Source organism: Pseudomonas citri, assembly GCF_025336485.1.
GTDB lineage: Bacteria > Pseudomonadota > Gammaproteobacteria > Pseudomonadales > Pseudomonadaceae > Aquipseudomonas > Aquipseudomonas citri.
The window spans coordinates 111,375-169,045 of record NZ_JAODAB010000012.1 but is presented as its reverse complement, the minus strand read 5'-3'; the positions used below and the strand labels follow the sequence as shown (position 1 = coordinate 169,045).

Below are 57,671 nucleotides of genomic sequence, written 5' to 3'. Positions count from 1 at the left end.
ATCACGGCTGAATATGGCTTGAATATCGATCATATCGACCGCCTGTCGGGGCGCATGCCGTTGGACATGGCGGAGGACAAGGGCAAGGGCTGCATCGAGTTTTCGGTGCGTGGCGAACCGGCCGATCCCCAGGCATTGCGTGCCGAATTCCTCAGCGTGGCCCAGGAGCTGAACGTCGACATCGCCTTCCAGGAGGATTCGCTGTTCCGTCGCAACCGTCGCCTGGCGGTGTTCGATATGGATTCGACGCTGATCGAAGCCGAAGTTATCGATGAGCTGGCCAAGGCCGCTGGCGTGGGCGACAAAGTGTCGGCCATCACTGAGCGGGCCATGGCCGGCGAACTGGATTTTCGCGCCAGCTTCAAGGAGCGCCTGGCGCTGCTGCAAGGCCTCGATATCAGCGTACTGGATTCCATCGGCGCTTCCCTGCGCTTGACCGAAGGCGCCGAGATCCTGTTCGCCGAACTCAAGCGCCTGGGTTACAAGACCGCCATCCTGTCCGGTGGCTTCACCTATTTCGCCCGGCAGTTGCAGGCCAAGCTCGGCATTGACTATGTGTTCGCCAACGAGTTGGAAGTGGTGGATGGCAAGGTGACCGGCGTGGCGGTTGAGCCCATTGTCGATGCCCAGCGCAAGGCCGATCTGTTGCGCGAATTGGCCGCGAAGGAAGGCCTGAGCCTGGAGCAGACCATCGCCGTGGGCGACGGCGCCAATGATTTGCCGATGTTGGCCATTGCCGGGTTGGGTGTGGCCTTCCGCGCCAAACCGCTGGTCAAGCAGTCGGCCAGGCAGGCCATTTCAACCCTGGGGCTGGATGGGGTGCTGTATCTGCTGGGCTTCAGGGATCGTGACGGGCAGCGTTGAGCTCTGAGTGTATTACTCTCTGTTTGTGGCGAGGGGATAAATCCCCTCGCCACAAACCAGTCCCCTCACCGCAAAGGGACATGCGCTGTTTAAAGCGACTTCCACAACGAATCGAAATCCCCCTCGGCGTCGCTGCCTTTCCCGGCGCCTGAATCCTCCTGGTGATAAGCGAACTGGTTGAAACTGTGGGTGCTGGTGACCCGGCGGTCCAGGCCGGCGCGGCGTTCTTCGCCGTTGGTATTGATCATGACGTGCTGGCCCTCCTGGAAGGGCAGGCGAGGGGCGATCATGGTGGCCGGCAGGTCGATGGCGCTGATTTCCGGCAGTAGCAACCCTCTGAAGTAATGGTTCTGTTCTTTCTCTTCACGCACCAGTTGCAGCCCGCAGGGCTGGGCGTGGGGCGCGATCAGCTCGATGCCCATTTGCATGCTGCCATTGCGTACCTGGCGGATCCAGCGCACCACGGCGATGCTCCAGGCTTGCTCGCTGGCGTCGCGGATACCGACCATTTCCCCGGCCTGGAGTTGTTCCGGAACCTCTTTCGGCCAGCCCAGGCAGTAGCCGCCGGGGCTATGGTTGATGATCGGCAGGTCGTAGGTCGGAAAGTGATGCTGGTTGTTCGAGCCGCTGCCGTCGTCATCGCTCGGGTTGGCCGGGTATTCGATTTCTTCGTAGGGCAACAGGTCGCTGTCGCCCGTGGGAGCCGCGTCGAAGGCCTGCTTCCAGGTGTCGTTCGATTTCCCCGGCGAAACGTCGAACCGCGCCTTGCGTGTCGCGGAGGTCTTGAGGATCTCGCTGAAAGAACGCTCGCCGCCGAGGTAATAGTGCAATGCGCTCATGCCCACGCAGATTGTCAGCTTGCCATTGCCCTCGGTGCGCTGGAAGCTGCGCTCGGCTGCTTCGCCCCAGGCCGCTTGCAGGTGGTGCAAAGTGTCGGTGCTCATGCCGTTTGGAACCGACAGTGTCGAGTCGTTCGGTTGCTCCAGATAGCTGGCGATGGCTTGCACCAGCGGTTGCGGATCGAACCCTTGCAAGGTCGGCTGCTGCTCGGCCCGGAATTTGGAACGATAGCGTGGTCCGATATCCAGTTCCGGAGCCACGGCGAACAGGTTCGCCGCCGCCCTGGGTGGGTCCAGCTTGACACGTGGGCTCCAGGCTTCGAGCACTTCGGCCAGTCGTGCAATCTGGCTCTGGCGCAGTTGATTGCTACGGGATGCCCCCAGCAACAGGGCGACGACATAGGTCTGTTCGACATTCAACTGCTGGACCTGGCTGGCCAGGTCATCGCTCACGTTCAGGTGCTGCAAGCGCAATTGGCAGGCGATCCGGTAGAGCTGGTGCAGATCGAGCCACAAGCCTTCAGGTATCGGGCTGTACAGTTGGCTGGCGCGCAACAGTTGCCCGTTGAGAGCCTGCATCGCCCGTTGCAGCGTGGTGCTCAGCAGACGGGCGCGGTCTTTGCTGAATTTCGGCGCGATGCGGGCCACGATCTGCTTGTAGCCCATCGCGAGGTAGCTCTGCAGGGCTTGGCACAGGTTGACGATCTTGCGTGAGCGGTCATCCAGTACGATGGCCTGTTGCAGGAAATGTCGTTCCAGGTGCTTGCAGACGTAATGCACCTCGGGCCTGAGCAGTTCGAGCAGTTGCAGGCGGTTTTCGCTGGGCGTGAGCAGTTGGTTGAGTTCGCCCAGTGCCTGGTACAGCAGGCGGGCAGTCTCGCCAATGTTGGCCTTGGGCAGGTTGGCGATCCATCGCTTGAGGTCGCGTGGCGTGGCGTCGCAGAACGACAGGCGGGGCTGTGTCGGGTTCAGGACGCGCAACAACTGGAGAGGGCTGGTCTCATTCATGCCGTGGACGGGCTCCGGCGGGAAATGAAAATGATGTTTCCAAACTCTAGCAGTTGATACGGCGATGCGTTGTCCTGAATGTTTATGTGTTGTGGGAGCAGGCTTTGCTCCCACAGGTCTGCTTTTACCGTGACTCAGGCTTTTGGCAATGCCAGCCCCTGGCCCATCTGCACGGGCGAGCCAGCCACCAGGCCTTCGGCCCATTTCATCTGGTCCGGTCCGAACAGCACGATCGCCGTCGAGCCCAGCTTGAAGCGTCCCAGTTCAGCGCCTTTTTCCAAATGGATCGGTGCGCGGGCGGCTTCGTCGTAGCGGAAGGTTTTCAGTTGGCGCTTGGGTGGCGTCACCAGCCCGGCCCAGACGGTTTCGATGGACGCAACGATCATCGCGCCCACCAGTACCACGGCCATCGGCCCGCGCTCGGTGTCGAAAATGCACGCCACGCGCTCGTTGCGAGCGAACAGTTCCGGGACGTTTTCGGCGGTGGTCTGGTTGACCGAGAAAATCCGCCCGGGAATGTAGACCATCTCCCGCAGAGTGCCGGCCAGCGGCATGTGCACGCGGTGGTAGTCCTTGGGGGAGAGGTAGACGGTGGCGAATTCGCCGCCCATGAATGGCGCTGCGTTGGCGGCATCACCGCCCAGCAATTCCAACACGCTGAAGCTGTGGCCCTTGGCCTGGAAAACGCGACCGTGCTCGATCGGGCCGAGCTGGCTGATGGCACCGTCGGCGGGGCTGAGGATCGCGCCCGGTGTCTGGTCCAGTGGGCGAGCGCCGTCTTTCAAGGCGCGGGTGAAAAACGCGTTGAAGTGCTCGTAGCCCGTCACGTCTTCCACCAGGGCCTGGGACATGTCTACCTGGTAGCGCTTGGCGAACCAGGCGGTGAAGGCATTCTTGAACCAGCGCACGCGGCATTCGGCAATGCAGCCGGCCAGCCGCGACAGCAAGTGATGGGGCAGCAGGTACTGGGAAATGATGAACAAACGGTTTTTCATGAACTGTCCTTAAGAACCTTCAAAGCTCGATAGGGGTGTCGGGGTGATTGCCCCATTCGCCCCAGGAACCGGCATAGCCTTTGACCCGCGGATAACCGAGTGCCTTGGCCACCAGGTAGGTGAAGCCAGAGCGGTGGTGAGTCTGGCAGTGGGTGATGATTTCCTTGTCGGGCGTAATGCCCAGTTTTTCGAGGATCTGCGGCATGTCCTTGCGGATGCGCAGGCTGCGCGCCGGGTCCATGCCGGCGGTCCACTCGAAATTGACCGCGCCGGGGATGTGTCCGCCCCGTGCCGCCACGACTTTCTCGCCGGAGTATTCCAGTGGGCCGCGCGCATCCCAGATCGCCAAGTCGGCGGCGCCGAGGCGACTTTGCAGGTATTCGCGGGTGGCAGTGGGCGCTTCTAGCAGCATGACGCTCACCGGGCCAGCAGCGGGCGCGGGCACCTCGGTGGCCACCGGCAGACCTTCGTCCAGCCACGACAGCAGGCCGCCGTCGAGGTAGTGATAGTTCGAGTGACCGATCACGTCCAACAGCCAGATGAAGCGTCCGGCCCAGCCACCGCCTTCGTCGTCGTAGACCACGTAGACCGCATCCGGGTTGTGGCCGAGTTCGCCGAACAGTGTTTCCAGATCGGTTTTCGCTGGCAGCAGGCCCGGCGCGGGCGGCAGGCCCAATTGGGTGCGCTTGGGGTCGACGAAGCGAGCGCCGGGAATATGCCCGGTGCTGTAGCGGGCGGCACTGGTCAGGTCCACCAGGATCAGTTCAGGGGTGTCGAGGCGCGGGAGCAGGTCGCTCGGCTCGATCACCAATGGCAAGCCAGAGAAGTCAGGCATGTGAGGTCTCCAGGGGCGCAAAGGGAAAGGATTGTAGCAAGTTCAGCGGCCGCGGTTGGTAAAGGTGTGCAGGGCGCGCTCGATGCATTGCACGGTCTTGCCGAAGGCTTGCACGGTCACGTCCGAGAGCGGGCCACCGCCTTGATCCGCGACCACCAGCATGATCACCCGGCCGTTGCAGGCCAGCGAACGCAACAGCAGGTGTTCGCCGCGAAACAGGCTGCGCAAGCCCGGTGGCAGCAGTGCGGAAAACTGCGCATTGTTCTGTGGGCTCAGGCGAACCTGGGCCTGCTGGGCCAGCAGCCGTTGCAAGACCTTGCTTTGGCCGATGGGGAAACTCATGGCTGCCGCCTCCTGGGGCAGGCCGGCGATCTGATGCACGCGGACGCTGGTCTGGTTGCGGTCGGCCATCAGGATCATGACCCGACGCATGCCGCACGCCGCCAAGGCATCGCGTGCCGAAGTGGTCAGGTGCATGGCGTTGCTGAACGGGCTCGGCTCCACCAGCAATGCCGAGCATTGTTTGCGCCACTGGCTCAGGTCTTCCGGGCTCGGCGGTGGGGGTGGGAGCAACCCGGGATGGATGCGCCGGCTGCCCCAGGGCCAGATCAAGGCCTGCGCCGGATGCCACAGGTCGGGCATGGCGTGATGGCGTGCGCTGTTGGCGGCTTGTTGGTGCAGTTGTTGCTGGACCTCATCCATCGACATCTGCAGATACAAACTGGTGAGGTATTGCCAACGGGTGCTATGCGTGCTGTCCCAGGCATGGTGCGCCGACAGGGCCAGGCCGTTGGCCAGCAACACGGTGTTGGCCGGCTGGTTGAGCCAGTGCCGCAAAGCCGGGTCGTCGTCCAGGCGATTCTGCTGGCGCAGCGGGTGTTCGCTGTCCCGGGCGATACGCAGCACTTTAACCAGTTCGCGCCGCTCATTGAGCAGCAGGCGGTAGCCCTGCGCGACCCAGATCGGCAGGCGCCAGGCTTCTACCAGGGCCAGGCAGATGTTCAGCAGGCGTACGCCAAACAGCTCGCGCTCCACCTTGCTGGCTGACTGGCCTTTATGAATGACCCGCAGCTCCCACTCGCCGAGCAAGCGCGGGTGAGTCAGGGTCAGCGGCCAGAGCGGCGACAGGAACAGCAGGCTACCCCAGTGGATGTCTTGCCACAGCCGCGCCAGGCGGCTGGCGAAGAAACCATTGGCCTGTTGCGTGGCGTGCTGGCTGATCAATTGCAACTGGCGCAGGGCGACGGGTATCTGGGGTTCGGGCAACGACGGCAGGCGGGCGAGCAGTTCTTCGGTGCGCTTGAGGCCGAGGCGGTTGATGGCCACCTCGAGGTTTTCCGCCGGCTCCGCGAGGCTGCCATGGGTGTGATGGTTGGCTTCGCGGATGACGCTCAGCGCCAGGGCGGGGCTGTCCTGCATCAGCTCGGCGATGTCCCGCAGCGACCGTCGACTGTCGGTGATGGCCCGGCAGACCAGGTCGTGACTGGCCTGGGGCACCGGCAAGTGCACGCCTTCAAGCAGCTTCACCCAGCCTTCGAGCGTGATGGGACGTGGCGTTGGAGCGGTCGTTTTGTTAGCCATGGTTGGACGCGATCATCATATGAGGTCTACGCCCGGAGCGGGGCAAACTGGCTTTTCGCCAGAACTGGCTATAGTCTGGCGCAGTTTTGCCGATAAGTAGAAGAAGAGATTTTCAGCTTCCGAATATGACCTTGAACCCGACTTAAGTAAGTACCTTCTATCTATGGCTAAAATTATCGGCATCATTGTCGTGTTCGCGAGCGTGCTTGGCGGATACGTGCTTTCCCATGGCAAGATCGCCGCCTTGATCCAACCCTTCGAGGTGATGATCATCGGCGGTGCGGCCCTCGGTGCATTCCTCCAGGCCAACCCTGGCTATATGACCATGCACGTGCTCAAGAAATCCTTGGGCATGTTCAGTTCGCGCTTCAGCCACACCTTTTACCTCGAAGTGCTCGGGCTGATCTACGAGATCCTCAACAAGAGCCGCCGCGAAGGCATGATGGCGATCGAAGGCGACATCGAAGACGCCGCCGCCAGCCCGATCTTCGCCAAATACCCCGCCGTGCTCAAGGACGAGCGCATGACGGCGTTCATCTGCGATTACCTGCGCATCATGTCGTCCGGCAACATGGCGCCCCATGAACTCGAAGGTCTGTTCGACATGGAGCTGTACAGCCTCAAGGAAGACCTGGAACATCCATCCCACGCCGTTACCGGCATCGCCGACGCCATGCCCGGCTTCGGTATCGTCGCGGCGGTATTGGGTATCGTGGTGACCATGGCGTCCCTGGGTGATGGCGACCAGAAATCCATCGGCCTGCACGTCGGTGCGGCCCTGGTGGGTACCTTCTTCGGTATCCTGGCGGCGTACGGGTTCTTCGGTCCGCTGGCCCACTCCCTGGCCCATGACGCCAAGGAAGAACTCAATACTTACGAAGCTATCAAGGCTTCCCTGGTGGCCTCGGCCTCGGGCATGCCGCCGTCGTTGGCGGTGGAGTTCGGCCGCAAGGTCCTGTACCCGGCGCACCGTCCAAGCTTTGCCGAGCTGGAACAAGCGGTTCGCGGTCGCTAAGTTATGGAAAATAACCAGCCGATCATAGTCAAGCGCGTCAAGCGCATAGCCGGCGGGCACCACGGCGGCGCCTGGAAAATTGCCTTCGCCGACTTCGCGACGGCGATGATGGCGTTCTTCCTGGTGCTGTGGCTGCTGTCCACCGCCACGCCGGAGCAGAAGATCGCCATCGCCGGCTATTTCAAGGACCCGGTGGGTTTCACTGAAAGCGGCACGCCGTACATCATCGACCTGGGCGGCTCACCGACCCTGGCGCCAGACACGACCCTCAATCCTGAAGTCAAATCCCAGCCCCAGCCCGACAAGGTGACGACCGATACCGAGCAGGTCGAAGGCATGGCCGAGCAGATCGAGCGCGAACGCCTGGAGTTGCTGCTGCAGGAGTTGCAGAACAAGGTCGAAGAAAACCCGCAACTGCAGAAGTTCAAGGACCAGATCCTGTTCGAGATCACGCCGAACGGCTTGCGCATCCAGATCATGGACGCCGAGAACCGTCCGATGTTCGACTCCGGCAGTGCACGCCTGAAGCCTTATTTCGAAGACATCCTGCTGGCCATGGCCGACACCATCAAGGCGGTGCCGAACAAGATCAGCATCAGCGGCCACACCGATGCCCAGCCTTATGCCGGCAAAGGCGATTTCGGTAACTGGGAGTTGTCCGCCAACCGTGCCAACGCGGCACGTCGTGCCTTGGTGGCTGGCAGTTATCCGGATGAGCAGGTCGCGCGGGTGGTCGGTTATGCCTCTTCGGCGTTGTTCGACCGCAAGAACCCGCTCAACCCGGTCAACCGGCGGATCGATATCGTGGTATTGACCAAGAAGGCCCAGCAGGCCATCGAAGGTTCGCAGACCAACGACCCGGCGCCGGACCCTGCCGAGGGTCAGGGCGCGCCCGGCGAAGCACCAGCGGCAACGCCGGGTGCGGCGGCGGATCCGAACGCCTTGCCGGCGAACCAGCAGCCGGTGCCTGCCCATGAGCTGCGCGAGCGTTTGAACTTGTTCGACGATGCCGCGCCGAAACCGGGTGGCTCGCCTGCGCCATGACCCAATAAAAAGCCGACTTCACTGTCGGCTTTTTATTGGGTCACTGAAAGTTGCTTGCCGTTGTGGCCGCAAATGAGCGTGCGGCTTAGTAACTGCTTTCTGGCAAGCTGGCGATGATCGAACGGTAGCTGTTCATCCGTTGCTGCTGCACGCGGCCGTCTTCCAGGGCCTTGAGCAGGGCGCAACCCGGTTCGCGGTCGTGTTTGCAGTCGCGGAAGCGGCAGGTGCCGATCAGGTCGTTGAACTCGATGAAGCCGGCTTCCACGTCAGCCCGGCTGACGTGGCCCAGGCCGAACTCGCGGATACCCGGTGAGTCGATCAGGTCGCCACCGCCGGGGAAGTGGAACAGCCGCGCCGTAGTGGTGGTGTGGGTGCCCTGGCCGGACAGCTCGGACAGCGGCCCGACGCGGGTCTCGACATCCGGCAGCAGGCTGTTGACCAGTGACGACTTGCCGACGCCGGACTGGCCGACGAACACGCTGATGTGCCCGTCCAATTGCCGTTGCAATTGTTCCATGCCGTTGCCGTGGTGGGCGGACACTTCCAGCACCGGGTAGCCCAGTTGCCGATAGACCGACAGCAAGGCGTTCAGCGCCGGGGCATTGTGCTCGTCGATCAGGTCGAACTTGTTGAGCAGCAGCAACGGGCGGATGCCGGCGTGCTCGGCTGCCACCAGGTAACGGTCGATCAGGTTGGCATGGGGTTCGGGCATTGGCGCGAACACGATGATGATCATGTCGACGTTGGCCGCCACCGGCTTGAGCTGGCCGCGACTGTCCGGGCGGCACAATTCGGTGCGGCGCGGCAGTTGCGCCACGATCACGCCGATGCCCTGGTTGCCGGCGCGCCAGACCACCTGGTCGCCGGTCACCAGCGCCGGCAGGTTGGCACGCAGGTGGCAGCGGAATATCTGCCCGGCCAGTTCGCCTTCGCAGGCCTCGACTTCCACCTGCACACCGAAGTGAGCGATCACCAGGCCGGTCTGTTCCGGGCCCAGGTCGCCGCCCTCTAGGGCTTGCACCGCACTGGATTCACGCTTGGCGGCACGGGCAGCGCGTTCGCCCTGGATCTTTTCGATGCGCCAGTTCTGGCGACGATTGAGTTGGCGTTTGGCCATGGGTGTTCCGTATGAAGAAATACTGCGAATAGGGTAAAACGGTCGCGAGTTTAGCACGCCCGACGGCCGGCCTTGGGTTTGTACGAAAAGTCGCCAAGCGGCGATCAGGCAAGGCAAAAACAGGCTCGCAAGCGCAGTTGACTGATTGTCTATGAGCATTGCGAGGCTGTTTTCAACGCAGCATGATCGTCGCGCAGGCACTTTTCGGACAAAGCCTAGGCTAAACTGCCTGGCTACGCCGAGGAGCCTCCCCATGCAAAACCCGCAGAACCTGATCTGGATCGACCTGGAAATGACCGGTCTGAACCCTGATACCGACGTCATCATCGAAATGGCCACCATCGTCACCGACAGTGACCTCAACACCCTGGCCGAAGGCCCGGTGATCGCGATCCACCACAGTGACGAGGTCCTGGCCGGCATGGATGAATGGAACACCCGCCAGCACGGCGGCTCGGGCCTGACCCAGCGGGTGCGCGAGAGCAAGATCAGCATGGCCGAGGCCGAAGCCCAGACCATCGCTTTCCTGGAGCAGTGGGTGCCGAAGGGCAAGTCGCCGATCTGCGGCAACAGCATCTGCCAGGACCGGCGCTTTCTTTATACCCACATGAAATCCCTGGAAAGCTATTTCCACTACCGCAACCTGGATGTATCCACCCTCAAGGAGCTGGCGGCCCGCTGGGCCCCGCAGGTGCGCGACAGCTTCCAGAAGGGCGGCAGCCACCTGGCACTGGACGATATTCGCGAGTCCATCGCCGAGTTGCAGCACTACCGCAAGCATTTCATCAAGTTCTGATTGAAGTGCGCGGCGCTCTTGCTGGTGAAGGTGAGAGCAAAGCTTGTGGGAGCAAGGCTTGCCCGCGATGAAGGCGATGCGGTCTTTCAGGGACTGAGGCGCCTGTTTCGCGAGCAAGCTTTGCTCCCACAGATCTCATGGCACAGCTTCCGTGTTGAGTTATGTCTGTGTAGCGCCCCCTTTTGGTGCCTGCCCGAAATGGCTAGACTGCGCGCCTTTTTGTAAGGACCGCCATCATGCTGTTGATGCTTTACCTGATCGCCATCACCGCCGAAGCCATGACCGGCGCCCTGTCTGCCGGGCGTCGGGGCATGGATTGGTTCGGCGTGGTGCTGATCGCTTGCGTGACGGCGCTGGGTGGCGGCTCTGTGCGTGATGTGCTGCTCGGCCATTACCCGCTCACCTGGGTCAAGCATCCGGAATACCTGGTATTGACCACCGCCGCCGCGATGCTGACGGTGTTCCTGGCTCGCTGGATGCGCCACTTGCGCTCGTTGTTCCTGGTGCTCGATGCCGCAGGCCTGGTGGCGTTTACCCTGATTGGCTGCATGACCGCGCTGGAAATGGGCCATGGCATGTTGGTGGCTTCCGTCAGCGGCGTCATCACCGGGGTGTTCGGCGGTATCCTGCGGGACATCTTTTGCAACGATATCCCGCTGATCTTCCGTCGCGAACTCTACGCCAGCGTCTCGTTTGCCGCCGCGTGGTGCTATCTATTCTGTGTCTACCTGCAATTGCCTGGCGAACAGGCGATTCTGATTACCTTGTTCGGCGGGTTCCTGCTGCGGCTCCTGGCGATTCGCTTTCACTGGGAAATGCCCAAGTTCGTCTACAACGACGAGGTCTGACGCTCGGCGTGCTGGCGCAGCGCCCATTGCACATGCTCGCGCACCAGCTCCGATGGATGGTCGCTTCGTGCCTGGAGCGCTTGCAGCACTGGAATCGTTGACGGCGCGTTACCCAGCCCCACCGCCAGGTTGCGCAGCCAGCGCTCATAGCCGGCGCGGCGCAACGGCGAACCTTCGGTGCTGCTGAGGAATGTCGCTTCATCCCACAGGAACAGCTCCGCCAGCTCGGCGTTGTCCAGGTTGTGCCGCGGCTTGAAGTCGCCTTCCCCGGACGGGCGGGCGAAGCGGTTCCACGGGCAGACGATCTGGCAGTCATCGCAACCGAACACCCGGTTGCCGATCAACGGCCGCAGTTCTTCGGGGATGGCATTTTTCAGCTCGATGGTCAGGTAGGAAATGCAGCGTCGAGCGTCGAGCATGTAGGGGCCGACGAAGGCATTTGTCGGACAGATGTCCAGGCAGGCCGTGCATTTTCCGCAATGCCCGGTGGCATGTGGCGGGTCCACTGGCAGCGGCAGGTCGACAAACAGTTCGCTCAGGAAAAAGTAGCTGCCGGCCTTGCGATTCAGGACTAGCGTGTTTTTACCGATCCAGCCCAGTCCGGCCTGTTCGGCGATGGCCTTTTCCAGCACCGGTGCGCTGTCGACGAAGGCGCGGTAACCGAAAGGGCCGATGACCGCCTGGATTTTTTCGGCCAGTTGTTGCACGCGTTTACGGATCAATTTGTGATAGTCGCGGCCCAACGCATAGCGCGAGATGTAGGCCTTCTCCGGCTGGCCGAGCATCTGTGCCATCTGTGTATCGCCCGGCAGGTAGTCCATGCGCAGCGACACCACCCGCAGCGTTCCCGGCACCAGTTCCTCGGGATGCGAGCGTTTGCTGCCATGGGCACTCATGTAGTCCATTTCGCCGTGGTAGCCGGCCTCGAGCCAGCGTTGCAAGTGCTGCTCATGTTCGGCCAGGTCCAGGCCGCTGATGCCGACCTGCTGGAAACCCAGCTCGCGGCCCCACTCCTTGATGGATTGGGCGAGGGCGGCGAGGTCGGTGGCGATAGCAGGCATGAGGCGAGAGAAACCGGAGCTGAGATGCGTATAATTCTGCCAGACATCGGAGCTCGAAGACGCATGCCGCACACTAAAGATGATTTTCCCGACGCGCTGTACAGTGCCGCGCAGGTTCGCGCCCTTGACGCGCAATTGATCGCAGCGGGCACCACGGGCTTCGAATTGATGCAGCGCGCCGCCCGCGCGACCTGGCGAGCGATCGTCAGGCGCTGGCCCGAGGCCGGTGAATTGACGGTCCTGGCCGGTCATGGCAACAACGCCGGGGACGGTTACCTGGTGGCGACCCTGGCCCGGCGCGCCGGGTGGTCGGTGCGGGTGCTGACCGTGGGCGAACCCCGGCATCTGCAAGGCGATGCCGCCAATGCCCACGCCGAGGCGGTGGCGGTCGGTGTGCCGGTGGAGCCCTGGGCCGATGAGTCCGAGCTGCGCGGCGTGCTGCTGGATGCCTTGCTCGGCACGGGCCTGAGTGGCGAGGTGCGCGAGCCTTACGTGCGGGCCATCGACACGATCAACGTCAGTGGCCTGCCGGTCGCCGCCGTGGACATCCCTTCGGGGCTGTGCGCCGACACCGGGCGGGTGTTGGGTACGGCGGTGACGGCCGACCTGACGGTGACGTTCATCGGCTTGAAGCTGGGGTTGTTCACCGGCGATTCGGCCGACCGGGTTGGCGAGTTGGTATTCAATGACCTGCACGCCGATCCGGATGTCGTTGAGTCGGCGCCGTTCAGCGCGCGGTTGCTCTCACCGCATAACCTGCAACGCCTTACGCCGCGCGCGCCCACGTCCCATAAAGGCAAGTTCGGTCATGTTCTATTGATCGGTGGCGACCGGGGCTTTGGCGGCGCGATCCAGATGAGCGCCGAAAGTGCCCTGCGCTGCGGTGCGGGCATGGTCTCCATGGCGACCCGCAGCGAGCACGTCGCCGCCGCGTTGGCGCGTCTGCCGGAAGTGATGGTCCTGGGCACCCATTCGGCGAATCAGTTGATGGACTTGCTGCAACAGGCCAGCGTGCTGGTGGTCGGGCCGGGTCTGGGGCAGGCGGCCTGGGGGCGCAGCCTGTTGTCGGCGGCGGCCAACGCCGCGCTGCCGCAAGTGTGGGATGCCGATGCGCTGAACCTGCTGAGCGGCGGTGCTGTCAGCTTGCCCGAGCACTGTGTGATCACCCCGCACCCGGGAGAGGCGGCGCGGCTGCTGGGGATATCCACTGCCCAGGTGCAGGCCGATCGCCCGGCAGCGGCCCATGCCTTGAGCCAGAAATACGCCGCCACGGTGATCCTCAAGGGGGCCGGCAGCCTGATCGCCAGCCCGGACGGCCGCCTGGCGGTATGCAACCAGGGCCATCCGGCCATGGCCACGGCGGGACTGGGGGATGTGCTGGCCGGCGTGGTGGGTGCCTTGCTGGCCCAGGGCATGGAGGGTTTTGAAGCCGCGTGCCTGGCGGTCTGGCTGCATGCCAGCGCGGGTGCGCAAGTCGGCCGGTCGGGCCGGGGAGTGGTGGCGACCGACCTGATCCCGGCCATTCGTCAGTTGTTGGAGGAGCATTCACCGTGTCTGAAGTAACCCTGTACGTGGCGGATGAAGCCGCCATGACGGATTTGGGGGGGCGCATTGCGCGCGTTACCGAAGGCCACGGCCTGATTTTCCTCGAGGGCGACCTCGGCGCGGGCAAAACCACGCTGTCGCGAGGCATCATTCGTGGCCTCGGACACACCGGCGCGGTAAAGAGTCCGACGTTCACCCTGGTTGAGCCCTACGAGATCGGCGACATCCGCGCCTTCCATTTCGACTTGTACCGCCTGGTGGATCCTGAGGAGCTGGAATTTCTCGGCATCCGCGATTATTTCGAAGATGACGCCTTGTGCCTGATCGAATGGCCTGACAAGGGTGCAGGCTTTTTGCCAAAGCCTGACCTGACCATTACCATTGGCGCGCAGAACGGCGGGCGTTCGCTGAAACTGACGCCACAAGGCTCGCGTGGCGAGTCCTGGTGTGCCGCTTTGGCATTGGAAACTATTTGATGATGGGGTTTGGTATGCGCTTTCGCGCGGTGGTTGCTGTCGTAGGACTGTTGCTTACGGCACTGGCCGTCGATGCTGTGGCCGAGACAAAGGTCAACAGCGTTCGCCTCTGGCGGGCACCGGATAACACTCGGTTGGTCTTCGACCTGACCGGGCCGGTGCAACACAGCGTATTCACCCTGACTGCCCCGGATCGCCTGGTGATCGACATCAACGGCGCGACCTTGGGGGCGCCGCTGAACGTCGCCACGGCCAATACGCCGATCACTGCGATGCGCTCGGCCCAGCGTACGCCGACCGACCTGCGGGTAGTCATCGACCTGAAGAAAGCCGTGACCCCGAAAAGCTTCACCCTGGCCCCGAATGCCCAGTACGGTAACCGGCTGGTGGTGGACCTGTTCGACAACCCCGCCGACGCAGCGCCGGCCCCCGCGCCTGCGCCCAATGTCGCCACGGTGCCGGCGGTACCGGTGACACCGACCGAGCCTGCGATCAAGCTGCCACCGGCCCCGGCCGGCAAGCGCGACATCATCGTGGTGATCGACGCCGGTCACGGTGGTGAGGACCCAGGCGCCTCGGGCTCGCGCGGGCAGCGGGAAAAAGACGTGGTGTTGTCCATCGCCCGCGAATTGCAGCGCCAGGTCAACGGCATGAAAGGTTTCCGCGCCGAGCTGACCCGCACCGGCGACTACTTCATCCCGTTGCGCGGCCGCACCGAAATCGCCCGCAAGAAAGGCGCCGACCTGTTCGTCTCGATCCACGCCGACGCCGCGCCTTCGGCCGCTGCGTTCGGGGCCTCGGTGTTTGCCCTGTCCGACCGTGGCGCGACCTCCGAGACCGCCCGCTGGCTGGCCGACAGCGAAAACCGCTCCGACCTGATCGGCGGCGCCGGCAACGTCAGCCTCGACGACAAGGACCGGATGCTTGCCGGTGTGTTGCTGGATTTGTCGATGACCGCCTCGTTGACCTCCAGCCTGAACGTCGGCCAGAAAGTCCTGAGCAACATCGGTCGCGTCACGCCGCTGCACAAGCAACGCGTCGAGCAGGCCGGGTTCATGGTGCTCAAATCGCCGGACATCCCGTCGATCCTGGTGGAAACCGGCTTCATCTCCAACTCCAACGAAGCCTCCAAGCTGTCGTCGGCAAGCCACCAGCAGGCTCTGGCCCGTTCGATCAGCAGTGGCGTGCGGCAGTTCTTCCAACAGAATCCGCCGCCAGGCACCTACATTGCCTGGCTGCGCGACTCCGGCAAGATCGCCCAAGGGCCGCGGGACCATCGCGTCAGCCCTGGCGAAACCCTGGCCATGATCGCCGTGCGCTACCAGGTGTCGCCTGCCTTGTTGCGCAGTGCCAACAACCTCAAGAGCGACGAGCTCAAGATCGGCCAGACCCTGACCATTCCCGGCAATGAAGTGGCGGCCCAGCAATGAGCGATGATGAAGTGAACGCCGGCAACGCTCGCATCGAGCTGCTCAGCCCCCGGCTGGCGAACCAGATTGCCGCCGGTGAGGTGGTCGAGCGCCCGGCGTCGGTCATCAAGGAGCTGCTGGAAAACAGCCTCGACTCCGGCGCCAGGCGCATCGATGTGGATGTCGAGCAGGGTGGCGTCAAGTTGCTGCGGGTGCGCGATGACGGTCGCGGTATTCCGGCCGACGACCTGCCGCTGGCCCTCGCCCGTCACGCCACCAGCAAGATCCGCGACCTGGAAGACCTCGAACGTGTCATGAGCCTGGGGTTTCGTGGCGAGGCGCTGGCGTCCATCAGTTCGGTATCGCGCCTGACCCTGACTTCGCGTACCCGTGATGCCGAGCAAGCCTGGCAGGTCGAGACCGAGGGCCGGGACATGGCGTCTCGCGTCCAGCCTGCGGCCCATCCGGCGGGCACCTCGGTGGAAGTGCGCGACCTGTTCTTCAACACCCCGGCGCGGCGCAAGTTCCTCAAGGCCGAGAAAACCGAATTCGATCACCTGCAAGAAGTCATCAAGCGCCTGGCCCTGGCGCGTTTCGACGTGGCCTTCCATTTGCGCCACAACGGCAAGTCCATCCTCAGCCTGCATGAGGCCCGCGACGACGCGGCCCGTGCCCGGCGCGTAGGGGCGGTGTGCGGCGCGGGTTTCCTGGAGCAGGCCTTGCCCATCGACGTGGAACGCAACGGTCTGCACCTGTGGGGCTGGGTCGGCCTGCCGACTTTCTCCCGCAGCCAGGCCGACTTGCAGTACTTCTACGTGAACGGCCGGGCGGTACGCGACAAGCTGGTGGCCCATGCGGTGCGCCAGGCTTATCGCGACGTGCTGTTCAATGGCCGGCACCCGACTTTCGTGCTGTTCTTCGAAGTCGACCCGTCGGTGGTGGACGTCAACGTGCACCCGACCAAGCACGAAGTGCGTTTCCGTGACGGGCGCATGGTGCACGATTTTCTCTATGGCACCTTGCACCGCGCCTTGGGCGATGTGCGACCGGAAGACCAACTGGCCGCCCCGGCTGCGGTGGGCGGCATGGTCCGGCCGACGGGGCTCGAAGCCGGCGAGTTCGGCCCCCAGGGCGAAATGCGCCTGGCCGCCCACACTCAACTGGAACAACCCCAGCCCCAGCCGAGCTACAACGCGGCCGGCAGTGGCGCAGGCAGCGGCTACCAGTATCAATACACCCCGCGGCCGCAATCGAACGTGCCGGTGGCCGAGGCCCAGGCGGCCTATCGCGAGTTCTTCAAGCCGTTGCCGGAAACCAGCCCGGCGGCACTGCCCGACGGCCAGGGCGATATCCCGCCGCTGGGGTATGCCCTGGCGCAACTCAAGGGCATCTATATCCTGGCGGAAAATGCCCAGGGCCTGGTCCTGGTGGACATGCACGCGGCCCACGAGCGGATCATGTACGAGCGGCTGAAAATCGCCATGGCCAGCGAAGGCCTGAGCGGCCAGCCGTTGCTGGTGCCCGAGTCCCTGGCGGTCAGCCAGCGCGAAGCCGATTGCGCCGAAGAGCACATGGGCTGGTTCCAGCGCCTGGGCTTCGAACTGCAACGCCTGGGCCCGGAAACCCTGGCGATCCGGCAGATCCCGGCCTTGCTGAAACAGGCCGAGGCCAATCGCCTGGTCAGCGACGTACTGGCCGACTTGATGGAGTACGGCACCAGCGACCGGATCCAGGCGCACCTGAACGAGCTGCTCGGCACCATGGCCTGCCACGGCGCGATCCGCGCCAACCGGCGCCTGGCCCTGCCGGAAATGAACGGTCTGCTGCGGGACATGGAAAACACCGAGCGCAGCGGTCAATGCAACCATGGCCGGCCGACCTGGACCCAATTGGGCCTGGACGACCTGGACAAACTGTTCCTGCGCGGTCGTTGATGAGCCAGTTACCACCCGCGATTTTCCTCATGGGGCCGACCGCCGCCGGCAAGACCGACCTGGCCATCGAGCTGACCAAGGTCCTGCCCTGCGAGTTGATCAGTGTCGATTCGGCATTGGTTTATCGGGGCATGGACATCGGCACCGCCAAGCCCTCGAAAGCGCTGTTGGCCGAATTCCCCCACCGGCTGATCGACATCCTCGACCCGGCCGAAGCCTATTCGGCCGCGGATTTCCGCCGCGATGCACTCCAGGCCATGGCCGAGATCACGGCGCGGGGCAAGACTCCGCTGCTGGTGGGCGGCACGATGTTGTATTACAAGGCGTTGATCGATGGGCTGGCGGACATGCCGGCGGCCGATCCGCAGGTGCGCGCGCAGATCGAAGAAGAGGCCGCGCGCCTTGGCTGGCAAGCCCTGCACGAGCAATTGGCGATCATCGATCCGGAGTCGGCGGCGCGTATTCACCCCAACGACCCGCAGCGCCTCAGTCGGGCCCTGGAGGTCTATCGGGTCAGCGGCCAGAGCATGACCGCCCTGCGCCAGCGACAATCTGCGCAAAGTACTGAAGCAGCCGCTTCGGGACTGCAACAATTGCCCTATACTGTCGCGAATCTGGCCATCGCCCCGGCGAACCGGCAAGTGCTGCATCGGCGAATTGAACAAAGATTCACATTAATGTTGGAACAGGGATTCATCGACGAGGTCGTAGCCCTGCGCGCCAGAAGTGACCTGCATGCCGGGTTGCCGTCTATACGTGCGGTGGGTTATCGACAGGTCTGGGATTACCTGGACGGCAAGCTGACGTCAGCCGAGATGCGGGAGCGTGGGATCATTGCCACGCGCCAATTGGCGAAGCGCCAGTTCACCTGGCTGCGTAGCTGGACTGACCTGCATTGGCTCGATAGCCTCGATTGCGACAATCTGCCACGCGCCTTGAAATACCTCGGGACCATCTCCATATTGAGCTGAGTCCTTGCAATTGCCGTCTATCCTTGGGGGTGTGACGGCCCAAGCCATCTGATTCCGATTTTTATTATTGATCCTTAAAGGAGTGCGGCACATGTCAAAAGGGCATTCGCTACAAGACCCTTACTTGAACACTTTACGTAAAGAGAAAGTTGGGGTGTCCATCTATCTGGTAAACGGGATCAAACTGCAGGGCACGATCGAGTCTTTCGACCAGTTCGTCATCCTTCTGAAAAACACCGTCAGCCAAATGGTCTACAAGCACGCGATCTCGACCGTTGTGCCAGTTCGTCCAATCCGTCTGCCTAGCGCAACCGAATCCGAAGGCGGTGACGCTGAGCCGGGTAACGCCTGATAGGAGCCTCCTTTGTTCTTTGAGCGCCACGGTGGTGGTGAACGGACTATTCTCGTTCACTTGGAAGGACAGGACCCTGAGGCGCGCGAAGATCCGCAGGAGTTTCAGGAACTGGCGCTTTCAGCTGGCGCCGAGACCGTCGCGTTTTTCAGCGTGCCGCGTCATCGGCCCACCGCCAAGTTCCTGATCGGCAGTGGCAAGGTCGAGGAGTTGCGCGACCTGGTCAAGGCCGAGCACGTCGACCTGGTGATTTTCAACCACACCCTCACGCCCAGTCAGGAGCGTAACCTCGAACGCGTGTTCGAGTGTCGCGTGATCGACCGGACAGGGCTGATTCTCGATATCTTCGCCCAGCGCGCGCGTACCCATGAAGGCAAGCTCCAGGTCGAACTGGCCCAGCTTGAGCACATGAGTACCCGGCTGGTTCGCGGCTGGACTCACCTCGAGCGGCAGAAGGGCGGTATCGGCCTGCGCGGCCCGGGGGAAACCCAGCTGGAAACCGACCGGCGCCTGTTGCGGGTTCGCCTGCGACAGATCAAGGGGCGCCTGGAAAAGGTCCGCAGCCAACGCGAGCAGTCGCGGCGCGGTCGCAAGCGCGCGGAGATCCCGACGGTTTCACTGGTGGGCTACACCAACGCCGGCAAATCGACCCTGTTCAACAACATCACCCAATCCGACGTCTACGCGGCCGACCAGTTGTTCGCCACGCTCGATCCGACCCTGCGCCGGCTCGACCTGGACGATCTCGGACCGATCGTGCTGGCCGACACCGTGGGCTTCATCCGTCATCTGCCGCACAAGCTGGTCGAGGCTTTCCGGGCTACGCTCGAAGAGTCGAGCAACTCCGACCTGCTGCTGCACGTGATCGACGCCGCCGAGCCTGACCGGATGCTGCAGATCGAGCAGGTAATGGTGGTGCTGGGCGAGATCGGGGCCGAGGACTTGCCGATCCTCGAGGTATACAACAAACTCGATTTGCTCGAAGGCGTAGAGCCGCAGATCCAGCGTGATGCCGATGGCAAGCCGCAGCGGGTCTGGTTGTCGGCTCGCGACGGCACCGGCCTGGACCTGCTCAAGCAGGCCGTGGCTGAGCTGTTGGGGGACGACCTGTTTGTCGGCACCTTGAAGCTGCCGCAGCGCTTTGCCCGGCTGCGAGCCCAGTTCTTCGAGCTGGGCGCGGTACAGAAGGAAGAGCACGACGAAGAAGGTCTCTGTCTGCTGGCTGTGCGCCTGCCCCGGTCGGAGTTGAACCGGCTGGTCAGTCGCGAAGGGCTGCAACCGATGGAATTCATCGAGCAACACACTTTGCAATAAAAGCCTGAGAACGCTGTGTCAGGCATTCTGTAGCATTGGCCGGCGCGCCGTGGGTGCGCCTTAGCTTTATCAGATGGAGAGCGCTATGGCTTGGAATGAGCCGGGTGGCAACTCGAATAATCAGGATCCCTGGGGTGGCAAGCGTCGTAACAACGGCGACCGCAAGGGGCCACCGGATCTCGACGAGGCCTTCCGCAAGCTGCAGGAAAGCCTGAACGGTTTGTTCGGCGGTGGTAAGAAACGCAGCGACGACGGTGGCGGTCGCCCGGGCAATGGCGGTGGTTTCGGCCTGCTCGGCATCGGTCTCGTCGTGCTTGCGGCCGTCTGGCTGTACAGCGCGGTCTATGTCGTGGACGAGCAGGAGCAGGCCGTGGTGCTGCGCTTCGGCAAGTACTACGAAACCGTCGGCCCGGGCTTGAATATCTATTTCCCGCCGATCGACCAGAAGTACATGGAGAACGTCACGCGCGAGCGTGCGTATACCAAGCAGGGCCAGATGCTGACCGAGGACGAGAACATCGTCGAAGTGCCACTGACCGTGCAATACAAGATCACCAACCTGCAGGACTTCGTGCTGAACGTCGACCAGCCGGAAGTGAGCCTGCAACACGCGACCGAAAGCGCCCTGCGCCACGTGGTGGGTTCTACCGCCATGGACCAGGTGCTGACCGAGGGACGCGAATTGATGGCCAGCGAAATCAAGGAGCGCCTGCAGCGCTTCCTCGACACCTATCGCACCGGTATCACCGTCACCCAGGTCAACGTCCAGAGTGCCGCGGCGCCGCGTGAAGTCCAGGAAGCCTTCGACGACGTGATCCGTGCCCGTGAAGACGAGCAGCGTTCGCGCAACCAGGCCGAGACCTACGCCAATGGCGTGGTGCCGGAAGCCCGTGGCCAGGCCCAGCGGATCATCGAGGATGCCAACGGCTATCGCGGTGAGGTGGTCTCCCGCGCCAAGGGTGAGGCCGATCGCTTCACCAAGCTGGTGGCCGAGTATCGCAAGGCCCCTGAAGTGACCCGTGAGCGCCTGTACCTGGATACCATGCAAGAAGTCTTCAGCAGCACCAGCAAGGTTCTCGTGACCGGTAACAAGAACGGCCAGAGCAACCTGCTGTACCTGCCGCTGGACAAAATGGTCGAGAGCGGCCGCAGCACCAGCAGTGCACCGTCGAGCAACTCGACCTCCGCCAGCAATGAAGCCAATACCCGGGCGGCAGCGGATCTGCAGCAACAGCCAGCACGTACCAGGGAGAGTCGCTGATGAGCAATAAATCACTGATCGCCCTTATCGTCGGTGTCGTCGTGGCGATCGCTGCCTGGAACTGCTTCTACATCGTGGCTCAGACCGAGCGTGCGGTGCTGTTGCAATTCGGACGCGTGGTCCAGCCGGATGTCCAGCCGGGCCTGCATGTGAAGGTGCCCTACGTCAATAAGGTGCGCAAATTCGATGGCCGCCTGATGACCCTGGATGCGCCGACGCAGCGTTTCCTGACGTTGGAAAAGAAAGCTGTGATGGTGGATGCCTACGCCAAATGGCGCGTGAAAGATGCCGAGCGCTTCTACACCGCGACCTCGGGCCTGAAGCAGATCGCCGACGAGCGTCTGTCCCGCCGCTTGGAGTCGGGCCTGCGTGACCAGTTCGGCAAGCGTACGCTGCACGAGGTGGTGTCCGGTGAGCGTGATGCGCTCATGGCTGATATCACCCGTTCGCTGAATGGCATGGCGGAAAAAGAGCTGGGTATCGAAGTGGTCGATGTCCGGGTCAAGGCGATCGACCTGCCCAAGGAAGTGAACCGCAGCGTGTTCGAGCGTATGAGCACCGAGCGTGAGCGTGAGGCCCGCGAGCATCGCGCCAAGGGTAACGAGTTGGCCGAGGGCATTCGTGCCGACGCCGATCGTCAGCGTCGCGTGTTGCTGGCCGAGGCGTATCGTGAGTCGGAAGAGGTTCGCGGTGATGGCGACGCCCAGGCGGCCGCGATCTACGCCAAGGCTTTCGGCCAGGACCAGGAGTTCTACGCGTTCTACCGTAGCCTGCGCGCCTACCGTGAAAGCTTCGCGAACAAATCCGATGTCATGGTCCTGGACCCAAGCAGCGAGTTCTTCCGCTTCCTGGAAAAGGCCAAGCCTTGATACGGCGTTGACCAGGGTTTGTACGAAAAGTCGCCGCGCAGGTACTTTTCGTACAAAGCCCGGGAAGACTCCGCCCGGCGGCTAAAGCATCGGGCAGGGTGATCCTTTGGGAAAACGTGTGTATGATGCGGCAGCCGGGAAATTCCCGGCTTTTTTGCGTCTGCACGTTCGATTGCGGTTTTAGCGGCAGGCGTCGGGTTGAATACCTGACAGGTTTTTCGAGGAAAATGCGGGACGAGGCCGATTCCGAGCCATTCGTCACGTCGCTCTTGCGCGCTTTTTGCGCAAGGCGTGGGCATTTTCTGCTTCACTCAAGGCTTGCCCGAAGGCTGGCCACCCGGACCATAGGGGAATGGCGTAATGGCAACGGTAGACCGCTGGCTGCTGCCAGATGGCATCGAAGAAGTACTGCCACCGGAAGCTGCGCGTATAGAAGTAGCGCGTCGGCAGGTGTTGGATCTGTTCCAGAGCTGGGGTTACGAGTTTGTCGTCACCCCGCATATCGAGTACCTGGAATCCCTGCTGACCGGCGCGGGCCAGGACCTGGACCTGCGTACCTTCAAGGTGATCGACCCGCAGTCAGGCCGGCTGATGGGCTTTCGGGCCGACATCACGCCGCAAGTGGCGCGCATCGATGCCCACACCCTGCGCCGGGAAGGTCCGAGCCGCCTGTGCTACGCCGGCAGCGTGTTGCACGCTCAGCCGCGGGCCCTGTCCTCTTCCCGCAGCCCGATCCAGCTGGGCGCCGAGTTGTATGGCGATGCCAGTCCGAGCAGCGACGTGGAAGTCATCAGCCTGATGTTGGCCATGCTGCAACTGGCGGACGTACCGGATGTCCACATGGACCTGGGGCATGTCGGCATCTATCGCGGCCTTGCGCGCGCGGCCGGGTTGTCCGGGGAAGTGGAGCAACAATTGTTCGATGCCCTGCAACGCAAGGCCATCGACGAAGTCATCAGCCTGACCGAGGGGCTGCCGGCCGATCTGTCCGCCATGTTGCGGTCGCTGGTTGACCTGTGCGGCGGTCGCGAAGTGCTGGAGGCGGCCCGTCAACGCCTGGCTCATGCGCCGGCGCCTGTATTGGCGGCGCTGGACGACTTGCTGGCGATCGCCGAGCGTCTGTCGGTGCGCTTCCCCGAGTTGCCGCTGTATTTCGACCTGGGTGAGTTGCGTGGTTATCACTACCACACCGGTGTGGTGTTCGCCGTATTCGTACCCGGCGTGGGCCAGTCCATCGCCCAGGGTGGTCGTTATGACGACATCGGCGCCGATTTCGGTCGCGCCCGCCCGGCGACGGGTTTCTCCACCGATTTGAAAACCCTGGTGACCCTGGGGCGTGCTGAGATCGAGCTACCGTCTGGCGGTATCTGGGTGCCTGACAGTACGGATGCGGCACTCTGGCAGGCGGTCTGCCAGTTGCGCAGTGAGGGTCAGCGTGTGGTCCAGGCCTTGCCTGGGCAACCTCTGGCCGCCGCCCGTGAGGCGGACTGCGACCGGCAATTGATTCTGCAGAATGGGCTTTGGCAAGTACTGCCGCTGGCTTCTTGAGTTTTCCTGCCGGCGGCTGCCGGCACCAAGTTTGCGCGAATGAGGACAAGTGTTATGGGTAAGAATGTCGTAGTCCTGGGCACCCAGTGGGGTGATGAGGGCAAAGGCAAGATCGTTGATCTGCTGACCGAACATGCTGCCGCCGTAGTGCGCTACCAAGGTGGCCACAACGCGGGTCACACCCTGGTGATCGACGGTGAAAAAACCGTCCTGCACCTGATTCCGTCGGGCGTGCTGCGCGAAGGCGTGCAATGCCTGATCGGCAACGGTGTGGTGGTGGCGCCCGACGCCCTGCTGCGAGAAATCGTCAAGCTGGAAGAGAAGGGTGTACCGGTGCGCGAGCGCTTGCGTATCAGCCCGTCCTGCCCGCTGATCCTGTCCTATCACGTGGCGCTGGACCAGGCCCGTGAAAAAGCCCGTGGCGAGATGAAGATCGGCACCACCGGTCGTGGCATCGGCCCGGCCTATGAAGACAAGGTGGCTCGTCGTGGCCTGCGCATCGGTGACCTGTTCCACCGTGAGCGCTTCGCCGCCAAGCTGGGCGAGTTGCTGGATTACCACAACTTCGTCCTGGTCAATTACTACAAAGAGCCGGCCATCGACTTCCAGAAGACCCTGGATGAGTGCATGGAGTACGCCGAGCTGCTCAAGCCGATGATGCTCGACGTCACCGCCGAGCTGCACGAGCTGCGTCGCGCCGGCAAGGACATCATGTTCGAAGGCGCCCAAGGCTCGTTGCTGGACATCGACCACGGTACCTATCCATACGTCACCAGCTCGAACACCACCGCCGGCGGTATCGCCACCGGTTCGGGTTTTGGTCCGATGTACGTGGACTACATCCTGGGGATCACCAAGGCCTACACCACGCGTGTCGGTTCGGGTCCGTTCCCGACTGAGCTGTTCGACGACGTCGGTGCCTTCCTGGCCAAGCGCGGCCATGAGTTCGGTGCCACCACCGGCCGTGCCCGTCGTTGCGGCTGGTTCGATGCCGTCATCCTGCGTCGCGCCATCGACGTCAACAGCATCTCGGGCCTGTGCCTGACCAAGCTGGACGTGCTGGACGGCCTGGAAACCATCAACATCTGCGTGGGCTACAAGAACCAGGACGGCGCTGTCATCGACGCGCCGACCGACGCCGACAGCTACATCGGCCTGGAGCCGGTGTACGAGCAGATGCCTGGCTGGACTGAATCCACGGTCGGTGCCAAGACCCTGGAAGAGCTGCCAGTGGCGGCGCGCAACTATATCAAGCGCCTGGAAGAGCTGGTCGGCGCGCCGATCGACATTATTTCGACGGGGCCGGACCGCAACGAAACCATCGTCCTGCGTCATCCGTTCGGCTGATAAGTCGTTGATGTAAAACAAAAAGGGCCCCTCATCGGGGCCCTTTTTCGTTCCTGTCTGTCTATCGGCACGACACTTGCTACGCATCCCCGTTAAGGCACCGCTTTCATGAGTGCCATCAATTTAATGGCGTTTGGTAGAGGGATTTCACGTGTCGGCCGTTCTCTCACTGTTACAAAGCCGTTTATTGCGGCCCGTGTTCGTTACTCTGGGTATCGCTCTTTTGGTGCAGGTGTTAGTGGCCGTTGCGCTGACTCGCAGCACGGTCACGGCGCTGGAAGCCGATCTGGGCGCGCGTCTTGGTATGGACAGCCAGAAACTTTCCGGCGAGCTGGAGCAGGCAGGGCGTGAAGTGACGTCGAGCCTGGACAGTCTTTCCGCCAATACTCGCCAACGGCTGAACGCCGGTTTGTCCTCGCGTCTGAAAGACGAACAGGCGCAGTTGCGTGGCGCGTTGGAGAAGGATCTGAAAGATTCTGCCAACGATATGGCGCAGCTCCTGGCCTCGGTTGCACCCCGTGCCATGTGGGACAGCGATGTGCCGACCCTCTCCGAATTCGCTCGGCGAGCCCAGCGCAACCCCAACGTATTGTTCGTCATTTATGACGACGCCGCGGGCGAACACCTGACTCGCTATCTGAACCGGGAGAACCCGATCAACAAGGCCTTGCTGGAAAAGGGCAAGGGTGATCGGGCGCTCGATAAAGTGTTGGATGCGGCAAAGCACGATCCGTCGGTGTATTACCTCGAAGCCTCGATCAACCCTAACGGTGTGGAAATCGGCAAGGTGCTGATGGGCGTCTCCACGGCATCGGTGGAAACCGACCTCAAGGCGCTGGACCAGCGATTCTCGGCGTTGATCGCCAGTAGCGACCAGTTGGTGGGCGACAGTCTCAAGGGGGCCGCCGCCGACAGCGCAGCGGCCATGCGTGGCCGCCTGGCGTCGGCCCAGGGGACGGCGACACAGATGCAGGCCAACACCGCATCGACCGTGCAGGAAGCTGCCGCTACCTTGCGTTGGCGCATCGGCCTTGGCCTGGCGCTGGTGGGTTTTGGTGTGTTGCTGCTGTTAGCGGTGGTGTTGGGGCGGCGAGTCGTCAATCGGCTGAAGCTGTTGATTGCGGCGATGAACGATTTGGCTGCGGGCGAGGGTGACCTGACCAAGCGTGTGCAGATCAACAGCAAGGACGAAATCGGCGACATGGCCTCGGCGGTCAATCGGTTTGTGGATAAGTTGCAACCCATCGTCCGGGAGGCCGGAGATGTGGCTCAGCGCACGGGCGTGGAAATCGGTGCGATGACCTTGCGCAACTCCGGTGCCGATGCGGCTGCCGGGATGCAGCGTGATGAAGTGGCCGAAAGCCTTCGGGCTTTGTCGCAAATGGCTGATGAGGCGCAGTCGGAAAGCCAGGCGATGCAGGCTGCCTTGCAGCAAGTGGTGGAGATTCGCCAGGCGACTGACGAAAACACGCGTACTTCGGCCAAGGTCGGCGGGCTGATCGAAGCGTTGGCTGTGCAGGTGGACACGGGGGCGAAAGTCATCGAGCGGCTGGCGCAGCAGAGCGAGCAGATCGAAGTGGTGTTGACGGTGATCCATGGCATTGCCGAGCAAACCAATCTGTTGGCCTTGAACGCGGCCATCGAAGCGGCGCGAGCGGGGGAAACCGGGCGCGGGTTTGCCGTGGTGGCGGACGAGGTGCGGGCGCTGGCGAGCAAGACCCAGAGTTCCACCGGCGACATTCAGGCTCATATCGTGGCGTTGCAGCAGGGGGCTCGCGAGGCGGTAGCCGCCATCGGCCAGGCCGGGCGGCAGGCCAGCGAAGGTCTGCTGGTGCTGCGTGACAGTGCGCGTCTGCAGCAGGCGGTGCAGGCGTCTGTAGAGCAGGTGCACGCGGCCATTGGCCTGGCGACCCAGGCGGCGGCTCATCAGGCCCAGGGCGCGCAAGCGGTGCGCGGGCGGGTGGAGACCATTCATGCCCAGGCCGAGAAGGCGGCCCAGGCTGTGGTCGAGACCACGGCCAGCGGCAAGGTGCTGGACAGTCTGGCGGCGCAGTTGAAGGCGAGCCTGGGGCAGTTCAGGGCTTGATCTGGTGACTGTAGGAACTGGCGAAGCCTGCGATCTTTTGATCTTTCACTTGGGATTCAAGTGTCTGGAGAGAGATCGCAGTCTCGTTTTGCTAGGGGCAAAAACGCAAAAACCCGCTTTCGCGGGTTTTCGGGAGATTCAAGGTCGTTAACCTCGAAGCTTGAATTGGTGCCCAGAAGAAGACTCGAACTTCCACGACCTTGCGGTCACCAGCACCTGAAGCTGGCGTGTCTACCAATTTCACCATCTGGGCAGCATCTTCAGCGTTGCCGCTGTTGATGTGGCGCACTATACGGAGCGCGTTTTGATCTGTAAACCCCTGTTTTCATTTTAATAATTGGTTGGTAGAAATGCAGAGGGCGAAAATGCAAAAACCCGCTTTCGCGGGTTTTTGTGAAGCCTGCAGACCGTTGATCTGCTGCTTGAAATTGGTGCCCAGAAGAAGACTCGAACTTCCACGACCTTGCGGTCACCAGCACCTGAAGCTGGCGTGTCTACCAATTTCACCATCTGGGCAGTATCGGCAACGTGTGTACGTCGTCGATGGCGCGCACTATACGGAGCACGTTTTTAACTGTAAACCCCTTGGTGCAAAAAAAAAGGTAAATTTCACCAGCGGTGTTTCCCTGGGGGCCAGCGGTGCCAGCCAAGGACGCTGGCGAAGGTATCCGATGCCTGAAATTTCCCGTTTCATTACGCCTATGCCAAACTAACCCGCATATAGACAAGGTGAAAACTCTCTAATGGCCGATTGGCAGTCCCTCGATCCCGAGGCCGCTCGTGAAGCGGAAAAATACGAAAACCCTATTCCCAGCCGCGAACTGATCCTGGCGCATCTCGCCGATCGGGGTTCGCCTGCAAGCCGCGAACAGCTGGTCGAGGAGTTCGGTCTGAGCACCGAAGACCAGATCGAAGCCCTGCGCCGCCGCCTGCGCGCCATGGAACGCGACGCTCAATTGATCTACACGCGGCGCGGCACGTACGCGCCAGTGGACAAGCTCGACCTGATCCTGGGCCGTATCGCCGGCCACCGCGACGGCTTCGGTTTCCTGGTTCCGGACGATGGCAGTGAGGATCTGTTCATGAGTCCGGCGCAAATGCGCCTGGTGTTCGACGGTGACCGCGCCCTGGCTCGTGTCTCTGGACTGGATCGCCGTGGTCGTCGCGAAGGGGTGATCGTCGAAGTGGTCTCCCGTGCCCATGAAAGTATCGTCGGGCGCTACTTCGAAGAGGGCGGTATCGGCTTTGTCGTCGCGGATAACCCGAAGATCCAGCAGGAAGTGCTGGTGACGCCGGGTCGTAACGCCGACGCCAGGATCGGCCAGTTCGTCGAGGTGAAGATCACCCATTGGCCGACCCCACGCTTCCAGCCGCAGGGCGATGTGGTGGAGGTGGTCGGCAACTACATGGCGCCGGGCATGGAGATCGACGTTGCCCTGCGCACCTACGACATTCCTCACGTCTGGCCTGAAGCGGTCCTGAAAGAAGCGGGCAAGCTCAAGCCGGAAGTCGAAGAGAAGGACAAAGAGAAGCGCATCGACCTGCGTCACTTGCCGTTCGTCACCATTGACGGTGAAGATGCCCGTGACTTCGACGATGCGGTCTACTGCGAAGCCAAACCAGGCAAATTGCGCTTGTTTTCCGGCGGCTGGAAGTTGTACGTCGCCATTGCCGACGTCTCCAGCTATGTGAAGCTCGGCTCGGCGCTGGACGCCGAAGCCCAGGTGCGCGGTAACTCGGTGTACTTCCCCGAGCGCGTCGTACCGATGTTGCCTGAGCAACTGTCCAACGGCCTGTGCTCGCTCAACCCGCATGTCGATCGCCTGGCCATGGTTTGCGAGATGACCATCTCCAAGTCTGGCGAAATGACCGACTACTGCTTCTACGAGGCGGTGATCCATTCCCACGCCCGCCTGACCTACAACAAGGTCAGCGCGATGCTGGAAACGCCGAAGCTGGCCGAGGCGCGCAAGCTGCGCGGGGAGTACAGCGAGGTGCTGCCGGACCTCAAGCAGCTCTATGCGCTGTACAAGGTGTTGCTGGGCGCCCGTCATGTCCGCGGCGCGATCGATTTCGAAACCCAGGAAACCCGGATCATCTTCGGCTCGGAGCGCAAGATCGCGGAAATCCGGCCGACCGTGCGCAACGATGCGCACAAGTTGATCGAGGAGTGCATGCTGGCGGCCAACGTGGCCACGGCCGAATTCCTGAAAAAACACGAAATCCCGGCGTTGTACCGGGTCCACGATGGCCCGCCACCGGAGCGCCTGGAAAAGCTGCGGGCGTTCCTGGGTGAATTGGGTCTGTCCCTGCACAAGGGCAAGGAAGGTCCGACGCCCAAGGATTACCAGGCCCTGTTGGCGGGTATCAAGGATCGTCCGGATTTCCACCTGATCCAGACCGTCATGCTGCGCTCGTTGAGCCAGGCGGTGTACAGCGCCGACAACCAGGGCCACTTTGGCCTGAACTACGAGGCCTACACCCACTTCACTTCGCCGATCCGTCGTTACCCCGACCTGCTCACGCACCGGGCGATCCGCAGCGTGATCCATTCGAAGATGAACACCCCGCACGTCAAGCGTGCCGGTGCGATGACCATTCCGAAGGCGCGCATCTATCCGTACGACGAGGCGGCCCTGGAACAGCTCGGCGAGCAATGCTCGATGAGCGAGCGTCGTGCCGACGAAGCGACCCGCGACGTGGTGAACTGGCTCAAGTGCGAGTTCATGAAAGATCGCGTGGGCGAATCGTTCCCGGGCGTGATCACGGCAGTGACCGGTTTTGGCCTGTTCGTCGAACTGACCGATATCTACGTCGAGGGCCTGGTGCACGTGACGGCGCTGCCGGGCGATTACTATCACTTCGACCCTGTGCATCACCGCCTGGCGGGCGAGCGCACCGGTCGCAGCTTCCGCCTGGGCGATACCGTCGAAGTTCGGGTCATGCGGGTAGACCTCGACGAGCGCAAGATCGATTTCGAGATGGCGGAAAAAACCATCAACGCGCCAGTCGGTCGCAAGAAGCGCGGCACTGAAGGCGCTGTCTCCGAGGGCAAACCGGCGGCCGAGCCGGCGTCTTCCAAATCCGGGCGTCGTCCGGCCAAGGAGAAAGCCGTCGAAGCCTATCGTTCGAGCGATGCGGCGGCGAAAAACGCCGAGGTGCGCAAAAGCCGTGAAATGAAGAAGGCTTTGCTGGCCGAAGCCAAGGTCGGCGGTAAGGCGGCGTCCGGGGGAAAGGCCAGCCGGTCGAGTTCGGACAAGGCCGCCAGCAAGCCCAGCAAACACCGTAAAGGCCCGCCGAAAGCGGGCTCGACCCCAGCCAAGAGCGGCGGGGCGCGTAAACCCAAGGCCAAGTCATGAGTCAATTGGAAAAAATCTACGGCGTGCATGCCGTGGAAGCGTTGCTGCGTCACCACCCCAAGCGGGTCAAGCAGGTCTGGCTGGCGGAAGGGCGCAGTGATCCGCGGGTCCAGCCGTTGATCGAGTTGGCCAATGCGAACCGCGTGGCGGTCGGCCAGGCCGAACGGCGGGAGATGGATGCCTGGGTTGAAGGTGTCCACCAGGGCGTGGTAGCGGAAGTCAGCCCGAGCCAGGTCTGGGGCGAGGCGATGCTCGACGAGTTGCTCGATCGCACCGAGGGCGCCCCCTTGCTGCTGGTGCTGGACGGCGTGACCGACCCGCACAACCTCGGCGCCTGCCTGCGTTCGGCGGACGCGGCCGGTGCGCTGGCGGTCATCGTGCCCAAGGACAAGTCGGCCACGTTGACGCCGGTGGTGCGTAAAGTCGCCTGCGGCGCGGCGGAAGTGATTCCGCTGGTGGCCGTGACCAACCTGGCGCGTACCCTGGAGAAGCTCCAGCAGCGCGGCTTGTGGGTGGTGGGCACGGCGGGCGAGGCCGAAGTCAGCCTTTATGACCAGGACCTGACGGGCCCGACCATTCTGATCATGGGCGCCGAAGGCAAGGGCATGCGCCGCCTGACCCGCGAGCATTGCGACTATTTGGTCAAGCTGCCGATGGCCGGTAGCGTCAGCAGCCTCAATGTGTCGGTGGCGACCGGCGTGTGCCTGTTCGAAGCGTTGCGTCAGCGTAGCGCCAAGGCGGCCGCTTCGCGCAAGCTATAAGCTTCAAGCCAAGCGTCAAGCAGCGAGTTGGAAGTCATTGCGCTTCTGTCTTGCCGCTTGTCGCTCACGGCTTGCGTCTGTTCAATTGCCTTGCACCTCCCTCGACCCTTCTCTACAATTGCGCCCCTTGCTGTGATGGCAGGCACTCATGTGTCTAGCGTCCACAAGTCCATAAGTGTCATTCACTCCTTGTCTGACCGTTTTTGAGCGGCAGGCTACAACCCGTAAGGAGCATTCATGCGTCATTACGAAATCATCTTTTTGGTCCACCCGGATCAAAGCGAGCAAGTCGGCGGCATGGTTGAGCGTTACACCAAGCTGATCGAAGAAGATGGCGGCAAAATCCACCGCCTGGAAGACTGGGGCCGTCGTCAACTGGCCTACGCAATCAACAATGTTCACAAGGCTCACTACGTGATGCTGAACGTTGAGTGCACCGGCAAGGCCCTGGCCGAGCTGGAAGACAACTTCCGCTACAACGATGCAGTGATCCGTAACCTGGTCATCCGTCGCGAAGAAGCCATCACCGGCCAATCCGAGATGCTCAAGGCAGAAGAAAACCGCAGTGAGCGCCGTGAGCGTCGCGACCGTCCTGAGCATGCTGACAGCGCCGATGGCGATGACAGCGATAGCGACAGCGACAACAGCGATAACGCTGACGAGTAATCCACGGACCTTTTAAGGAGCCAATCACATGGCACGTTTCTTCCGTCGTCGTAAATTCTGCCGCTTCACCGCTGAAGACGTGAAAGAGATCGACTACAAAGATCTCAACACCCTGAAAGCCTACGTATCCGAGACCGGCAAAATCGTTCCAAGCCGCATCACCGGTACCAAAGCTCGTTATCAGCGTCAGCTGGCCACCGCTATCAAGCGCGCCCGCTTCCTGGCCCTGCTGGCCTACACCGACAGCCACGGCCGCTGAGACCAGGTAAGTCGACGAGCAGTAAGGGATTGAATGCATGCGCGCCTTAGCTGAGTTCATCATGCGCGGTCGCATGCAGGCCACTCTGGTAGTGGCTGGATGCGCGGCATTGCCGTTGTTGTATTGGTTGGGCGCTGCCGCCGGGAGTCTCGTACTCCTGCGGCGCGGATCGCGGGACGCCTTGGGTGTCCTTGCCCTGGGACTGCTGCCGGCCTTGCTCTGGTGGCTGTATTCCGCTGACCCGCGGGCACTGATGGTGCTGCTGGGGTCTTCGGCGCTGGCGCTGGTGTTGCGCGCAAGCGAGTCCTGGAACCGCGTGCTGCTGGTCAGCATAGCGCTGGGAGTGGTGTTTTCAGTGGTGCTCGGGGTGGCTTTCGCGCCCCAGATCGAGATGCTGTCGCAGGCTTTGGTAAAAATCCTGCCCGAAGCCCTCGGTGAGCTCTACCGGCAGATGTCGGCAGAGGAGCAGGCGCGTTTCGCGTCCCTGATCGCACCGGTCCTGACCGGCCTGATTGCGGCTTTGTTGCAAATCGTCAGTGTGCTGAGCCTGATTATCGGGCGCTACTGGCAGGCGTTGTTGTACAACCCGGGTGGTTTTGGTCGCGAGTTTCGCGCCATCCGTTTCCCGCTCGGGCTGGCGATGTTGCTGCTGGCGGGCATGCTTCTGGGGCCGAATTTCGGTGCGCAGATGGCCATGCTCACGCCGTTGTGCAGTGTACCGCTGGTGTTTGCCGCCCTGGCCTTGATTCACGGGCTGGTGGCGAAAAAGCGACTGGCCAGGTTCTGGCTGGTGGGGTTGTACGTCACGTTGTTGCTGTTCATGCAGCTGATCTATCCGTTGCTGGTGGTCCTGGCCATCGTCGACAGCCTGATTGATTTTCGCGGTCGTATGGCGCCGAAAGACGCCGACAACGCGAACGGTGAAGGTTAAAAGTTAGAGGATTTTCACATGCAACTGATCCTTCTGGAAAAAATCGCCAACCTGGGCAACCTGGGCGACAAAGTAAACGTTAAGGCCGGTTACGGCCGTAACTACCTGCTGCCTTTCGGCAAAGCCACTGCTGCGACCGAAGCCAACCTGGCTGCGTTCGAAGCCCGTCGCGCTGAGCTGGAAAAAGCTGCCGCAGACCGTAAGGCATCGGCTGAAAGCCGTGCTGCCCAACTGGCCGAGCTGGAAGTGACCATCACTGCCACCGCTGGCGACGAAGGCAAGCTGTTCGGTTCGATCGGTACCCACGACATCGCTGACGCACTGACCGCCTCCGGCGTTGAAGTGGCGAAGAGCGAAGTTCGTCTGCCGAACGGCACCATCCGCAACGTGGGTGAATTCGACGTAGCCGTGCACCTGCACGCCGAAGTTGAAGCCACTGTACGTGTTGTCGTGGTAGCAGCCTAAGCAGTACTTGTCGGCTGGCACCTGAGGGTGCCAGCCGGTAACATCGGGCACGATCCTGTTTACAGGTCGTGCCCTTTGTCTTTCTGCAATTCCTGATTTTCATAACCCTCTGGGTTTCCCAAAGAATCAAGTGGCCATGAACGAAATCACCGCTCCCGAGCAATACGATCTGCAAACCGCAGCCCTGAAGGTGCCTCCGCATTCCATCGAGGCCGAACAGGCCGTGCTCGGTGGCCTGATGCTGGATAACAACGCCTGGGAGCGTGTGCTCGATCAAGTCTCCGACGGCGATTTCTACCGGCATGACCATCGCCTGATTTTCCGCGCGATCGCCAGGCTGGCCGACCAGAACATGCCGATTGACGTGGTGACCCTCGCCGAGCAATTGGACAAGGAAGGCCAGACGTCCCAGGTGGGTGGTCTTGGCTATTTGGGCGAACTGGCAAAGAACACGCCATCCGTCGCCAACATCAAGGCCTACGCCCAGATCGTGCGCGAGCGGGCGACCCTGCGCCAACTGATCGGCATCAGTAACGAAATTGCTGACAACGCCTTCAATCCGGAAGGCCGTACCGCCGCCGAGATCCTCGACGAAGCCGAGCGGCAGATCTTCCAGATTGCCGAGGCACGGCCAAAGACCGGCGGCCCGGTAGGGGTCAACGAGCTGTTGACCAAGGCCATCGACCGCATCGATACCCTGTTCAACACCTCCGACGCGATCACCGGCCTGTCCACCGGCTACACCGACCTGGACGAGAAAACCAGCGGCCTTCAGCCGGCCGACCTGATCATCGTCGCCGGCCGTCCGTCCATGGGTAAGACCACCTTTGCGATGAACCTGGTGGAAAACGCCGTGCTGCGCAGCGACAAGGCCGTGCTGGTGTACTCCCTCGAGATGCCAGGCGAATCGCTGATCATGCGTATGTTGTCGTCCCTGGGGCGTATCGACCAGACCAAGGTCCGTTCCGGCCAACTGGAAGACGACGACTGGCCGCGCCTGACCTCGGCGGTCAATCTGCTCAACGACCGCAAGCTGTTCATCGATGACACCGCCGGCATCAGCCCGTCGGAAATGCGCGCTCGAACCCGTCGCCTGGTGCGTGAGCACGGCGATATCGGGCTGATCATGATCGACTACCTGCAACTGATGCAGATCCCGGGCTCCAGCGGTGATAACCGAACCAACGAGATTTCCGAGATCTCCCGATCCCTCAAGGCCCTGGCCAAGGAATTCAACTGCCCGGTCGTGGCGCTTTCCCAGTTGAACCGCTCCTTGGAACAGCGCCCCAACAAACGTCCGGTGAACTCCGACTTGCGGGAATCCGGAGCGATCGAGCAGGACGCCGACGTGATCATGTTCGTGTATCGCGACGAGGTCTATCACCCGGAAACGGAGCACAAGGGCATCGCCGAGATCATCATCGGCAAGCAGCGGAACGGTCCGATCGGTTTCGTGCGCCTGGCTTTCATCGGCAAGTACACGCGCTTCGAGAACCTGGCGCCGGGTAGCTATAACTTTGATGATGACGAGTAACGTCGTCTGAGCTGGCCCTGTCGCGAGCAATTTCCGACCATGGTCGTCGGATTTGATCATTTTTTGTGCTATATTCCGCGCCCGCGATTTTTCATCCTTTATACCGGTCATCGACATGCAAGCAGCCAAGCCGTTATTTGACTATCCAAAATACTGGGCCGAATGCTTCGGCCCAGCGCCGTTCCTGCCCATGAGCAGGGAGGAGATGGATCAGCTCGGCTGGGATTCGTGCGACATCATCATCGTGACCGGTGATGCCTACGTCGATCATCCGTCGTTCGGCATGGCGATCATCGGGCGCCTGCTGGAAGCCCAGGGCTTTCGCGTCGGCATCATTGCCCAGCCGAACTGGCAGTCCAAAGACGACTTCATGAAGCTCGGCGAGCCCAACCTGTTTTTCGGTGTCGCGGCCGGCAACATGGACTCGATGATCAACCGCTACACCGCCGACAAGAAAATCCGTTCCGATGACGCCTACACCCCCGGCGGCGTGGCGGGCAAGCGGCCGGACCGGGCGAGCCTGGTCTACAGCCAGCGCTGCAAGGAAGCCTACAAGCATGTGCCGATCGTGCTGGGTGGCATCGAAGCGTCCTTGCGCCGTATCGCACATTACGATTACTGGCAGGACCGGGTACGCAATTCGATCCTGATCGACGCCTGCGCCGACATCCTGCTCTATGGCAACGCCGAGCGGGCGATTGTCGAAGTTGCCCAGCGCTTGTCCTATGGCCAGAAGATCGAAGACATTACCGATGTGCGCGGTACCGCATTCATCCGTCGTGATACACCGACCGACTGGTATGAAATCGATTCCACGCGCATCGACCGTCCGGGCAAGATCGACAAGATCATCAACCCGTATGTGAACACCCAGGACACCGCTGCTTGTGCTATCGAGCAGGAAAAGGGGCCGGTTGAGGATCCGCAGGAAGCCAAGGTCGTGCAGATCCTGGCGAGCCCGAAGATGACCCGCGACAAAACCGTGATCCGCCTGCCATCGGTGGAAAAGGTGCGCAACGACGCGGTGCTCTACGCCCATGCCAACCGTGTGCTGCACCTGGAAACCAATCCGGGCAACGCCCGCGCCCTGGTACAGAAGCACGGCGACGTCGATGTCTGGTTCAACCCGCCGCCCATTCCGATGACCACTGAGGAAATGGACTACGTGTTCGGCATGCCTTACGCACGTATTCCGCATCCGGCGTATGGCAAGGAGAAGATCCCGGCCTACGAGATGATCCGCTTCTCGGTGAACATCATGCGCGGCTGCTTTGGCGGCTGCACCTTCTGCTCGATCACCGAGCACGAAGGCCGGATCATCCAGAACCGTTCCGAAGAGTCGATCATTCGAGAGATCGAAGAGATCCGCGACAAGGTCCCGGGTTTCACCGGGGTCATCTCCGACCTGGGCGGCCCGACCGCGAACATGTACCGCATCGCCTGCAAGAGCCCGGAAATCGAAGCCGCGTGCCGCAAGCCGTCTTGCGTGTTCCCCGGCATCTGCCAGAACCTGAACACCGACCATTCATCGCTGATCCAGCTGTACCGCAGCGCCCGGGCGTTGCCCGGGGTGAAAAAGATCCTGATCGCTTCCGGCCTGCGTTACGACCTGGCGGTCGAGTCGCCGGAGTACGTCAAGGAGCTGGTGACCCATCACGTCGGTGGTTACCTGAAGATTGCCCCGGAGCACACCGAGGAAGGTCCGCTCAACCAGATGATGAAACCGGGTATCGGCACCTACGACCGGTTCAAGCGGATGTTCGAGAAGTACAGCAAGGAAGCGGGCAAGGAGCAGTACCTGATTCCATACTTCATCGCTGCCCACCCGGGCACCACCGACGAGGACATGATGAATCTGGCGCTGTGGCTCAAGGGCAACGGTTTCCGCGCCGACCAGGTACAGGCGTTCTACCCGTCGCCGATGGCCACCGCCACGGCGATGTATCACTCGGGCAAGAATCCGCTGCGCAAAGTCACCTACAAGAGCGATGCGGTGACCATTGTCAAGAGCGAAGAACAGCGCCGTTTGCACAAGGCGTTCCTGCGCTACCACGACCCCAAGGGCTGGCCGATGCTGCGCGAAGCCTTGACCCGCATGGGCCGCGCCGACCTGATCGGACCGGGCAAGCACCAGTTGATCCCGCTGCACCAGCCGACGACCGACAGCTACCAGAGCGCACGTCGCAAGAACTCGACGCCGGCCGGCAGCCACAAGGTGGGCAAGGAAACCACCAAGATCCTGACCCAGCACACCGGCCTGCCGCCGCGTGCCAGCGACGGTGGCAATCCGTGGGACAAGCGCGAGCAGGCCAAGGCCGCGGCGTTCGCCCGCAACCAGAAGGCCGCCAAGGAGCGCAAGGACGCCGCCAAGGGCAAGGGGCCGAAGCCTGCGCGCAAACCTGTCGTGCCGCGCTGATTCTTGAGCGACAACGTAAAACGCCAGCCTTGAGAGCTGGCGTTTTGCTTTCTGGCGGCAGTGCTCGCCACAGTCGATTCGCTACCGCCTCGCCACATTTATGTGCGCATCTTTGCGCACGAATACGGGCATCGTGCGTTTTTAGTGCTCTACTGCCTTGAGTAGATAAAGAAAGTGTCCGACCTGCCTGCATGGCATAAGTCTTGCGCCGCTTTCGTTACCGCCCAGGCTCGCAGGAGGCACGTCGTGTCGATCCATATCGCATTGCACCACGTTACGCATTACCGCTACGACCGCGCCGTCGAACTCGGCCCGCAAATCGTTCGCCTGCGCCCGGCGGCCCATAGCCGCACGCGCATATTGTCTTATGCACTGAAGGTTTCGCCCGAGCAGCATTTCATCAACTGGCAGCAGGATCCCCAAGGCAATTACCTGGCGCGGCTGGTGTTTCCCGAGAAAACCGAAGAGCTGCGGATTGAAGTCGATCTGTTGGCGGAAATGGCGGTGTTCAATCCGTTCGACTTCTTCCTCGAGCCCTACGCCGAAAAAATCCCGTTCGCCTACGCCGCCGATGAGCGCAAGGAGCTGGCGCCGTACCTGGAAACCCTGCCGCTCACGCCCCGGCTCAAGGCGTACCTGGATGGCATCGACCGCACGCCGTTGCCGACGGTGGATTTCCTGGTGGCGCTCAACCAGCGCCTGAGCGAAGACATCAACTACCTGATCCGCATGGAGCCTGGCGTCCAGACGCCGGAACATACCCTGGAGCATGCCTCCGGTTCCTGTCGCGATTCGGCCTGGTTGCTGGTGCAGCTGCTGCGCAACCTGGGCCTGGCCGCACGTTTCGTTTCCGGTTACCTGATCCAATTGACCGCCGATGTGAAAAGCCTAGATGGCCCGTCCGGCACTGAGGTGGATTTCACCGACCTGCATGCCTGGTGCGAGGTCTACTTGCCCGGTGCCGGCTGGATCGGCCTGGATGCGACGTCCGGTTTGTTCGCCGGCGAAGGGCATATCCCTTTGGCCTGTAGCCCCGATCCTTCGTCGGCGGCGCCGATCAGTGGCTTGGTGGAGCCGTGTGAGTGCGCGTTCAGCCACGAGATGTCCGTGGAGCGGATATGGGAGGCGCCGCGGGTCACCAAGCCCTACACCGATGAGCAATGGCAAGCGATCCAGGCCCTGGGCCACCAGATCGATGAAGATCTGCTCGAAGGTGACGTGCGCCTGACCATGGGCGGCGAACCGACTTTTGTGTCCATCGATGATCCTGACGGCGCCGAATGGAATACCGCAGCGCTCGGACCGAACAAGCGCCGGCTCTCTGCCGAGCTGTTCCAGCGCATGCGCAGCCACTACGCGCCCCAGGGGCTGGTGCATTTCGGCCAGGGCAAGTGGTATCCCGGCGAGCAGTTGCCGCGCTGGTCGCTCAATTGTTACTGGCGGCGCGATGGGGTGCCGATCTGGCACAACAGCGCGTTGATCGCCGATGAGCAGCAGGACTACGGCGCCGATGGCGAACTGGCCGGGCGGTTCCTGGCGAGCGTCGCCGAGCGCTTGAAAATTCCTGCGCGATTCGTGTTTGCGGCCTACGAAGATAATTTCTACTACCTGTGGCGCGAAGGTACGTTGCCGTCGAATGTCACGGCCCAGGACCCGCGCCTGGAGGACGCCCTGGAGCGTGCGCGGTTGCGCAAGGTCTTCAACCAGGGCCTGGACAAGGTGATCGGCCAGGTCTTGCCGCTGGCCCGCACGGCCAAGGGTGATCAATGGCAAAGCGGCCGTTGGTACCTGCGCGATACTCATTGCCGCCTGGTGCCGGGGGATTCGCCGCTGGGCTATCGCTTGCCATTGGCCTCCCAGCCTTGGGTGACGGCGGCTGAGTACCCGTTCATCCACCCCACCGACCCGAATCAGGACTTGCCCGAGCTGCCGGACGCCGAGCAACTGGCGTGTCACGGCGAACCGGCGCTTGACCCGGAGCGCGTCCCGCAGGTCGACGCCTCCGCCGACTGGCTGACCCGCACGGCCCTCTGCGCCGAGGCCCGTGAAGGTCGGTTGTACTTGTTCATGCCGCCGCTGGCGCGGGTCGAGGATTACCTGGAGCTGGTCAGCGCCATCGAAGCGACGGCCGAGGAGCTGCATTGTCCGGTGCTGCTGGAAGGCTATGAGCCGCCGAGCGACCCGCGCTTGAGCAATTTGCGCATCACCCCTGATCCCGGTGTGATCGAGGTCAACGTGCAGCCTTCGGCGAGCTGGGACGAGTTGGTCGAACACACTGAATTTCTTTACGAGCAGGCGCGACAGACCCGGCTGACCACCGAGAAATTCATGATCGATGGCCGGCACACTGGAACCGGGGGCGGTAACCATTTCGTGCTGGGTGGCGCGACACCGGCCGATTCGCCGTTTCTGCGGCGTCCCGACCTGCTGCGCAGCCTGATCAGTTACTGGCATAACCACCCGTCGTTGTCCTACCTGTTTTCCGGATTGTTCATCGGGCCGACGTCCCAGGCGCCGCGGGTCGATGAAGCGCGCAACGATGCGTTGTATGAGCTGGAAATCGCTTTCGCGCAGATGCCCGAGGTTGGCGAGCAATGCCCGCCCTGGTTGGTCGACCGGTTGTTGCGCAACCTGTTGATCGACGTGACCGGCAACACGCACCGGGCCGAATTCTGCATCGACAAGCTCTACTCGCCGGACGGTGCCACCGGGCGCCTTGGCCTGTTGGAGTTGCGGGCGTTCGAAATGCCGCCCCACGCGCGCATGAGCCTGGCTCAGCAACTGCTGTTGCGGGCGCTGGTGGCGCGGTTCTGGCGCGAGCCTTATGCACCGGCGAAACTGGTGCGTTGGGACACCGAGCTGCATGACCGTTTCATGTTGCCGCATTTCATCGAGCAGGATTTCGCCGATGTGATTGCCGAACTGAACAGCGCCGGCTATGGGCTGCGCACCGAATGGTTTGCGGCGCACCTGGAATTTCGCTTCCCCAAGGTCGGCGACTACGCGGCCAACGGCATCGAGCTGCAATTGCGCCAGGCGCTCGAACCCTGGCATGTGCTGGGGGAGGAGGGCACGATGGGTGGCACCGTGCGCTATGTGGACTCTTCCCTGGAGCGCTTGCAGGTCAAGCTCAGCGGCCTGGCGCCGCAACGCTATGTGCTCACCTGCAATGGCGTGGCGGTACCGTTGCAGCCCACCGGGCGGGGCGGCGAGTTCGTCGCCGGGGTGCGTTTCCGTGCCTGGCAACCGGCCAACTGCCTGCAACCGACCATTCCCGTCCACGCGCCGTTGGTCTTCGACTTGCTCGATACCTGGACGCAACGTTCCGTGGGCGGTTGCCAGTACCACGTGGCCCATCCGGGCGGGCGCAACTATGAGAGCCTGCCGGTGAATGCCAACGAGGCCGAGAGCCGGCGGATGGCCCGGTTCTTCCGGCTCGGACACACGCCTGGGAAATTGCCGATACCCAGCGTGGCAAAGGATGACGAGTTTCCTTTCACCCTCGATCTGCGGCGTTTTCGGGAGACGTCAGAGCAATAAGCGAAACTGTGGCGAGGGGATTTATCCCCTCGCCACAAAGTGCTAGCCGTTCAATGCCAAGACATGACACCTATCCGGGCGTCATGCGCTTGCGCTAGTCTCATCTTTCACTGCCGTCTGCCGAGCTTTCCATGCCTGACCTGCTTGACCGTTACCCGCTGACCCCGGGCACCTACCATGAACTGCTGGACGACAGCGGTGCCGTGCGTGCGCACTGGCGGCCGCTGTTCGACCAGTTGCAGCGCAACACCCAGGCACAGTTGATCCAGCGCCAGGCGCTGCTGGCCCGGCAGATCCAGGAAAACGGCGTCACCTATAACGTCTACGCGGACCCGAAGGGGGCTGACCGGCCGTGGGAGCTCGATCTGCTGCCCCATGTGATCGAGCCCCAGGAAGCCCAGCAGTTGGCGGCGGGGATCGCCCAGCGGGCGCGCTTGCTCAATGCGGTGCTGGCGGACCTGTATGGGCCGCAACGCTTGATCAGCGAGGGATTGTTGCCGGCGGAACTGGTGTTCGGGCATAACAATTTCCTCTGGCCTTGCCAGGGTATTTCACCGCCCGAAGGGATCTTCCTGCACCTCTACGCGGTGGATCTGGCGCGCACCACCGACGGTCGCTGGTGGGTCACCGCAGACCGGACCCAGGCCCCCTCGGGCGCCGGCTATGCGCTGGAAAACCGCATGATCGTTTCCCGGGCCTTCCCGGACCTGTACCGCGACCTCAAGGTGCAACATCTCTCCGGTTTCTTCCGTACCTTGCAGGAAACCCTCGTGCGCCAGGCGCCCAGCGATGGCGAGCCGCCGCTGGTGGTGCTGTTGACGCCGGGACGGTTCAACGAAAGTTATTTCGAACATCTCTACCTGGCGCGCCAGTTGGGTTATCCGCTGGTCGAGGGCGGTGACCTGACGGTGCGGGACGCCACGGTCTACCTCAAGACCCTCAGCGGGCTGCGCCGGGTCCACGCGATCATGCGCCGGCTCGATGATGATTTCTGCGATCCCCTGGAGCTGCGCACCGACTCGGCCCTGGGCGTGCCGGGCTTGCTGGAGGCCGTGCGCCGGGGGCGGGTCCTGGTGGCCAACGCCCTGGGCAGCGGCGTGCTGGAGTCGCCAGGTCTGTTGGGCTTTTTGCCGAAGATCAATGAGTTTTTGTTCGGTGAGGAACTGCTGCTGCCATCCATCGCCACCTGGTGGTGCGGTGAGCCGCCGGTGTTGACCCAGGCCCTGGAGAAGCTGCCGCAGTTGCTGATCAAACCAGCGTTCCCTTCCCAGAGTTTCGCTCCGGTGTTCGGTCGCGACCTGAGCGAGACGCAGCGCGGTCAACTGGCGGCGCGTCTGCAGGCCCGGCCCTACGCCTACGTTGCCCAGGAGCGGGCGCAACTGTCCCTGGCGCCGGTCTGGCAGGCCGAGGACGGTCAGATCCAGCCACGGGCCATCGGCATGCGCGTGTATGCCGTGGCCGGGCAGGACGGTTATCGCGTCCTGCCTGGCGGCTTGACCCGCGTGGCCGCCGAAGCGGATGCCGAGGTGGTGTCGATGCAGCGCGGTGGCGCCAGCAAGGACACCTGGGTGCTGGGGGAAGAGGCCCCCGGCAGCGAACAATGGAAGGCCCAGCGAACCGTCGGCGTGCATGACCTGGTCCGGCGCGACCCGTACTTGCCTTCGCGGGTGGTGGAAAACCTGTTCTGGTTCGGTCGTTACTGCGAGCGTTGCGATGACAGCGCGCGTCTGCTGCGGATCATGCTGGCGCGTTATGTCGACGGTGACGACCCGCAGGCGCTGCAATCGGCCGTGTCGTTGGGGGAAAGCCTGATGTTGCTGCCCGAGGAGGGCGAGTTGCCCGAGCGCTTGCTGGCGGCGTTGCTGGGCGAGGACTGGTCGTTCAGCCTGCGTTCCAACCTGCAACGCTTGCAATGGGCGGCTTCGCAGGTGCGCGGCAAGCTGTCCCGGGAAAACTGGCAGGCGTTGGTGGAGTTGCAGCGTGAGGCGCTGGAGCTTGAGACCGAGCAGCCGGATTTCGGCGAGCTGCTGGATTTCCTCAACCGCCTGGTGATGTCCCTGGCGGCGTTGTCCGGGTTTGCCCTGGACGACATGACCCGTGACGAGGGCTGGCGCTTCCTGATGATCGGCCGGCGCCTGGAGCGTCTGCAATTTTTGAGCAGCAGCCTGGCGGCGTTCCTGCGGGGCGAGGCGGTGTTCGATCAGGCGGGGCTTGAGTGGTTGCTGGAACTGGGCAACAGCAGCATCACCTACCGATCGCGCTATCTGGCGGTGGCTCAGTTGATCCCGGTGCTCGACTTGCTGGTGTTGGACGAGCAGAACCCCCACGCGGTGCTGTTCCAGTTGAAACTGGTGACCCGCACCCTCAAGCGCTTGAACGATGATTTTGCCGCCCCCCGGGAAACCGCATTGCCGGAACTGGTCGCGCGGCTGTCACGTTTTGACCTGCGCTGCCTGGAAAACCCCTTGTTCGGTGAAGCCAGCCTGCGCGCTGCGCTCGATGGGCTGGCCGATCTGTTGCAGGAAGTGGCCGATGTCAGCGCCCAGGTGTCCGATCGCCTGGCCCTGCGCCATTTTGCCCACGTCGATGACGTCAGCCAGCGTACGGTGTCCGTCTGATGAACGCGCGTTACCAGATCTTCCATGACACGCACTACCACTATGACAGCCCGGTGTCCCTGGCCCAGCAACTGGCGCACCTGTGGCCGCGGGCCTGTGCCTGGCAGCGTTGCACCGAACAGCAATTGCTGATCAGCCCGGAGCCGACGATCCGCCGCGACGAGCTGGATGTGTTCGGCAACCCCCTGACGCGCCTGGCGTTCGAACGTCCCCACGACGAGCTGTTGGTCAACGCTCGCTTGAGCGTCGAGGTACTGGCCCGTCCCGAGCTGGATTTCAATGGCTCGCCGAGTTGGGAAAGCGCCTGTAATGCGCTGACCTACAACAGTGGCCGGCCGCTTGCCGCTTCGCTGCTGGATGCCTGTCGTTACCGTTTCGAATCGCCCTACGTGCACCTCAAGCGCAGTTTCGCCGAATTTTCCGAAAGCTGCTTCCCGCCGGGGCGACCATTGATGGTCGGCGTCCAGGCGTTGATGGAGAAGATCTTCGAGGAGTTCACCTTCGATGCCGAAGCGACCCAGGTGGCGACGCCGCTGGTGGAAGTGCTGGAGCGGCGTCGCGGGGTGTGCCAGGACTTTGCCCACTTGATGCTGGCGTGTGTGCGCTCCCGCGGACTGGCGGCGCGCTACGTCAGTGGCTATCTGCTGACCCAGCCACCGCCCGGCCAGCCACGGCTGATCGGCGCCGATGCATCCCACGCCTGGGTCTCGGTGTTCTGTCCGGTGCTGGGGTGGGTGGATTTCGACCCGACCAACAATGTGCAGCCGGCGCTGGAGCACATTACCTTGGCCTGGGGCCGGGATTTTTCCGACGTGTCCCCCTTGCGAGGGGTGATCCTGGGGGGCGGCAGCCATGATCCCGAGGTGCGGGTGACGGTGCTGCCGCTGGAATGATGGACAAGGTTGTCGCGCAAAGGCTTCAAGCCTCGCGCGAAGGTTTCTCATAGGTACCGCTGGCGCCGCAGGCATAGGCGGCGAGCAGGCTGCATAACAGGCTATTGAGGTTCATGACAGGCGCTCCGGTGAGGTGTTGGGCCGATCATAGGGGCGCCTCAGACCTCTGGCTCGTAGATTGTGTCCATCGGGCTGATAGCCTTAAGTTGTATACAATCGTTGATTCAGGTCATAGGAACTTGTCTGGAAATCAGGCAGTCTTCCCCTTTGATGGAATTTTGTTAACCATGCCTTGGAGATTCACCATGTTCGCCAAACTTGTTGCTGTATCCCTGTTGACGCTGGCCAGTAGCCAACTGATGGCAGCGGAATGCAAGACCACCATCGATTCGACTGACCAGATGTCCTTCAATACCAAGGCCATCGAGATCGACAAAAGCTGCAAGACCTTCACCGTCGAGCTGACTCACTCGGGCAGCCTGCCAAAGAATGTCATGGGCCATAACTGGGTGCTGAGCAAAGAGACCGACATGCAGGCCATCGCCACCGATGGCATGGCCGCTGGCGTGGACAAGAACTACCTCAAGGAAGGTGACGCTCGCGTCATTGCCCACACCAAAGTCATCGGCGCCGGGGAGACAGACTCGGTGACCTTCGAAGTCTCGAAACTCAATGCCGCTGAAAAATATGGCTTCTTCTGCTCGTTCCCAGGCCACATCTCGATGATGAAAGGCACGGTGACCCTGAAGTAATCCACTTCAGACCCAAAAAAGCGCCCCCGTGCAGGGCGCTTTTTTGTGCCATGTTACAAGCCCCCACAGGGTTTATAGGCCCGTCACGGGGCGTAAGGCATCACCCGTTTGTGCTCGGTCTTGCGGTAGGTCTCGCAGATGATCTTGAAGGCCTTTTCCTCCACCGGCTCGCCATGCAGGAAGGCATCGATCTGGGCGTAGGTCACGCCGTGGGAGGCTTCGTCCGGTTTGCCTGGGGACAGGTCCTCGAGGTCGGCGGTGGGGACTTTTTCCACCAGTGACTCCGGCGCGCCAAAGTCCCGGGCGATGGCCCGGACCTGGTGTTTCACCAGGCCGCTCAGCGGCGCCAGGTCACAGGCGCCGTCACCGAACTTGGTGAAGAAACCCATCACGGCTTCGGCCGCGTGATCGGTGCCGACCACCAGGCCGTGCTCGACGCCGGCGATGGAGTACTGGGCCACCATGCGCATGCGCGCCTTGGAGTTGCCCAGCACGAAATCCCGCGCCCCCGGTGCCTTGCCTTCGAATGCCAGAACCTCCTTGGCCAGCGCCTTGACCGCCGGCCCGATATTGACGGTGTGGCGCTCGTCCGGCTCGATGAAGTCCACGCAGGCTTGTGCTTCATGCTCATCGAACTGGGTTTCGTACGGCAGGCGCACGGCGATGAACTTGTAGGCGGCGTTGCCGGTTTTCTCCCGCAGCTCGCGAACGGCGCGTTGGGCCAGCAGGCCGGCGGTCAACGAGTCGACCCCGCCACTGATGCCCAGCACCAGACTCTTGAGCCCGGAATTGACCAGGCAATCCTGGATAAAGCTCACCCGGCGGGCGATCTCGGCCTTGAGGGCCGCCTCATCGGCGAACGGCGGCTGGACCTTGAGCTGTCCAGCAATCTCACGCTGTACGGCTTGCATGAATTCACTCCTTGCTTGATGTGCCTGAAAGGGTGGCAGGTACTTGGAAAACGTGTCGCATGTAGGCGACGAAATTCGGATCCTTGCAGTGGGTCTTGCCGGGCTCGTCTGAAATCTTGGCCACGGGTTGCCCGTCACAGCTGATCATTTTAAGCACGATGCTCGTGGGCTCTACACCCGGAATGTCGCAGGTCAGGTTGGTGCCAATGCCGAAGCTGACATTAATGCGACCCTGCAATGCCCGGAAAATATCCAGGCACTTGGGCAATGTCAGGCTATCGGAAAACACCAGGGTCTTGCTCATCGGGTCGATGCCGAGCCGGTGGTAGTGGGCGATGGCTTTTTCGCCCCAGAGCACCGGGTCCCCCGAGTCGTGGCGCAAGCCGTCGAACAGCTTGGCGAAGAACAGATCGAAGTCGTTCAGAAACGCATCCATGGTGATGCAGTCGGTCAGCGCGATCCCCAGCAAGCCCCGGTACTCGCGCACCCAGCAATCGAGCGCGGCGATCTGGCTGTCGATCAGTCGTGGCCCCAGTTGCTGGTGGGCCATGATCCATTCATGGGCCATGGTCCCCAAGGGCTTCATGTCCAGTTCGCGGGACAGGTGCACGTTACTGGTCCCCACGAAACGCCCGGGGAAGTCGTGCTTGAGCACGTTCACCACTTCTTCCTGGGTGCGGTAGGAAAACCGCCGACGGGTGCCGAAGTCCGCCACTTGCAGTTCGGCCAGTTCATCGGCGCTGGCGTTGGCACTCAGCCAGTCGAACTTGCGATACAACTGCTCGCGCGCCTGTTCCAGGACCACCTCGCGATAGCGATAGCGGTTGCGCACTTCGCTGACGATAGCCAGCAGCGGCACTTCGAACAGAATCACATGCAACCACGGCCCGCGCAGGCGGATAAACAGTTCATCGTTTTCGATGCCGGTGTGGATGTAGCGCAAGTTGAAGCGAAACAGACCCAGGAAACGCAGGAAGTCTGGCTTCAGGAAACTGATGCGCTCCAGGAAGCCCAACTGGTCGGCGCTCAGGCTCAGTTCGGCGAGGCGTTCGATCTGGAAGCGGATTTCCGCCAGGTACGGGCGCAGATCCTCACGGTTGCGACAGCGGAACTCCCACTCGACTTCGACGTTGGGGTAGTTGTGCAGCACCGCCTGCATCATCGTCAGTTTGTAGAAGTCGGTGTCGAGCAGGTTCTGCACGATACGATCGGCAAATACGCTCTCGCTCATAGGGTTCTCCAGACAGGCCGCGGTGGGTGGCGAGGTTCGGCGGTTTTCAGTGAAAGGGCTAGTGGCGCATAACCGTGGTGGGTATTGCCAGTGATTTTTAACGTTCACAGACTTTGTGGCGAGGGCTATTGCGGCGGGGCGTCAGGGCCATTGATCTGCTCCAACATCCATTCCACAAACAACCGCACCTTGGGCACTTCCGCCGAATGCTCGGGGTAGGCCAGGTAATAGGCATCGCTGCTGGGCATCGCATGCTGCCAGGCGATGACCAGCTTGCCGTCGGTCAGCTCTTCCTCCACGAGGAACCTGGGCAGCAGAGCGACGCCGCAACCGACCTGGGCGGCGCGGATGCACATGTAGAAGGTTTCGAAGCGTGGCCCGTGGTAGCTGTGCTCGGTGTGGTAACCCTGGTTGCCGAACCAGTCGTGCCAGGCCTGGGGACGCGATGCGTTTTGCAACAGCACCAGGTCCGTCAGTTGCGTCGGGTCGGTCAACGGCTTGGCTGGCAGGCTGCCGGGCGCGCAGACCGGCACCAGTTCTTCGCCGAACAGCTTCAGCGATTCGGTGCCGGGGCGCGAACCCTGGCCGAAGTAGAACGCCAGGTCACTGCGCCCTTGCAGCAGGTCGTCGGCTTCTTGTTCGCTGCACAGGTCCAGGTGAATCTTCGGATGTCGCAGTCGCCAGCCCTTCAGGCGCGGAACCAGCCAGCGAGCGCCGAAGGTGGGCGGGGTGGAAACGCGCAGGACTTCGGTGTCGCCGCCGTAGGAGCGCAGGTAATGGGTCGACATCTCCACCTGCGTGAGGATTTTTCGCACCTCTGCCAAATACAAATCGCCGGCCGGCGTCAGTTGCAGGCGTCGGCGCACTCGCCGGAACAGCAAATGCTGCAGCAGTTCTTCCAGCTGCGCGACCTGTTTGCTGACGGCGCTCTGGGTCAGGTTCAACTCTTCGGCGGCGCGGGTGAAGCTCAGGTGGCGGGTCACCGCTTCGAAGCATTGCAGCGCGGTGATCGACGGCAAATAGCGTTTGTTGAGCATGAGGAGGCCTTGTTCTGGTCGCTCTGCGGGGACAGCATGAATAAACGGAATGATATCTCGCTTAAAGGTCGTTTGTTGGCAAGTCTCGGGCCAGCTAAAACTACAGGCCTGATCAGCCGTCATCGTCCGGCTGCCGATCCTGTGTCTTACGTTTGAGGAAATTTCCATGGTTGCTGCATTGCTTGATCGTCTGGGCGTCGCCCCGGCCCTGTACCAGAACGGCACACAGCCCGTGCATTCGCCCATCGACGGCAGTCGCATCGGCGCCGTGAACTGGGAGGGCGCCGCCGAAGTCGAGCAACAGGTCAGTCGCGCCCAACACGCTTTTGACCTGTGGCGCAAGGTTCCGGCGCCGCGTCGCGGCGAACTGGTTCGGCAGTTCGGTGACCTGCTGCGCGAATACAAGGCCGACCTTGGCGAACTCGTGTCGTGGGAAGCCGGCAAGATCACCCAGGAAGGCCTGGGCGAAGTGCAGGAGATGATCGACATCTGCGATTTCGCCGTCGGCCTGTCGCGCCAGTTGTACGGCCTGACCATCGCCTCCGAGCGTCCGGGCCACCACATGCGTGAAACCTGGCACCCGCTGGGCGTGGTCGGCGTCATCAGCGCCTTCAACTTCCCGGTGGCGGTCTGGGCCTGGAACACCGCGCTGGCGCTGGTGTGCGGCAACGCCGTGATCTGGAAACCGTCGGAGAAAACCCCGCTCACCGCCCTGGCTTGCCAGGCGCTGTTCGAGCGCGTGCTGAAGAATTTCAGCGACGCGCCACCGTACCTGAGCCAGGTGATCATCGGCGGTCGCGACGCCGGTGAGGCGCTGGTGGACGATCCGCGCGTGGCTTTGATCAGCGCCACCGGCAGCACCCGCATGGGCCGTGAAGTGGCGCCGAAAGTCGCCGCGCGTTTCGCCCGCAGCATCCTCGAACTGGGCGGCAACAACGCCATGATCCTGGCACCGAGCGCCGACCTGGACATGGCCGTGCGCGCCATCCTGTTCAGCGCCGTCGGCACGGCCGGCCAGCGTTGCACGACTCTGCGCCGCCTGATCGCCCATGAGTCGGTGAAGACCGAAATCGTCACCCGCCTCAAGGCCGCCTACTCGAAAGTGCGCATCGGCCATCCGCTGGAAGGCAACCTGGTGGGGCCGCTGATCGACAAGCACAGCTTCGACACCATGCAGGATGCCCTGGAGCAGGCCCTGAGCGAAGGCGGTCGGGTGTTCGGCGGCCAGCGCCAGCTCGAAGACCAATTCCCGAATGCCTATTACGTGTCGCCGGCCATCGTCGAGATGCCTGAACAGAGCGACGTGGTACGCCACGAAACCTTCGCACCGATCCTCTATGTGGTCGGCTACAAGGACTTCGCCGAAGCCCTGCACCTGAACAACGCCGTGCCACAGGGCCTGTCGTCGTGCATCTTCACCACCGACGTGCGTGAAGCCGAGCAATTCATGTCGGCCGTGGGCAGCGACTGCGGCATTGCCAACGTCAATATCGGCCCGAGCGGTGCGGAAATCGGCGGTGCGTTCGGTGGCGAGAAAGAAACCGGCGGCGGTCGCGAATCCGGCTCCGACGCGTGGCGCGGCTACATGCGGCGCCAGACCAACACCGTCAACTATTCGCTGGAACTGCCGTTGGCGCAGGGGATTACTTTTGATTGAGTAGCTTCAAGCCGTAAGCTGCAAGCCACAAGCCGAACCGGCTTGCAACTTGCGGTTTGCGGCTTGCGGCTGCTCCTGACCAGGAGCCGGCAATGCCGTTACGCGAAGAATGTCTGTGGGAAAATCTGACGCCGCAAAGGCCTGAAAACACTTCGCTCACGGGTGAAGTCACGGTGGATGTCTGTGTGATCGGCGCAGGTTTCACCGGGCTGTCGGCGGCGGTGCACTTGCTCGAGCAAGGCAAGCGTGTGGCGGTGCTGGAGGCCCACCGGGCCGGGCATGGCGGATCGGGACGTAACGTCGGGTTGGTGAACGCCGGCCTGTGGATTCCGCCCGATGATATCGAAGCCGGGTTCGGCGAGGCGGTGGGCAGCCAGCTCAATTGCATGCTGGGGGCGGCACCGGCCCTGGTGTTCAGCCTCGTCGATAAATACGGCATCGATTGTCAGTTGCGCCGCGAAGGCACCCTGCACATGGCCCATAACGCCCGGGGCGAGGCCGACCTGCGCAGTCGCGAAGCACAATGGAAGCGTCGGGGCGCGCCAGTGGAGCTGTTGACCGGCCAGGCCTGCGTCGAGGCCACCGGCACCTCGAAAATCGCCGCCGCATTGCTCGACCGGCGTGCTGGCACGCTCAACCCGATGGCCTACGCCAGTGGATTGGCCAAGGCCGCCAAGGATCTGGGTGGCCAACTGTTCGACCACTCCCCGGTCACGCGTCTGGAGCGCCAGGGCCAGCGCTGGTCGGTGCAGACCGCCCAGGGTTCGGTGCTGGCCGAGCAAGTGGTGATCGCGTCCAACGCCTACACCGAGGGCGATTGGACCGAGCTGCGGCGCAATTTCTTCCCGGGTCATTACTACCAGGTTGCCTCGGTGCCGCTGGATGACGAGGCGGCCCGGCGCATCCTGCCCGGTGGCCAGGGCTCATGGGATACGCGCCAGGTGTTGAGCAGCATCCGTCGGGACAAGGATGGCCGCCTCTTGCTGGGCAGCCTGGGTAATGGCAATCGTAAGCCGACCTGGTTCCTCAAGGCATGGGCCGACCGGGTCCAGCGGCATTATTTTCCCTACCTCAAGACGGTGGAGTGGGAATGCACCTGGACCGGTTGCATTGCCTTCACGCCTGATCACTTGATGCGCCTGTTCGAGCCTGCGCCCGGCCTGGTGGCCGTGACCGGCTACAACGGTCGGGGCGTGACCACCGGCACCGTGGTCGGCAAGGCCTTCGCCGATTATCTGTGTCATGGCGACGCCCAGGCGCTACCGATTCCGTTCGCGCCCATGCGGCCGGTGGTTGGGGCTGGCCTGCGCAGTTGCTTCTATGAGGCGGGTTTTTCGCTGTATCACGCGGGCCAGTGCTTGCGGATTGTCATTTGAATGTTGAAAAGTGTTACGCCCGGCGGCGTTTTCCAATACAGCGGCTAGCCTGTAATGGTGCAGGGCGTAGCAATCGCGCACCGGTGGTGTGCAGTTCGGTGACGCAGGTTGTTACAGCGTGGTTGCACGCCGTTTCGTCCCCTGGTTGCAATGATGGCTCATGGAGGGTTTTACCGATCTGAATGAAAGGTTGCACCTAGCGCGGTTTAGACGGTTGCACGCCCAATGAAAAAGGGCCCGAAACAGTCAAAATAACAATTAAAGCAGTGACTTTTTTCAGAATAAAAAACCGATGGCACGGCCCTTGCTCTGAGCTTTTCAGTGAAGTGAAGTCGCAGTGCCAACTAAAAAAAACCTTGGAGCACCACCTCATGTCCCAGACGTTTTACAAGAAAGGCTTCCTGGCCCTCGCAGTGGCAACTGCGCTGGGTGTTTCTGCGTTTGCTCAAGCTGATGTGAAATTTGGTGTGGCGGGGCCGATGACCGGCGCCAACGCTGCATTTGGCGAGCAGTACATGAAGGGTGCCCAGGCGGCAGCCGACGTCATCAACAAGGCAGGTGGCGTCAACGGCGAGAAAATTGTCCTGGTGGCCGGCGACGACGCCTGCGAGCCCAAGCAGGCCGTGGCCGTGGCCAACCGCCTGGTGGAGCAGGACAAGGTGATCGGCGTGGTCGGGCACTTCTGCTCGTCCAATACCATCCCGGCCTCCGAGGTCTATGACGAAGCCGGCATCATCGCCATCACCCCCGGATCGACCAACCCGAAAGTCACCGAGCGTGGCCTGAGCGCGATGTTCCGCATGTGCGGTCGTGACGACCAGCAAGGCATCGTGGCGGGCGACTACATCGTCGACGTGCTCAAGGGCAAGAAAGTCGCGGTACTGCACGACAAGGACACCTACGGCCAGGGCCTGGCGGATGCAACCATGGCCCAATTGACCAAGCGTGGCGTCAAGCCGGTGCTGTACGAGGGCCTGACCCGCGGCGAAAAAGACTTCAGCGCCGTGGTGACCAAGATCCGTTCGACGGGCGCCGACGTGGTCTATTTCGGTGGCCTGCACCCGGAAGCCGGCCCGCTGGTTCGCCAGTTGCGTGAACAAGGCCTCAAGGACGTGAAATTCATGTCCGACGACGGCATCGTCACCGACGAACTGGTCACCACCGCCGGTGGTGCGCAGTATGTCGACGGCGTGTACATGACCTTCGGCGCCGACCCGCGCCTGCTGCCAGACAGCAAGGCCGTGGTTGACGAGTTCCGCAAGAACGGCACCGAGCCGGAAGGCTACACCCTGTACGCCTACGCTTCGGTCCAGGCCCTGGCCGCCGGTTTCAATGGCGCCAAGTCCAACAAAGGCGAAGACGCGGCCAAGTGGCTCAAGGCCAATCCGGTCCAGACCGTGATGGGCAAGAAGGAATGGGACGCCAAGGGTGACTTGAAGGTCTCCGACTACGTGGTCTACCAGTGGGACAAGGACGGCAAATATCACCAGTTGGAAAAACAGAAGTAAGGGCTGAAGCGACCGGCCAAGCCTCCTTTGGGAACCGGGCAAACCCCGGTTCCCATGGCGCGCGCGCCGGTCGTGCCTGACATTGCTCTGACGTAAATCTGTATTTTCCCTAGAAGAACCGCACACCCCCGGGTGTACAGGTTCTCACTGCGTGAGATTGCGTTATGGATGGTATTTTCCTGCAGCAACTGATCAATGGCCTGACCCTCGGGTCGGTCTATGGTCTGATCGCCATCGGCTACACAATGGTCTACGGCATCATCGGCATGATCAACTTCGCCCACGGCGAGGTTTACATGATTTCCGCCTACCTCGCGGCAATCAGTCTGGCTCTGCTGGCTTACTTCGGTATCGAATCCTTCCCGCTGATGATTCTCGGCACTCTCGTATTCACGGTGGTGGTCACCGGGGTATACGGCTGGGTCATCGAACGCGTTGCCTACAAGCCTTTGCGCAACTCGACCCGGCTGGCACCGCTGATCAGTGCCATCGGCATTTCCTTGATCCTGCAGAACTACGCGCAGATCAGCCAGGGCGCCCGTCAACAAGGCGTACCTACGCTGCTCGAAGGCGCCATGCGCGTCGAGATTGGCAGTGGTTTCGTGCAATTGACCTATACCAAGATCTTTATCCTGGTGGCGGCATTCGCCGGGATGGCCGTGCTCACCTACATCATCAAGTACACCAAGCTGGGACGCATGTGTCGCGCCACCCAGCAAGACCGCAAGATGGCCTCCATCCTGGGGATCAACACCGACCGGGTGATTTCCTACGTGTTCATCATCGGCGCGGCCATGGCGGCCCTGGCCGGTGTGCTGATCACCATGAACTACGGCACGTTCGACTTCTATGCCGGCTTCATCATCGGCATCAAGGCGTTTACCGCGGCGGTACTCGGCGGCATCGGCTCCCTGCCTGGGGCCATGCTCGGCGGGATCATCCTCGGGATCTCCGAGTCGCTGTTCTCCGGTCTGATCAACTCCGACTACAAAGACGTGTTCAGTTTCTCGCTGCTGGTGCTGATTCTGATTTTCCGTCCCCAAGGCCTGTTGGGTCGCCCACTCGTGGCGAAGGTATAAGTATGTCTGCTGCCAATAAACCGATTGATATCAAACGAAGCGTCATCGACGCGATCCTGGCCGGCCTGATCTCGCTGATCGTGTTCGGGCCGATTGTCGGCGTGGTGCTCGAAGGCTACAGCTTCAACCTGCAACCGGCCCGCGTCGGCTGGCTGGTGGCGATCGTGATGGTCGGGCGCTTTGTCCTGAGCCTGTTCCTGCAAACCTCCAGGGGGCTGAAGGTGCTCCAGGGCTTCGAGAGCCCGGGTTCTGGCGTGCACGTGCTGCCACCGGACTACAAGTCGCGCCTGCGCTGGATCATCCCGGCACTGATCGTGATTGCCATCGTGTTCCCGTTCTTCGCCAACAAATACGTGCTCACCGTGGTCATCCTCGGCTTGATCTACGTGCTGCTGGGTCTGGGTTTGAACATCGTGGTCGGCCTGGCCGGGTTGCTCGACCTGGGTTACGTGGCGTTCTACGCCATTGGTGCCTATGGCCTGGCGCTGGGCTACCAATACCTGGGACTGGGTTTCTGGACGGTACTGCCGCTCGCGGCCATCGCGGCGGCGATGGCGGGGTGCATATTGGGTTTCCCGGTGTTGCGAATGCACGGCGACTACCTGGCCATCGTGACCCTGGGCTTCGGCGAGATCATTCGCCTGGTGCTCAACAACTGGCTGTCGTTCACCGGCGGGCCAAATGGCATGCCCGTGCCGTCGCCAACCTTTTTCGGCCTGGAGTTCGGCCGCAGGGCGAAAGATGGCGGAGTGCCGTTCCATGAGTTCTTTGGCATCGATTACAACCCGAACCTGAAATTCCTGTTCATCTACATCGTCCTGTTCATCACTGTGCTGCTGGTGCTTTACATCAAGCATCGCCTGACGCGCATGCCGGTCGGCCGTGCGTGGGAGGCCTTGCGTGAAGATGAGATCGCCTGCCGTTCGATGGGCTTGAACCACGTGCTGGTCAAACTCTCGGCTTTCACCATCGGTGCATCCACCGCGGGCCTGGCCGGCGTGTTCTTCGCCAGCTACCAGGGCTTCGTCAACCCGGCGTCGTTCACTTTCTTCGAGTCGGCGCTGATCCTGGCGATCGTAGTGCTAGGGGGCATGGGCTCGACCGTTGGTGTGGTGATCGCGGCATTCGTGCTCACGGTGGCACCGGAGTTGCTGCGCAGCTTCTCCGAGTACCGCGTGTTGTTGTTCGGCGTACTAATGGTGTTGATGATGATTTGGCGACCTCGCGGGTTGATCCGCATCAGCCGTACGGGTGTGACGCCGCGCAAAGGTGCCCTGGCGTATGAAAGAGGGCAGAGCCATGAGTGAAGTCGTACTCCAAGTCGAAAACCTGATGATGCAGTTCGGTGGCATCAAGGCCCTCAGCGATGTCAGCCTGCAGGTCAAGCGCAACTCGATCTTCGCCCTGATCGGCCCCAACGGTGCGGGCAAGACCACGGTGTTCAACTGCCTGACCGGTTTCTACAAGGCCTCCGGCGGCAAGATCGAACTCAATGTGCGCGGTGAGCAGACCAACGTGATCAAGCTGTTGGGCGAGCCGTTCCGCCCGACCGACTTCTTTTCGCCGAAGGCCTTCGCCAGCCGGCTGTTCTACAAGATGTTCGGCGGCACTCACCTGGTGAACCGCGCAGGCCTGGCGCGGACGTTCCAGAACATACGCCTGTTCAAGGAAATGTCGGTGCTGGAAAACCTGCTGGTGGCCCAGCACATGTGGGTCAACCGTAACCTGCTGTCGGGGATCCTCAACACCAAGGGCTACCGCAAGGCCGAAAGCGATGCCTTGGACCACGCGTTCTATTGGCTCGAAGTGGTGGACCTGGTGGATTGCGCCAACCGCCTGGCGGGTGAGCTTTCCTACGGTCAGCAACGCCGCCTGGAGATCGCCCGGGCCATGTGCACCCGTCCGCAGATCATTTGCCTCGACGAACCGGCCGCCGGCCTCAACCCCCAGGAAACCGAAGCGCTGAGCGGGATGATCCGGGTGCTGCGCGACGAGCACGATCTGACCGTGGTGCTGATCGAACACGACATGGGCATGGTAATGAGTATTTCCGACCACATCGTGGTACTGGACCACGGCAACGTGATCGCCGAGGGCGGTCCCGAGGCGATTCGCCACGATCCGAAGGTGATCGCGGCCTACCTGGGTGCCGATGAAGAGGAATTGGTATGAGTGGACCTATCCTCGAACTCAAGGAACTGGACGTGTTCTACGGGCCGATCCAGGCCCTGAAGAAAGTCTCGCTGCATATTGAGGAGGGCGAGACCGTCAGCCTGATCGGCTCCAACGGTGCGGGCAAGTCGACCCTGTTGATGTCGATCTTCGGCCAGCCGCGGGCTGCGAGTGGGCAGATCATCTACCGGGGCGTGGACATTACCCACAAATCGTCCCACTACATTGCCTCCAACGGTATTGCCCAGTCGCCGGAAGGGCGGCGGGTGTTCCCCGACATGACCGTCGAGGAAAACCTGCTGATGGGGACTATCCCGATCGGTGACCAGCATGCCAGCGAGGACATGCAGCGCATGTTCGAACTGTTCCCGCGGCTCAAGGAGCGGCGCAACCAGCGGGCCATGACCATGTCCGGCGGCGAGCAGCAAATGCTCGCCATCGCCCGGGCATTGATGAGTCGGCCGAAATTGTTGCTGCTCGATGAGCCAAGCCTGGGGTTGGCACCGATCGTGGTGAAACAGATCTTCGCCACCCTGCGAGAACTGGCTTCCACCGGCATGACCATTTTCCTGGTGGAGCAGAACGCCAACCATGCCCTCAAGTTGTCGGACCGCGCCTATGTCATGGTCAACGGTGAAATCCGCCTGACCGGCACCGGCAAGGAACTGCTCGCCAACGAGGAGGTACGCAACGCGTACTTGGGTGGGCATTGAGGCGACTGTCGCAATGAAAAGAACCGGCGAGTGATCGCCGGTATTTTTTCGGCTCCTGAATCCTCTCGAAAGATTCGCCATTGTGGACAACCCTGCGGATCCCTTGCGAAAGCGCGGCATAAAGTCGCCGCAAACAGTTGTTTTGTCACGGTTTTGACTTGTCCCCGTTTGCTGTGGAGCGGGCTGTGGGTAACGTGGGAGTAGCTGGCTGAAGGCCTTGAAAATCGTGGCTTGCAGGCTTGTGGTTGTTTTTTGATCAGGGCTTTTTGATTAAGCGGGAGTGTGGCTTGTCAACCTTTTTATGCACAGGGCCGGCCGTCTCCTCAGCGGTGGGTAAGGCTGTGGATAAGTCTGTGACTAAACTCTGGAAAGACTGCGCGAAAGGCCGTCGTTGCTGGCTTGGAGCCATCGTTCTGCTCGCGGCTGGCTTATAGCCGCTGCGCCGAACTGCACAACCGCAGGTGCAGGGTCAAGGGAAAAACTTTTCCAAATGCCCCGCAAAGCCTTATGCACAGCGGCTTGCGCCTTTCGCACTTGCCCCCGATTACTGTGGACGTGCCTGTGGATAAGGTGCGGGCAATTGGCTGTGGGCCCCAACGGACAAGGGCTGTAGCCGGTTGGCTGTTTAATGACCAGTCATTGGGCGCAAGCATCTGTCCACAAGCCTTGCTCCTGCCG

45 protein-coding genes and 2 tRNA genes (1 of these 47 only partly in view) are annotated in these 57,671 nt (G+C 62.1%); 36 read left to right on the top strand and 11 right to left on the bottom strand.

The window, feature by feature from the left end:
* A protein-coding gene (serB, locus tag N4Q37_RS15540; protein ID WP_260958960.1) for a phosphoserine phosphatase SerB crosses the window boundary here: on the top strand, positions 1–864 show its 3' portion. Its footprint begins 351 nt before the window's first position; 864 of the gene's 1,215 nt are visible here — the last part of the coding sequence; the start codon falls outside the window, past its left edge; it ends in the stop codon at positions 862–864.
* A gap of 89 nt (positions 865–953) precedes the next feature.
* On the opposite strand, the gene N4Q37_RS15535 is transcribed toward serB, so the two are convergent.
* The 4 genes from N4Q37_RS15535 to N4Q37_RS15520 form a co-directional block, all read right to left on the bottom strand.
* Positions 954–2,711 (bottom strand): molecular chaperone, encoded by a 1,758-nt coding sequence (locus N4Q37_RS15535; protein ID WP_260958958.1) that lies wholly within the window; start codon positions 2,709–2,711, stop codon positions 954–956.
* 134 nt (positions 2,712–2,845) lie between these two features.
* Entirely contained in the window at positions 2,846–3,706 is an 861-nt protein-coding gene (gene asd / locus N4Q37_RS15530) for an archaetidylserine decarboxylase (protein ID WP_260958956.1), read from the bottom strand.
* A gap of 19 nt (positions 3,707–3,725) precedes the next feature.
* Positions 3,726–4,541 carry a rhodanese-like domain-containing protein gene (locus N4Q37_RS15525; RefSeq protein ID WP_260958954.1) on the bottom strand — a complete coding sequence of 272 codons (816 nt, stop codon included), beginning with the start codon at positions 4,539–4,541 and terminating at the stop codon, positions 3,726–3,728.
* 42 nt (positions 4,542–4,583) lie between these two features.
* A complete protein-coding gene (locus tag N4Q37_RS15520; protein ID WP_260958952.1) occupies positions 4,584–6,122 on the bottom strand; it encodes an HDOD domain-containing protein in 1,539 nt (512 codons plus the stop codon).
* A 163-nt stretch (positions 6,123–6,285) separates the two neighbouring features.
* Between N4Q37_RS15520 and motA the strand changes: the two genes are divergently transcribed.
* Complete coding sequence (gene motA / locus N4Q37_RS15515; RefSeq protein ID WP_260958951.1) at positions 6,286–7,137, top strand: flagellar motor stator protein MotA; 852 nt, start codon at positions 6,286–6,288, stop codon at positions 7,135–7,137.
* 3 nt (positions 7,138–7,140) lie between these two features.
* Positions 7,141–8,181, top strand: a complete 1,041-nt coding sequence (gene motB, locus N4Q37_RS15510) for a flagellar motor protein MotB (RefSeq protein WP_260958950.1) — start codon at positions 7,141–7,143, stop codon at positions 8,179–8,181.
* A gap of 85 nt (positions 8,182–8,266) precedes the next feature.
* Here motB and rsgA read toward each other — a convergent pair whose 3' ends face one another.
* A complete protein-coding gene (gene rsgA, locus N4Q37_RS15505) occupies positions 8,267–9,298 on the bottom strand; it encodes a small ribosomal subunit biogenesis GTPase RsgA (protein ID WP_260958948.1) in 1,032 nt (343 codons plus the stop codon).
* Positions 9,299–9,551: 253 nt separating this feature from the next.
* Between rsgA and orn the strand changes: the two genes are divergently transcribed.
* Complete coding sequence (orn, locus tag N4Q37_RS15500; RefSeq protein ID WP_047700365.1) at positions 9,552–10,094, top strand: oligoribonuclease; 543 nt, start codon at positions 9,552–9,554, stop codon at positions 10,092–10,094.
* Between the two features lie 233 nt (positions 10,095–10,327).
* Positions 10,328–10,942 (top strand): trimeric intracellular cation channel family protein, encoded by a 615-nt coding sequence (locus tag N4Q37_RS15495; RefSeq protein WP_260958979.1) that lies wholly within the window; start codon positions 10,328–10,330, stop codon positions 10,940–10,942.
* Here the strand turns inward: N4Q37_RS15495 and queG are convergent.
* Positions 10,924–12,003 carry a tRNA epoxyqueuosine(34) reductase QueG gene (gene queG, locus N4Q37_RS15490; RefSeq protein ID WP_260958944.1) on the bottom strand — a complete coding sequence of 360 codons (1,080 nt, stop codon included), beginning with the start codon at positions 12,001–12,003 and terminating at the stop codon, positions 10,924–10,926. The genes N4Q37_RS15495 and queG overlap by 19 nt on opposite strands.
* A 63-nt stretch (positions 12,004–12,066) precedes the next feature.
* Between queG and N4Q37_RS15485 the strand changes: the two genes are divergently transcribed.
* From N4Q37_RS15485 to N4Q37_RS28105, 12 genes are all read left to right on the top strand, one after another.
* The gene (locus N4Q37_RS15485; protein WP_260958942.1) at positions 12,067–13,566 is read left to right on the top strand and encodes an NAD(P)H-hydrate dehydratase; all 1,500 of its coding nucleotides are present in this window, start codon (positions 12,067–12,069) and stop codon (positions 13,564–13,566) included.
* The gene (tsaE, locus tag N4Q37_RS15480; protein ID WP_260958940.1) at positions 13,554–14,024 is read left to right on the top strand and encodes a tRNA (adenosine(37)-N6)-threonylcarbamoyltransferase complex ATPase subunit type 1 TsaE; all 471 of its coding nucleotides are present in this window, start codon (positions 13,554–13,556) and stop codon (positions 14,022–14,024) included. The genes N4Q37_RS15485 and tsaE overlap by 13 nt, the downstream gene beginning before the upstream one ends.
* On the top strand, positions 14,024–15,454 hold the full coding sequence (locus tag N4Q37_RS15475; protein WP_313958326.1) for an N-acetylmuramoyl-L-alanine amidase: 1,431 nt from the start codon (positions 14,024–14,026) through the stop codon (positions 15,452–15,454). Before tsaE ends, N4Q37_RS15475 begins: the two co-directional genes overlap by 1 nt.
* Positions 15,451–17,367 carry a DNA mismatch repair endonuclease MutL gene (mutL, locus tag N4Q37_RS15470; protein WP_260958938.1) on the top strand — a complete coding sequence of 639 codons (1,917 nt, stop codon included), beginning with the start codon at positions 15,451–15,453 and terminating at the stop codon, positions 17,365–17,367. The genes N4Q37_RS15475 and mutL overlap by 4 nt, the downstream gene beginning before the upstream one ends.
* Positions 17,367–18,338 (top strand): tRNA (adenosine(37)-N6)-dimethylallyltransferase MiaA, encoded by a 972-nt coding sequence (gene miaA / locus N4Q37_RS15465; protein ID WP_260958936.1) that lies wholly within the window; start codon positions 17,367–17,369, stop codon positions 18,336–18,338. Before mutL ends, miaA begins: the two co-directional genes overlap by 1 nt.
* Positions 18,339–18,429: 91 nt before the next feature.
* On the top strand, positions 18,430–18,690 hold the full coding sequence (gene hfq, locus N4Q37_RS15460; RefSeq protein ID WP_003186419.1) for an RNA chaperone Hfq: 261 nt from the start codon (positions 18,430–18,432) through the stop codon (positions 18,688–18,690).
* 12 nt (positions 18,691–18,702) lie between these two features.
* Positions 18,703–20,004, top strand: a complete 1,302-nt coding sequence (gene hflX, locus N4Q37_RS15455; RefSeq protein WP_260958932.1) for a ribosome rescue GTPase HflX — start codon at positions 18,703–18,705, stop codon at positions 20,002–20,004.
* Positions 20,005–20,089: 85 nt separating this feature from the next.
* The gene (gene hflK, locus N4Q37_RS15450) at positions 20,090–21,265 is read left to right on the top strand and encodes an FtsH protease activity modulator HflK (protein ID WP_260958930.1); all 1,176 of its coding nucleotides are present in this window, start codon (positions 20,090–20,092) and stop codon (positions 21,263–21,265) included.
* Positions 21,265–22,134, top strand: a complete 870-nt coding sequence (gene hflC / locus N4Q37_RS15445; RefSeq protein WP_260958927.1) for a protease modulator HflC — start codon at positions 21,265–21,267, stop codon at positions 22,132–22,134. The genes hflK and hflC overlap by 1 nt, the downstream gene beginning before the upstream one ends.
* A gap of 360 nt (positions 22,135–22,494) precedes the next feature.
* A complete protein-coding gene (locus tag N4Q37_RS15440) occupies positions 22,495–23,682 on the top strand; it encodes an ATP phosphoribosyltransferase regulatory subunit (RefSeq protein ID WP_260958925.1) in 1,188 nt (395 codons plus the stop codon).
* 54 nt (positions 23,683–23,736) lie between these two features.
* Entirely contained in the window at positions 23,737–25,029 is a 1,293-nt protein-coding gene (locus tag N4Q37_RS15435) for an adenylosuccinate synthase (RefSeq protein ID WP_260958923.1), read from the top strand.
* Between the two features lie 151 nt (positions 25,030–25,180).
* Complete coding sequence (locus tag N4Q37_RS28105) at positions 25,181–27,115, top strand: methyl-accepting chemotaxis protein (protein ID WP_260958922.1); 1,935 nt, start codon at positions 25,181–25,183, stop codon at positions 27,113–27,115.
* Positions 27,116–27,281: 166 nt separating this feature from the next.
* Here the strand turns inward: N4Q37_RS28105 and N4Q37_RS15425 are convergent.
* Positions 27,282–27,368, bottom strand: a tRNA-Leu gene (locus N4Q37_RS15425).
* Positions 27,369–27,544: 176 nt separating this feature from the next.
* Positions 27,545–27,631, bottom strand: a tRNA-Leu gene (locus N4Q37_RS15420).
* Positions 27,632–27,858: 227 nt separating this feature from the next.
* On the opposite strand from N4Q37_RS15420, the gene rnr reads away from it, so the two are divergent.
* From rnr to azu, 12 genes are all read left to right on the top strand, one after another.
* Positions 27,859–30,474 carry a ribonuclease R gene (rnr, locus tag N4Q37_RS15415; RefSeq protein ID WP_260958920.1) on the top strand — a complete coding sequence of 872 codons (2,616 nt, stop codon included), beginning with the start codon at positions 27,859–27,861 and terminating at the stop codon, positions 30,472–30,474.
* A complete protein-coding gene (rlmB, locus tag N4Q37_RS15410) occupies positions 30,471–31,235 on the top strand; it encodes a 23S rRNA (guanosine(2251)-2'-O)-methyltransferase RlmB (protein ID WP_260958918.1) in 765 nt (254 codons plus the stop codon). Before rnr ends, rlmB begins: the two co-directional genes overlap by 4 nt.
* A 237-nt stretch (positions 31,236–31,472) precedes the next feature.
* Positions 31,473–31,901, top strand: coding sequence for a 30S ribosomal protein S6 (gene rpsF, locus N4Q37_RS15405; protein ID WP_260958916.1), 429 nt, complete (start codon positions 31,473–31,475; stop codon positions 31,899–31,901).
* 28 nt (positions 31,902–31,929) lie between these two features.
* On the top strand, positions 31,930–32,160 hold the full coding sequence (rpsR, locus tag N4Q37_RS15400; RefSeq protein WP_002551829.1) for a 30S ribosomal protein S18: 231 nt from the start codon (positions 31,930–31,932) through the stop codon (positions 32,158–32,160).
* 37 nt (positions 32,161–32,197) lie between these two features.
* A complete protein-coding gene (locus tag N4Q37_RS15395) occupies positions 32,198–33,091 on the top strand; it encodes a hypothetical protein (protein ID WP_260958875.1) in 894 nt (297 codons plus the stop codon).
* Positions 33,092–33,109: 18 nt separating this feature from the next.
* Positions 33,110–33,556: a 50S ribosomal protein L9 gene (rplI, locus tag N4Q37_RS15390; RefSeq protein ID WP_260958874.1), complete on the top strand. Its 447-nt coding sequence runs from the start codon at positions 33,110–33,112 to the stop codon at positions 33,554–33,556.
* Between the two features lie 136 nt (positions 33,557–33,692).
* A complete protein-coding gene (dnaB, locus tag N4Q37_RS15385; protein WP_260958873.1) occupies positions 33,693–35,090 on the top strand; it encodes a replicative DNA helicase in 1,398 nt (465 codons plus the stop codon).
* Positions 35,091–35,205: 115 nt separating this feature from the next.
* The gene (locus N4Q37_RS15380) at positions 35,206–37,506 is read left to right on the top strand and encodes a YgiQ family radical SAM protein (protein ID WP_260958872.1); all 2,301 of its coding nucleotides are present in this window, start codon (positions 35,206–35,208) and stop codon (positions 37,504–37,506) included.
* 246 nt (positions 37,507–37,752) lie between these two features.
* Positions 37,753–41,046, top strand: a complete 3,294-nt coding sequence (locus N4Q37_RS15375; protein ID WP_260958871.1) for a transglutaminase family protein — start codon at positions 37,753–37,755, stop codon at positions 41,044–41,046.
* 131 nt (positions 41,047–41,177) lie between these two features.
* Entirely contained in the window at positions 41,178–43,664 is a 2,487-nt protein-coding gene (locus N4Q37_RS15370; RefSeq protein WP_260958870.1) for a circularly permuted type 2 ATP-grasp protein, read from the top strand.
* Positions 43,664–44,557, top strand: a complete 894-nt coding sequence (locus N4Q37_RS15365) for a transglutaminase family protein (protein ID WP_260958869.1) — start codon at positions 43,664–43,666, stop codon at positions 44,555–44,557. Before N4Q37_RS15370 ends, N4Q37_RS15365 begins: the two co-directional genes overlap by 1 nt.
* 305 nt (positions 44,558–44,862) lie before the next feature.
* Positions 44,863–45,309, top strand: a complete 447-nt coding sequence (azu, locus tag N4Q37_RS15360; protein WP_260958868.1) for an azurin — start codon at positions 44,863–44,865, stop codon at positions 45,307–45,309.
* Between the two features lie 83 nt (positions 45,310–45,392).
* Here the strand turns inward: azu and nadE are convergent, their stop codons facing one another.
* The 3 genes from nadE to N4Q37_RS15345 all read right to left on the bottom strand — a co-directional run bounded on the left by nadE (position 45,393) and on the right by N4Q37_RS15345 (position 48,488).
* On the bottom strand, positions 45,393–46,220 hold the full coding sequence (gene nadE, locus N4Q37_RS15355) for an ammonia-dependent NAD(+) synthetase (protein WP_260958867.1): 828 nt from the start codon (positions 46,218–46,220) through the stop codon (positions 45,393–45,395).
* A gap of 4 nt (positions 46,221–46,224) precedes the next feature.
* Positions 46,225–47,451: a nicotinate phosphoribosyltransferase gene (gene pncB, locus N4Q37_RS15350; RefSeq protein ID WP_260958865.1), complete on the bottom strand. Its 1,227-nt coding sequence runs from the start codon at positions 47,449–47,451 to the stop codon at positions 46,225–46,227.
* 125 nt (positions 47,452–47,576) lie between these two features.
* Positions 47,577–48,488 carry a LysR family transcriptional regulator gene (locus N4Q37_RS15345; RefSeq protein ID WP_260958864.1) on the bottom strand — a complete coding sequence of 304 codons (912 nt, stop codon included), beginning with the start codon at positions 48,486–48,488 and terminating at the stop codon, positions 47,577–47,579.
* Positions 48,489–48,654: 166 nt separating this feature from the next.
* Between N4Q37_RS15345 and amaB the strand changes: the two genes are divergently transcribed.
* From amaB to N4Q37_RS15310, 7 genes are all read left to right on the top strand, one after another.
* Complete coding sequence (gene amaB, locus N4Q37_RS15340; RefSeq protein ID WP_260958863.1) at positions 48,655–50,145, top strand: L-piperidine-6-carboxylate dehydrogenase; 1,491 nt, start codon at positions 48,655–48,657, stop codon at positions 50,143–50,145.
* A gap of 92 nt (positions 50,146–50,237) precedes the next feature.
* Positions 50,238–51,521 (top strand): L-pipecolate oxidase, encoded by a 1,284-nt coding sequence (gene amaA, locus N4Q37_RS15335; protein WP_260958862.1) that lies wholly within the window; start codon positions 50,238–50,240, stop codon positions 51,519–51,521.
* 371 nt (positions 51,522–51,892) lie between these two features.
* Positions 51,893–53,029: a branched-chain amino acid ABC transporter substrate-binding protein gene (locus N4Q37_RS15330; protein ID WP_260958861.1), complete on the top strand. Its 1,137-nt coding sequence runs from the start codon at positions 51,893–51,895 to the stop codon at positions 53,027–53,029.
* Positions 53,030–53,193: 164 nt separating this feature from the next.
* A complete protein-coding gene (locus N4Q37_RS15325; protein WP_072340177.1) occupies positions 53,194–54,108 on the top strand; it encodes an ABC transporter permease subunit in 915 nt (304 codons plus the stop codon).
* Positions 54,109–54,110: 2 nt separating this feature from the next.
* Positions 54,111–55,415 (top strand): high-affinity branched-chain amino acid ABC transporter permease LivM, encoded by a 1,305-nt coding sequence (gene livM, locus N4Q37_RS15320; RefSeq protein ID WP_260958860.1) that lies wholly within the window; start codon positions 54,111–54,113, stop codon positions 55,413–55,415.
* The gene (locus N4Q37_RS15315; protein ID WP_260958859.1) at positions 55,408–56,280 is read left to right on the top strand and encodes an ABC transporter ATP-binding protein; all 873 of its coding nucleotides are present in this window, start codon (positions 55,408–55,410) and stop codon (positions 56,278–56,280) included. Before livM ends, N4Q37_RS15315 begins: the two co-directional genes overlap by 8 nt.
* Positions 56,277–56,993 carry an ABC transporter ATP-binding protein gene (locus tag N4Q37_RS15310; RefSeq protein WP_260958858.1) on the top strand — a complete coding sequence of 239 codons (717 nt, stop codon included), beginning with the start codon at positions 56,277–56,279 and terminating at the stop codon, positions 56,991–56,993. The genes N4Q37_RS15315 and N4Q37_RS15310 overlap by 4 nt, the downstream gene beginning before the upstream one ends.
* Positions 56,994–57,671: the final 678 nt, after the last annotated feature.

Bases quoted from the DNA above. Each gene is read 5' to 3' on its own strand.
- N4Q37_RS15535 (WP_260958958.1), bottom strand. From the start codon at position 2,711: ATGAATGAGACCAGCCCTCTCCAGTTGTTGCGCGTCCTGAACCCGACA.
- asd (WP_260958956.1), bottom strand. From the start codon at position 3,706: ATGAAAAACCGTTTGTTCATCATTTCCCAGTACCTGCTGCCCCATCAC.
- N4Q37_RS15525 (WP_260958954.1), bottom strand. From the start codon at position 4,541: ATGCCTGACTTCTCTGGCTTGCCATTGGTGATCGAGCCGAGCGACCTG.
- N4Q37_RS15520 (WP_260958952.1), bottom strand. From the start codon at position 6,122: ATGGCTAACAAAACGACCGCTCCAACGCCACGTCCCATCACGCTCGAA.
- motA (WP_260958951.1), top strand. From the start codon at position 6,286: ATGGCTAAAATTATCGGCATCATTGTCGTGTTCGCGAGCGTGCTTGGC.
- motB (WP_260958950.1), top strand. From the start codon at position 7,141: ATGGAAAATAACCAGCCGATCATAGTCAAGCGCGTCAAGCGCATAGCC.
- rsgA (WP_260958948.1), bottom strand. From the start codon at position 9,298: ATGGCCAAACGCCAACTCAATCGTCGCCAGAACTGGCGCATCGAAAAG.
- orn (WP_047700365.1), top strand. From the start codon at position 9,552: ATGCAAAACCCGCAGAACCTGATCTGGATCGACCTGGAAATGACCGGT.
- queG (WP_260958944.1), bottom strand. From the start codon at position 12,003: ATGCCTGCTATCGCCACCGACCTCGCCGCCCTCGCCCAATCCATCAAG.
- N4Q37_RS15485 (WP_260958942.1), top strand. From the start codon at position 12,067: ATGCCGCACACTAAAGATGATTTTCCCGACGCGCTGTACAGTGCCGCG.
- N4Q37_RS15475 (WP_313958326.1), top strand. From the start codon at position 14,024: ATGATGGGGTTTGGTATGCGCTTTCGCGCGGTGGTTGCTGTCGTAGGA.
- mutL (WP_260958938.1), top strand. From the start codon at position 15,451: ATGAGCGATGATGAAGTGAACGCCGGCAACGCTCGCATCGAGCTGCTC.
- miaA (WP_260958936.1), top strand. From the start codon at position 17,367: ATGAGCCAGTTACCACCCGCGATTTTCCTCATGGGGCCGACCGCCGCC.
- hfq (WP_003186419.1), top strand. From the start codon at position 18,430: ATGTCAAAAGGGCATTCGCTACAAGACCCTTACTTGAACACTTTACGT.
- hflK (WP_260958930.1), top strand. From the start codon at position 20,090: ATGGCTTGGAATGAGCCGGGTGGCAACTCGAATAATCAGGATCCCTGG.
- hflC (WP_260958927.1), top strand. From the start codon at position 21,265: ATGAGCAATAAATCACTGATCGCCCTTATCGTCGGTGTCGTCGTGGCG.
- N4Q37_RS15440 (WP_260958925.1), top strand. From the start codon at position 22,495: ATGGCAACGGTAGACCGCTGGCTGCTGCCAGATGGCATCGAAGAAGTA.
- N4Q37_RS15435 (WP_260958923.1), top strand. From the start codon at position 23,737: ATGGGTAAGAATGTCGTAGTCCTGGGCACCCAGTGGGGTGATGAGGGC.
- rnr (WP_260958920.1), top strand. From the start codon at position 27,859: ATGGCCGATTGGCAGTCCCTCGATCCCGAGGCCGCTCGTGAAGCGGAA.
- rlmB (WP_260958918.1), top strand. From the start codon at position 30,471: ATGAGTCAATTGGAAAAAATCTACGGCGTGCATGCCGTGGAAGCGTTG.
- rpsF (WP_260958916.1), top strand. From the start codon at position 31,473: ATGCGTCATTACGAAATCATCTTTTTGGTCCACCCGGATCAAAGCGAG.
- rpsR (WP_002551829.1), top strand. From the start codon at position 31,930: ATGGCACGTTTCTTCCGTCGTCGTAAATTCTGCCGCTTCACCGCTGAA.
- N4Q37_RS15395 (WP_260958875.1), top strand. From the start codon at position 32,198: ATGCGCGCCTTAGCTGAGTTCATCATGCGCGGTCGCATGCAGGCCACT.
- rplI (WP_260958874.1), top strand. From the start codon at position 33,110: ATGCAACTGATCCTTCTGGAAAAAATCGCCAACCTGGGCAACCTGGGC.
- dnaB (WP_260958873.1), top strand. From the start codon at position 33,693: ATGAACGAAATCACCGCTCCCGAGCAATACGATCTGCAAACCGCAGCC.
- N4Q37_RS15380 (WP_260958872.1), top strand. From the start codon at position 35,206: ATGCAAGCAGCCAAGCCGTTATTTGACTATCCAAAATACTGGGCCGAA.
- N4Q37_RS15370 (WP_260958870.1), top strand. From the start codon at position 41,178: ATGCCTGACCTGCTTGACCGTTACCCGCTGACCCCGGGCACCTACCAT.
- N4Q37_RS15365 (WP_260958869.1), top strand. From the start codon at position 43,664: ATGAACGCGCGTTACCAGATCTTCCATGACACGCACTACCACTATGAC.
- azu (WP_260958868.1), top strand. From the start codon at position 44,863: ATGTTCGCCAAACTTGTTGCTGTATCCCTGTTGACGCTGGCCAGTAGC.
- nadE (WP_260958867.1), bottom strand. From the start codon at position 46,220: ATGCAAGCCGTACAGCGTGAGATTGCTGGACAGCTCAAGGTCCAGCCG.
- pncB (WP_260958865.1), bottom strand. From the start codon at position 47,451: ATGAGCGAGAGCGTATTTGCCGATCGTATCGTGCAGAACCTGCTCGAC.
- N4Q37_RS15345 (WP_260958864.1), bottom strand. From the start codon at position 48,488: ATGCTCAACAAACGCTATTTGCCGTCGATCACCGCGCTGCAATGCTTC.
- amaB (WP_260958863.1), top strand. From the start codon at position 48,655: ATGGTTGCTGCATTGCTTGATCGTCTGGGCGTCGCCCCGGCCCTGTAC.
- amaA (WP_260958862.1), top strand. From the start codon at position 50,238: ATGCCGTTACGCGAAGAATGTCTGTGGGAAAATCTGACGCCGCAAAGG.
- N4Q37_RS15330 (WP_260958861.1), top strand. From the start codon at position 51,893: ATGTCCCAGACGTTTTACAAGAAAGGCTTCCTGGCCCTCGCAGTGGCA.
- N4Q37_RS15325 (WP_072340177.1), top strand. From the start codon at position 53,194: ATGGATGGTATTTTCCTGCAGCAACTGATCAATGGCCTGACCCTCGGG.
- livM (WP_260958860.1), top strand. From the start codon at position 54,111: ATGTCTGCTGCCAATAAACCGATTGATATCAAACGAAGCGTCATCGAC.
- N4Q37_RS15315 (WP_260958859.1), top strand. From the start codon at position 55,408: ATGAGTGAAGTCGTACTCCAAGTCGAAAACCTGATGATGCAGTTCGGT.
- N4Q37_RS15310 (WP_260958858.1), top strand. From the start codon at position 56,277: ATGAGTGGACCTATCCTCGAACTCAAGGAACTGGACGTGTTCTACGGG.